The sequence below is a fragment of the Pseudomonas sp. MEJ108 genome (assembly GCF_030208985.1).
In the GTDB taxonomy this organism is placed as follows: domain Bacteria; phylum Pseudomonadota; class Gammaproteobacteria; order Pseudomonadales; family Pseudomonadaceae; genus Aquipseudomonas; species Aquipseudomonas fragariae.
The window spans coordinates 1-57,241 of sequence record NZ_JARVSW010000046.1 but is presented as its reverse complement, the minus strand read 5'-3'; the positions used below and the strand labels follow the sequence as shown (position 1 = coordinate 57,241).

Sequence of the window (57,241 nt, the reverse complement as noted above, 5' to 3'; positions counted from 1 at the left end):
CAACTGGTACGTCGGCGTAGCAATGGATAAAGACATCGCCTACGCGGCCCTGGGCGAGTTCAGAAACTCGGCCATCGTGGCCACTGTGATTGCTGTGGTGCTGATCATCCTGCTGCTGGGCATGCTCCTGAGTGTCCTGCTGCGCCCACTGAACCTGATGGGCCGCGCCATGCACGATATCGCTGCCGGCGAAGGTGACCTGACCAAGCGCCTGGTCATCGAGAGCCAGGACGAGTTCGGGCATCTGGGCAATGGTTTCAACCTCTTTGTAGAGCGAATCCATGACTCGATGCGTGAAGTCGCCTCCTCCACCGTGCAGCTCAATGAAGTTGCCCTGCGGGTACTGAATGCATCCAACTCGTCGATGCTCAACTCCGATCAACAGTCCCACCGCACCAACAGCGTCGCCGCAGCCATCAATGAGCTGGGCGCCGCAACGCAGGAGATCGCCCAGAATGCCGCGCGCGCCTCGGGTCACTCCAGCGATGCACGAACGCTGGCGTCGGACGGGCAGGACGTGGTCGGGCAGAACATCGAGGCCATGAGCCGTCTTTCCAAGCGCATCAGCAGCGCAAGCGGGCAGATCGAAACGCTGAACACCAAGACAGCCAACATCGGCCAGATCCTCGACGTGATTACCGGCATCTCGCAGCAGACCAATCTACTGGCCCTCAATGCGGCCATCGAGGCCGCACGTGCAGGTGAAGCCGGCAGAGGGTTTGCCGTGGTTGCCGACGAAGTCCGCAGCCTGGCGCACCGAACGCAGGAATCGGCGAGTCAGGTGCAGGAGATGATCGAGCAACTGCAATCCGGTGCCCGTGAAGCCGTGTCGATCATGAACGACAGCCAGCGCGAGAGCGTTGAAACGGTCGGCATTGCCAACAAGGCCGTTGCAAGCCTTGAGCACGTGACCGAACGCATTGGCGAAATCGATGGCATGAACCAGTCGGTCGCTGCCGCCACCGAAGAGCAGACCGCCGTCGTGGAAGCGATCAACGTGGACATCACCGAGATCAATACGCTGAACCAGCAAGGCGTAGAGAACCTGAACGCGACCCTGCGCGCGTGCACTGACCTTGAACAGCAGTCCACCCGACTGACGCAGTTGGTGGGCAGTTTCAGGATCTGATGTGCCAAGGCCGCTGCCGGGAAGCGTTCGGCAGCGGCCTGCCTTGCATAAATATCGGGGAATAGCGCCAATCTCTCGTTTTGGCGGTATGGTTACGCTTTCGTATGAGGGTGATCCATGGCCGTTCAAAACCCCAACAGTTCTCAAAAGCACCTGGCGGTGCTGATCGATGCCGACAATGCGCCAGCAGCTATCGTAGAAGGTCTTTTCGAAGAGATCGCCAAATATGGCGTGGCCAGCGTCAAGCGCATCTATGGTGACTGGACCGGCCCGCAGCTCGGCGGCTGGAAGAAAGTTCTGCTCGACTACTCCATCCAGCCCATCCAGCAATTCGCCTACACCAAAGGCAAGAATGCGACTGACAGCTCATTGATCATCGACGCGATGGACTTGCTCTACACGCGTCGTTTCGACGGGTTCTGCCTGGTGTCCAGCGACAGTGACTTCACACGCCTGGCCTCGCGCCTGCGTGAGGAAGGTCTGACCGTTTATGGCTTTGGCGAAGAAAAGACACCCAAACCCTTCGTGGCGGCCTGCGACAAGTTCATCTACATCGAATTGCTTCGCGAAGAGATCGCCGTACCCGCCAGCGCAGACCCTGCATCGGACGCCACCGCACCTGCAGACAACGTCAAATCCGTTGCCGCCGAGCCGAGCAAGAAGCCCAAGGCCCCAGTGGCTTTCATTGCGAAAATCATGGACGACATCGCTGATGAAGACGGTTGGGCGCACTTGAGCGCTCTGGGCACAAACATCACCAAACTGCGGCCGGAGTTCGATCCTCGTACCCATGGCTACAAGAAACTGAGCGATTTGATCAAAGGCTATCCACAAACGTTCGAGCTACAGGCCCGTGCGGCCTCTGGCGGAACAGCAGTGCTTTATGCGCGGCATAAGCTGCAGGGCAAGTGAGGTTTGTCAGTCCTGGGCTGACAGTTGCGACTGTCAGTTCTTTCCTGACGCTGTAGCTGGGACGGCACCGTCGAACACATGTAAAAAAGGTCAGCCTGAAAACGCCGGTCTTCCAGTACGGCCGCACCTGTTTCGGTAACACCAAGAACAATGTGCTGGACATAGGGAAACGAGATGTCGTGATCCAGCACAGCGGCTGAAACCAGCAGTCCCTCTTTGACCAGCTCATCAATCATGGCCATAAAATCCCCGGCCGCCGGAACGTCTGATTGAAGACGTATCAGCGCGAGATAAATTTGCCCAGACGTCAACTTTCCAGGGCGAACGAAGTTGGCGCTGCGGACGATTTCAAGCACCGCCAATTCATCGGAAAAATTATTAAAACCCATAGCGGCCTCCAGCTTCTGAAGACGCTGACCCGCCTGTCCGGCTACGTCAGGACTTTTAAAAGAAGCTCAGCTCGTGATGAGCGGAAACGCATCTGGCTTCCGTTATTCATCTTGCAATTAAACGAGCCAGGTCCAACTGGCACATACGGATTTCATGAAGCTGCGTGTAGACGCTTTAGAGTGGAATCGTTGGAAAGGCCATCCGTTGCGGATGCCGTTAACGATGATCCGGTTTCAGAAACTTCATCACTTCGTCTATCACCGATGGATGATCAATCAACCGATTGTGGCCAAGCCCTTCAGTAGTAAACAGACGCGCCCCCGGCCATAGTTCTGCAAAACGAGCGCCCTTTTCCCACGGTGTTTCGCGGTCACGGCGGTCATGAATGATCAGGGCGGGACGATCAAGCAGCGGCAGTCGCGAAGTGGCGTCGTAGTCTGCAAAGCGGCGACCGGTCAGCGAATGCAGGACGGCCTCGAAAGGTTTGAATACTTTGTGGGCAACACCGACTGAATCGAACTGTTGAAATACGCTGTCCGTAGGTGCCAGGAGCGGCGCAATCAGGATAAAACGCTCGGGGCGCCACGACTGTTCCTGAGCGAAAACAATCGATGAAGCGCCGAGTGAATGCGCTATCACCGCCGAAGGCTTTCCGAAATGGCGTCCCACGTGCTGCTGCACAGCCACGAACTGGGTCATATGACTGATGCTGCCCGCGCTCAACCCGTGCGCGGGCTGATCGAACCCCACCACGGCGTAGCCCATGGAGCGCAGTAACGGCACCCATCCGATAAACCGCATCGCGTAACTTGACCAGCCGTGGGCCAGCAACACATACGGCTGGCTGGAGGGATCGCCCCAGACATAGGTGGCAATTCTGATGCCGTCCAGTTCAAGGCTACCGGTTTGCACATCCGTCGCTGTACTCAGAATTTCAGCAGCCTTGGCACGTCCGGACGCCTGCGGAGTCACAAAACGTCGAGCGAGATATCTTCCAGTGATGCCCGGTAGAATACGGCTGATCAGCGTGAACGTGCCGCGCAGCGTCAATAGTCGAAGCCTCTTGATGATGTCGCTCATCGGTATTCCCCACACCCGTCAGATGATCTGGCACCATTAGAACAGCCTATCTTGTCACTGACAAGATAGGCTGAGCCGACGGGAATATAACTTTTGTTTCATGATAGGGAGCCTTACATGTCGACTTCAGACACCCCGCGGACCTACCACCACGGCAATCTGCCTGCCGTTCTGCGTCAGGCCGCCTGGGATATCGTGGGTGAATCGGGAGTGCGCGGGATGTCACTGCGCGAGTGCGCCAGACGGGCGAATGTCTCTCACGCCGCTCCCGCTCACCATTTCGGCTCTCTGGAAAATCTGCTGGCAGAGGTGGTGGCCGATGGATATGAGCGCATGGCCGACGTCATCATTGCCGTCCAACAGGAACTTGACGACACCCTCCTGGGTTGCGGCATTGGTTATGTAAGTTTCGCCAAAAGTTACCCGGAGCACTTCCGATTGATGTTTGGCGCGGGTGTAAACCGCACGTTACCAAGGCTGCTTAAATCGGGTGAACGTACGCTGCAAGTGCTCCGCCAGTCGATACGCAACGCCTGGGTAGCGAAATACGGTAGCGAGCCCGAGCCGGAACTGCTTGAACAGCGCACCTTCCTCGCCTGGAGCACCGCACATGGTTACGCGTCCCTGATAATCGACAGAAAGGCGGATCAATTCCCTATTCCCTCTGCGGAGTCGATATTCCAGTTGGTGAAACGCTCCGTGCTTACGCCGTCAGACTGAAAACAGGCGTACTGACTCCACCTGATCGACACACAACCGCCGTCGTGACTGCGCTTGCGCAGAAGCGGTTTCGACGGTGTGCATGCAATTTGCCAGGACGTCTTCCGATGATGCTCTCCACATCCCCTTCCGAAAACTGCGCTCGATCGGCATCGAGCGTTTTTGATGTCGATCAACATCAATACGTTGACATTTTAGATTTCGATCGTAATCATAAGTGCGACTTCCTCAACGCACTTTACGAGTACATCCTCCATGACAACGCCATCCACTGTTCTCATTACCGGTGCCTCCAGCGGCATCGGCGCGGTATATGCCGAACGATTTGCCCGTCGCGGTCACAATCTCGTGACAGTCGCTCGTGACAAGGCACGTCTTGATGCCCTGGCGGCGCGCCTTCGTGAAGAAAACGGCGTTGCCGTTGAAGTCATTCAGGCTGATTTGACTCGATCTGCCGACCTCACGGCTCTGGAAACCCGTCTGCGTGAGGACACCAGCATCGATGTGCTGATCAACAACGCTGGCATTGCTCAATCCGGAGGGTTCGTCCAACAGAACGCCGAGTCCATCGACAAGCTTGTCGCACTCAATATCGTCGCCCTGACACGCCTTGCGGCCGCCGTGGCCCCGCGTTTCGCGCAGTCCGGCTCAGGCTCGATCGTCAACCTCGGATCGGTGGTGGGCCTTGCGCCAGAGTTCGGCATGTCGGTCTACGGTGCGACCAAGGCCTATGTGCTGTTCCTTTCCCAGGGAATGAACGTGGAACTGGCGCCCAAGGGCGTATACGTCCAGGCGGTGCTCCCGGCGGCCACCCGTACCGAAATCTGGGAGCGCGCGGGAATCGATCTGAACACTATTGCAGAGGTGATGGACGTCGACGAACTGGTTGATGCGGCACTGGTGGGCTACGACCGCCGCGAACAGGTGACCATTCCGCCGCTGCATGTGGCGGGTCGTTGGGACTCGCTGGATGAGGCGCGACAAGGGCTGTTGTCGGACATTCGACAGGCCCAGGCGGCCGAGCGCTATCGCCCGCAAGCCTGAAGCGGATCAAGCCGTGGCAGGCGTCCATTCTTGTTCGACGACACTGGAATCAGAGCGTCATGAAAGCACTGACATTCGAGAACTACGGCAAATCGCCGGAGATTGCGATTACCCACGTTCCCATACCGGCCATCAAACCTGATGAACTGTTGGTGGAAGTTCACGCGGCCGGGTTGAACCCGATCGACAACATGATCACTACGGGTGCTTTCAAGACTGTGGTGAAGCTGCAACTACCGGCCATCATGGGCAGCGATCTGGCAGGCGTGGTCATTCAGGTGGGCAGCGCAGTCACTCGATTCAAGGCAGGCGACGCGGTATTCGCGAGCCTGTTCGAGCTGGGTGGGGGCGCAATCGCCGAGTTCGCCGCCGTGCCGGAACACGCTGCCGCCCGGAAGCCCGCCAATCTGGACTTTGTTCAGGCAGCCTCCATTCCGATGGTCGCGCTTACGTCGTGGCAGGCATTCAAGGAGCGCGCCTCTCTTCAATCGGGCCAGAAAGTGTTCATAGCGGCCGGGGCTGGAGGTATCGGCACCTTCGCCATCCAGCTGGCCAAACACCTGGGCGCCGAAGTGGCCACGACCACCAGCACAGGAAATATGGCGCTGGTTCGCAGCCTGGGCGCAGATGAAGTCGTGAATTACCAAGAGCAGGCATTCGAACAGTTGCTGCACGACGTTGACCTGGTCCTCGGCACCACCCGGGGAGACGACCTTGCAAGAGCTGTCGGCATCCTCAAGCCCGGCGGCAGGATCGTATCACTGGTCGGTCCGCTGGATGCGTCATTCGCCAAGGCTCGGCGGATGAATGCGTTCTTCACCTTCGTATTCGGGTTGATGAGCCGCAGGATCACGCGTCTGGCCAGAAAGAAGAATGTGTCGTACTCGTTTCTGTTTGTTCGCGCGGATGGCGCTCAACTTGGCGAGATTGCCAGGTTGCTTGAACGTGGCCAGATAACACCGGTGATTGACAGGGTCTTTGCGTTTGAACAGGCCCGCGAAGGGCTTGAATACCTGGGTCAGGGCCGCGCCAAAGGCAAGGTCGTCGTGAAGATCAAGTAAGCGCTTATTAAAGCCCCGCCCAGCCACCCTTCAGGCACGCGCCTGTCGAGCATTGGAGTATCGAATGAACACCTCTTCCAAAAGAACCGCCATCGTCACGGGTGCATCATCGGGCATCGGTCGCGCCACCGCCGAGGCGCTGGCGCGCGCCGGGTATACCGTGTTTGGCACGAGCCGCAAAATCGGTGACAGTGATGCACAGGTCTCCATGCTGACCTGCAATGTCACGGCTGACGATTCTGTCCGCGCGCTCGTTGCTGCCGTCCTCGCGCAAACCGGGCGTATCGACCTGCTGGTCAATAATGCCGGCATCGGCATGCTGGGCGGCGCCGAGGAGTTCTCGATCCCGCAAGTGCAGGCCCTGTTCGACGTCAATCTGTTTGGCGTCATGCGCATGACCAACGCGGTATTGCCGTCGATGCGCCAACGAGGTCAGGGGCGCATTATCAATATCGGCTCGGTTCTGGGGCTGATACCGGCGCCCTACTCGGCGCATTATTCGGCGGTCAAACACGCCCTGGAAGGCTATTCGGAATCGCTCGATCACGAAATTCGCGCCTTCAACGTCCGGGTCTCGGTCATTGAGCCGGCCTACGTACGCACCGTCTTCGATCAAAATGGCATCGAGCCGGATTCGCGGTTGCCGGAGTACGATCAGGCGCGAGCCGGTGTCCGTGCACTGCTCGCCGATGTCATGCCGACAGCCGACCTGCCCGAGGTTGTCGCAGCGGTGGTGCTGAAAGTGGCGAGCGATGTTCGTCCCCGGCATCGATACACCGCCGGCAAGACCGCCCGACAAATCAGCCTGCTACGGCGCTTCGCACCTGCCGGGGCGTTCGATAAGAGCTTGCGCAAGCAGTTTCGCTTGCCGGAGTAAATGGCATGGGTCGGGATGGAATGGTAAGTTGCCAAAGCGCCCTCTCCGGTCCATGCGCATCCTTGGTTCAACCGATAGCGTCAGTAACCGACGCCCCTGACCCCGCCCGAAGCGCGGATGGATTCGCCGGTGACCCAGTGCGAGTCCTGCGACGCCAGAAACACAGCCAAGGGGGCGATATCTTCGGGCTCTCCAAAACGACCCAAGGGTGTTCCAGCCAGAATCTTCTCACCTAACTCACCGGCAAAATGCCCATGGGTTGCCGGGGTGTTGGTGTGCCCCGGCAGGATCGAGTTGACCCTGATGCCCCGCGCGCCCAGCTCTCTGGCCAGCGCGAAGGTCAAGGTATCGACCGCGCCCTTGGTCGCCGCGTACACGCTCGACGCCAGGTAAGGGTCGGTGCTGAGAATCGAGCTGATATTGATGATGCTGCCGGTCGGCCCCAACAATTTGACGGCCTCTCGCACTGCAAGCAGGTAGCCCAGCACGTTCAGGTTGAATTGCGTGTGGAAAGCCTCTTCAGTCAGGTCGTCGATCATCTGGAACACAGCGACACCCGCATTGTTGACCAGAATGTCCAGAGCGCCGTACTTCGTGCCGACCGTTTCGAACAGGCGTATCACGTCTGCTGACTGGCTCATGTCTGCCTGTACCGCAAACGCGGAGCCGCCGTGCTCTGCGATCCAGGCGACGACGGCGTCCGCATCCGCCTTGCCGGAAGCGTAGTTGACGATGACGGTCGCGCCCTCGGCGCCCAGTGCTTTGGCGATCCCGGCACCTATGCCTTTGGACGCCCCCGTGACAACCGCTATCTTTCCTTCGAGTTTCATAAACCGGCCTTCTTCAAGTGATGTGGTATGAGGCCTCGTTGCAATCGGATCATGAATGACCGCCAGGCAACCAGCCGCGTGTCATCAGTATTCGGCCATCGAGGAGCACAACGTTTGCCGGTTAGTCGCAGATCCTTGCCTGTTCCTCTCAAGTTGCTTGCCATGCCTCGGGATATGGCCCACGGTGGCCTGTATGGAGAAATCATTGGCAGAACTGCGCTGCATCGTGATGCGCGCACAGGACAAGTGGACCGACACCGGGTTGCCTCGTGTGTCCATGGTCCGGGCCGAGGCCTGTGCGGATCAGGTCTATCAGCCGATGCTGCACTTGGTGCTTCAAGGCACCAAGACCCTGTCGATCGGCGAAGATGCGTCCAGATACACCGCGGGGCACTACTTTCTGGTGCCTGTCGATGTGCCTGCGACGGGGCAGATTCACGCCGACACGCCGGACAAACCTTATCTTGCGGTCAGCCTGACCCTCGATCCGGAAGTAATCGCCACGCTGCTGATGGCCGAAGGCAGAGCACCTGAAGCGCCCCAGAACGCCTGCTTCGAGGGCGTCATCGCGCCAGATGAAATGATCGATGCGTGGTTGCGCATGCTGCGACTCATGGACCGCCCGCACGAAGCCGCAATCCTCGCGCCCATGATCGAACGGGAGATTCTGTTCCGGGCCTTGCAGGGACCACTGGGTGGCATTCTTCGTGACGTTGCACGCCCGGATGGCCGACTGACGCAGATCCGCCGCGTCACCCAGTGGATTGGTGAGCACTACACCGAGCCCTTTCGCGTCGAACCGCTCGCGCAGATGGCCGACATGAGTGTTGCTGCCTTTTACAGGCACTTCAAATCCGTCACAGCGATGAGCCCGATTCAATATCAGAAGCGCCTGCGCCTGTTGAAGGCGCGCTGGTTGCTGCTCTTCGACACACTGGATGCGACCTCCATCGCTTATGCCGTAGGGTACGAAAGCGCTTCGCAATTCAACCGGGAGTACGCGCGGCTGTTCGGCCTGCCTCCGGCGCGGGACGCTGCAAGATTCAGGACGCCCGCAGATGAATTGACGGCCGTGTCGTGAGCCGTCGCCCCAGTTGTTACATGTCAGTCACGAGCGTACCGGCAATGCTCTCGGCGAACCCGCCACCGAAGACCTTGGCCGGTGTGACAAAACCCGGCAGCCGTTCGCCGTCGAGCACGCGACGCGCAGCCTCTACGGCCGCCAGCGGCGTATAGGTATAGCCGTTCACGGTCTCGATCATGGAACGTGCGATCGCGCCCTTCGCATCGGTCACTTCAACCACTGCACGCGCCCGATGCGCCTCCCTTTGCTCGGGCGTCGGGCCATCAGGCAGTTGTGACAGATCGCCTTGCGGGAACGCATCCCCGGCGATATGCACAAACATTGCAATATTGGGGATGCCGGTCGAATGCCAGGCGGTGACCAGATCACCGAATGACAACGGTACGCAAAGGACCGGACCCTGACCAAAATCAAAATGACGCGGCTCGGCATTCGGCGTTGCAACAAGTTCGCCATCGATTCTGGCGAGCACGCCTGCACCAATGATTTCGCTGACACTCATGGCAGACCCGCGGGACATCGACCCTGGCACCTGCAGCGCCATGTTCAGCGCCGTTGGCCCCTGCACGCGCCCGGCAACCTGCACGGCCAGCGAATCGGTAGGCACGACATCCCAACCGACACCCGGTAACAGCATGACCTGACTTGCCGCCGCTTCAGCGCCCAGCCTTTCGGCCAGCCGGTAAACGTTGATCTCGGCGGTGATGTCGAGGTAGTCGACACCGGCCTTGATACAGGCGCGCATCAACGGCTCGGCGGTCTGCACAAATGGCCCTGCGAAGTTGAGCAACACCGAGATGCCGGACAAAAAACCCTCGGCCTGGTCGGCATCGAAAACCCGGTATTTCACGTCCAGCTGCGCAGCGAGGGAGGCGAGGCGCTGCTGATTGCGTCCGGCGATTTCTACATTCAGGCCGAGCGCCCTGGCCCGCTCTGCGGCCATACGCCCGGTGTAGCCCGTAGCGCCATAAATCAGAAGTGTGCTCATTGGACGTGCTGCCTTTTTTTGGAGACGAAGTCGGGGCTGTAGCCATCGGGGTACAGAACGGCTGTTGCGCGTAGAACGCTATGATCGAGCATGGGTCGCCCTCAGATGTTGTAGCCGCCTGCGACTTCGATAGTCTGCGCATTGATCCAGCCAGCCTCTTCGGACAGCAGCATGGCGATGACGCGTGCCACATCCTGCGGTTCGCCGACCCGGCCCAAGGCCGTCTGCGCTGCCAGCATCGCCTCGAACTCATCATTGAGCCCACCGCCCAGTTCGGTACGAATGGCGCCGGGTGATACGGCGTTGGCCCTTATGCGCCGCTCGCCAAACTCGGCAGCCATATAGCGGGTCAAGACTTCAAGCCCGCCCTTGAACGCCGCATAGGGAGCGACCCCCGCAGTGGCGACGCGAGTGGTGGCACTGGTCAGATTGACGATGCTGGCGTTTTCCGCCATCAGCGGCAGCAATGTCTGGGTGAGGAAAAAAGGGCCTTTGAGATGCACATTGAACAGGCCATCGAACTGCGCTTCGCTGACCGTCTCCAACGGATTGAACAGCCCGTAACCCGCGTTATTGACCAGACCGCTCAGTGTTGCGACGCCCCAGACGTCTTGCAGGACCGAGCGTACCGACGCTCGAAACGCCTCGAAGCTGCCGACGTCAGCGACATCCAGCCTGAGCGCAACAGCCTTGCCACCGGCCTGTGCGATACGCTCGACCACCGTTGCGGCGGCCTCCGCGTTGGCGTTGTAGGTAAGGATGACCCCCATCCCGCGTCGGGCCGCGTGTTCGGCTGCACTTGCGCCGATGCCTCGGCTGCCGCCAGTGATTACAATGACGCCCATGTGATGTTCCTCTGTGGTTTGAATGTGCCTCCACAGTACCCAGCGCCATCACCGGGAGCGTACCCGTTCCTGCTCGAAACCTGCCTGTTTCTGCTTTTCGCTTGCGCGGCGCCATGCCCAGCCCTCAGCATGCGAAGCATGGACAATCAACTCAATGAACTGCGGCTGCTCGCGGCCAAGGCTGAAAATCGCCGTACTGAAACAGGCATACCTCGTGTGGCCATGGTTCAAGGCAAAATCCCCGAGCATATGCTGGCAGCGGTCTACGACCCGATGATTAATGTGATCCTGCAAGGCAGCAAGCACATGACCGTCGGTGACTGCACGCTCGAATATGACCCGGCGACCTACTTCGTCATGTCCATCGACCTGCCTGCCGTGGGCTCGGTACACCCCGCCAGGTCCGGAGAACCCTATCTGGCGGTCAGCCTGACGCTGGATCCTGCGGTGTTATCCACACTGTTCGCCGACTTGCCCAAACCTGCCAGCCGCCTCGAGAACAGGCCCGGGTTTTCAGTGGCGCCGATGACCACCGAACTGATGGATGCGTGGGTGCGAATGCTGCGCCTGATGGGCGACCCGGACGCCATCGCCGCGCTGGCGCCGGTCTACGAACGGGAGATTATCTTCCGGGTACTTCAAGGGCCTCATGGCTGGATGCTCCGCGAGATCGCCGCACCGGATACTGCGATGGCCAGAGTCAACATGTCGATCCAGTGGATCCGCCGCGACTTCGCTGAGCCGTTAGGCGTGGAGCGCCTGGCGGAACGCGCGTCGATGAGCGTTTCGGCGTTTCATCGCCACTTCAAGGCCGTGACCAACCTGAGCCCTTTGCAGTACCAGAAGCGGGTACGTCTGCTGCACGCCAGAACGCTGATGGTGGCCAACGCCAAAAGTGTCATGGCGGCAGCCTTCGAGGTGGGCTATGAAAGCGCCACGCAATTCAGTCGGGATTATTCGAGGGTGTTCGGACTTCCGCCGGCCCAGGATGCCGGGCGGATCCTCGAGGCTACGAGGGGCGCGGCAGTTAATCAGCCTCTCGCCTGATGCACGCAGAGCGGCGGGGCTCTAGGCCGGAAGCGGCCCACAGGCACGATAGGTGTCGATCAACGTGTCAAAAAGGGAAATATCCGACCTGCTTCTGGCAACCAGTTGAGCGCCCGCCACAGCGGAAAAAATGGCCTGCGCCCGCACCTCGCTGTCCGAGGGCGCGCAAACATTCGCAGCCACCAGAAGCTTGCTCAGCCAGGCAATGTTGACCTGGGCAAATAGCTGCATTTCCTCGGTCATCTCCGGCGGCAGGTTGTCGGTTTCAGCGCCGACGAAAGTGCCCAGGCAAAGGCGGTTTTCAACTTCCAGCGAACGCCGGAAAATTTCCGGGAAACGCTGTAACGCTTCGCCGGGATCGGGGGTTTCTTCGCAGATCGTCTCGAGTGCAGCGGCACCGTCCTGCCAGTATCGCCTGGCAACCGCGACACCCAGATCAGCCTTGCTGGGGAAGTGGTAGTAAATACTGGCCGGCTTGATTCCGACCTGGGCGGCCAGATCGCGAAAGTTCAGGCCGTTGTAGCCCTGGGACTGGGCAATGTTTCTTGCAGCAAGCAGAATCGCCTCACGGGCGTTGATGGTCATCGTAGTGCCTTGTACTTCGGACGCGTTTCTGGAAACCAACACATGCTAATTCAAAAACCTGCCTTTTGTTAGGTAGAAAGACGGTGTGGGCATGGCAGCGGTCATACGCTGCTAAAGGGCCATCGTCGGTTTCTCCCAAGCTGCAACGGCTATCGCCGGGAACATCCTGCTTGACGTTCCCGGCGATAAGGTGCGCGTACAACCGCTCAATCATTCGGCCGGCGAGTCCAGCTCAGGAATTCCACTGCTGCAATCAGCATAAGCGGCCTGGAAAGCCGGACGCTTCTGCCAGCGCTGCCAGTACAGATCCAGGAACTCGAAACGCTCATCCAGTGGCGTGGCGTTGACCGGGAACTTGGAGAAGGCAATGGCGGTTGCAAGCGTGATGTCCGCGAACGTTGGCGCATCGCCGCCCAGCAGCCACTCGCGGCCATCGGACAGATGACGATTGACCAATGCCGCATGGCTCAGCGCCTCTTTGCGGCAATGCTCGCCCCATGCTTCGTTCTTGGTCAGTTCAAGCTTGAAGCCGAGGCCGGTGTGCAGCACGTGAAAGGCCGTAACGATCCGGTAGAGGATATGCACCCAGATGCGGTTATCCCACATGTTATCGAGGCCCTGCTCCAGGGCGCCCTCGCCCATGATCTTGCGGCCCGGATAAGCCTGATCCAGGTAACGCGCGATAGCGGCCGTCTCGGAAATGAAGCTGCCGTCTGCCAGTTCCAGGGTCGGTGTTTCACCCCACGGGTTCATGTTCAGGTGACGCCAGCCACGCTGCTCTCCACCCGGCGTCATGTCATAAATGGTTTCGTCGAACTGATCGGCAATGCCTTTTTCGTGGATGAACAAACGCAGGCGTTGAGGATTCGGAAATGCCGAAGGAGAGGTGAAAAGTCGCAATTTGGAGGTCATGGTCGGGCCTGTGAGGTAGGGTAAAAAACCTACCTAACTATCGTTAGGTAGCCATACCGTAGCGGTACTTTTGCACTGAGTCAACGTCTACCTAACATTTGTTAGGTAGACAATATCTGGCTCGGCTGACCAGCAAGCCTAGCAACCGGACAGGATTGTGCTGAAAATGCAGCCCTCAGGCATGGGTTGGCCCGCATTGACAGCGCTCAAGCGTGAGCACCTTGATATCCTGTCCGCTGATCTCGGGCGGCCAGTACATGCCGCTCAAACACAAGACCCCGGCTCGAACCACAGGCCTCGCCAGGCCGCATCGCGCAGAGAAAGAAGGAAAAAGAATGCAGCACGCTTCGCTGAACCGTTTTCGTACCGGGTTGCTCGCCTTGCTTTTGCTGTGCGTGACCTTGCCGGCCCTGGCCCAGAATGCCCCCGCTCCCCAAGCCGATAGTGCCAGCAGCGCAGCACCTGCCGTGGAAGCCCCGAGCCTGGATGATCTGAACCAACAGCTCGATCAGATCCGTCAGAAAGTGACGGTCAGCGCCAACGATGACCTGCTTTCAAGCCTGCGCCAGGCGGCTTTGCAGGTCCAGAAACAAGCCGACAATCTGGTTGCTCAGCAAGCTGTCGACATCGAACACCTGAATGACCAGCTCAACATTCTCGGGCCGGTGCAACCGGACGAAGCGCCAAGCCTGACCAGTCAGCGCAAGACATTGACCGCGCAGAAAAACGCGCTGGTCAATGATGAACGGCAGACCAATGAGCTAAGCCAGTCAGCCCGGGATCTGGCTACGCAGATATTCAACCTGCGCCGCAGCCTCTTCGATTCACAGATCAGCACGCGCACCGCGAGCCCGCTCAGTTCGGCATTCTGGTCCACGCTGATTCGCCCGACCGATGACGACCTGGGACGCCTGAACAGGCTTCTGGTGGACGTGCGCCAGGTACTCAACAACGCGATGGCACCGGAAAACCGTGTGCAATTCATCAGCGTGGTGCTGGGCGCGTTGTTCATCTGGGTGGTTGTCCGGCGCCTGCTGGAGCGCCTGCTGATCTGGGCAATGATTCGCTGGCTGCCCGAAGGCCGTCTGCGCCGCAGTGCTCTGGCCCTGGCTGTCGGGCTGTCGACCATTCTCACCATCACCATTGCCACTTCCTTGCTGCGCTGGGGAATCGTCCACAATGCGGTACTCAGCAACGACGTAGTCAATCTGCTCGATCAGGTGCAGACGCTGATTACCTTCTGCGCCTTCATCGTCGGTCTGGGCCGCGCGCTGTTGATGCTGGCACACGCCTCATGGCGCCTGCCGCAAATTCCTGACCAGATCGCCACCGCATTGGGTCGCTTCCCCCCTGCCCTGGCGCTGGCACTCATGGTCATCGGCACGCAGGAACGAATCAACAGCGTGATTGCCAGCAGCCTGGCGCTGACGGTTGCGGTCAATGGCCTGACGGCACTGGCGGTTTCGCTGGTGTTCTTCTACGCCCTGTTGCGCTACCGCCGCACCCGCCGACGCTTTGAGCTGGAGCGCCCCGCGGGTTTCGCCGGGCTGATTCCGTTTATCGTTGCGGTGTGGGTCGGCCTGAGTTTGCTGGCGTTGTTGAGCGGCTACCTGACGCTGGCTTACTTTCTGGCAGTGAAACTGCTCTGGGTGAGCGTGGTAGCGTCCACTGCGTACCTGCTGATCGCCTGCTTCGGTGACATCTGCGAAACCCTGCTGTCGCCCAAACAACCTGGCGGCCTGGCGCTGGGCTCAGCGCTGGGCTTGTCCACTCGCCATCAGGCGCAGGCAAGTACCGTACTGGCCGGCATAGGCCGTACCTTGCTGCTGCTCACCGCTGTACTGCTGGCGTTCCTGCCTTCGGGGTCAAGCCCGGGGGATCTGCTCGCCAGCTTTACTCAGCTGGATGTCACGTCCAAATCCATGGGCAACCTGAACATCGTCCCCGGCGACATTCTGGTGGCATTGGTGTGCTTGGTCGTCGGCCTGCTGAGCGTGCGTGTACTCAAGGAATGGTTTGGAGAACGCCTGCTGCCCGAAACCAATATGGACGCGGGCATGCAGGCTTCGCTGGTGACCCTGATCGGATACATCGGCTTTGTGCTGGTGGTGGCCGTGGTGATGTCCACGCTCAACATCAGCCTCACCAACCTGACCTGGGTGGTCAGTGCGCTGTCGGTGGGGATAGGTTTCGGTCTGCAAGCCATTGTGCAGAACTTCATCTCCGGCCTGATTCTGCTGACCGAGCGTCCGGTCAAAGTCGGCGACTGGGTGAGCCTGGCGGGGGTCGAAGGCGATATTCGCCGGATCAACGTCCGCGCGACCGAAATCCAGATGGGCGACCGCTCGACAGTGATCGTGCCGAACTCGCAGTTCATCACGCAGAACGTGCGCAACGTCACCATGGGCAATGCGCTGGGCGTAGTCGGAATCACCCTTACCCTGCCCCTGGAAACAGACGTTCTGCAAATACGCGAACTGCTGTTGCAGGCCTTCACCGAGCATGAAGCGATACTCGATGCGCCAGCGCCTTCAGTCACCTTCAAGGACCTGACCAATACCGGCTTGATCATCAGCGCCAGCGGCTACGTGAACAGCCCACGCTCTGTGGGTGGCGCACGGAGTGATCTGTTGTTTACCGTTCTGGGACGTCTGAGGGAATTGGGTGTAGCGCTGTCTGCACCGCAGAGCATGGTGTTGATTAATGAGGGGGCTGGGAAGGATGCGGCGGCGGAGGAGAGTCAGTGATGCTTGTTTGTATGGTGTCCCAGGCGGGGTTCGAACCATTATCTGTGGTGACTAGCTTATAGTCGATCGCATTAAACACATATGCTATTGATTATTTTAGATTTTTTTAAAAATATCAGTAGCGCATCCTGGTGCGCTACTGAAGGTAAGCAGGTACTCCTTCTCGTGCCGACTCGCAGCTCAATGCTTGAAGGAAACCAGATCCAAGCCGACATAGCATGGTTGCAACTGAGGATTTCAGAAATGTCAGCATGTGACAAAATTGATATCGTTGAGATGCGTGGAAATGACTGAGCATCGCTCACCAACGGCTTTGACCCTGAAGAGATTCGAGACCAGATTGTTTCTGCCCGAGAGCTATATAAAGGCTTGGTTGAAAAATAGCTTTCGCTAGGGATCAACCACCTTGCAGTGCAGATAAAGGCCTGCGAGTCAGGTATAAATCGTCTACGGCCTAAAGCCATACCACGGCAGGACTACGGCAGGAGCAGCTAGGCGGCTTTCCGAAAACTGCTCTGCGTTCCCCGCCTGCTTACACAGAGATTTGATCATGCCGCCTAAACAAGCCTTTCATGCTCTAGGTCGTAGCAACCTTATACGGAATTTGCAGCTATGTTTCGGTTAGCCTTCAATATCGCAGTGCTGCATTCTGTTCTGAGGCATCTCGTGCATCGCGCCGGGGTAGACATATAGGAAGCGCCAATGCTTAAGAAAGCAATCAATTTTCTCCGCGACTCTTTACTGGAGGACTTCGGCCAGCCGGCAACCCTGATAAACTTGCTTCGTGCAGACGTCGGCCTGAACAGGCACTTGGTCGAGCATGAAAAGGGTATAAGTGCAGGCGAAGTGGTGCGTTGGAACAACTTTGGCGACTTGGGGTACGAAACCAGCCGGATGTACCGACGGAGGCTCAATGGATGGACGCGCTCTCCTGGCTCCTATCAAAACTACGGCTCGACCAGCCTAGTCCGAGAGGATCTTCTTAGCTTGGGTACAGTTAGAGAGATCCAGCACTGGAACTGTGACATTCAGCAGGTCGACGGCTTTTCCGCATCGAAGTCAGAGCTGCGCAAGTTCAAAAGCATGGACGCCATGGTTGAGCGCAACTCCCAGCCGATGATCACACCCGTTACCCAAGAAAAGCTTGAAGAAAATCTCCGATGGGACGAGATCCGGATCATCTCTAGAGAAGATCACGATTACTTCTCCACTTGGGAATGGGACGGACGAGTGTTCTTGATCAACAGCGGAGGCTCCCACCACTTCGCAGCGGCTAAGTACATCGCGAAACGCATCGGGGTCAACGTCCCACTCACAGGTCGGTATAAGGTTTACGGAATTAATCAGGTTGCCTTGGCGAGTCTAAGACGAGATTTCGACATGTTTGTGTTGTCATGGCACTGCAAACAGCAAATGGACTTTCACCGAGCAATGCAGAGGTTTGAGGCGACCTACTATTGGAAGGATCTCCCACGTCCATACACTGACCAGGCGGCGATTTTCTTGCCCAACGCGGAGAAGCGCGCCGGAAAGGTATCTGATGTACTGCGTGAGGCTGGGTTTCAGGATTTAGGCCTTTACCTCCAGAAGCTGGCTAACGCTACGGTTAATCATGTCCCGGTCGTCTAGTCTGTACCGCACCCGAGCTAACATGCTCCACCGGCATGCACGTGGACGAGATGAGTTCGCTAGGCCCGTGCATACTGAGTGCTCGATACGCTGGGGCCTAGTGCCGCTACATCAGATCAACTGCGCCCAACCTGCCGCTGCCCAATCGAGATTCTCGGGTACTAGGTAACGATTACTAGCACCGGCGAGCCGGCGATTAGCGATTTCCTCTGCGGTAAGAAACAGAGATTTGGATACATCCTCTTCAGGGGTGTGGGTACTGCTTTCAGCGGGAGTGAGTAGCCACTGAGTTGCTGTGAGAGGGTTCATCGTGGCTCTACCATCGTTAATCTGGATAGCCACAAACTCTTGGCGCATGCGTTTGCCCTGCGGGCCCTGCCACCGTAACATCGCCCCAAGCATCGCTCCATCGCCAAGCTCAGGAGCCTTAATTGTCGCAGCCAAACCGCCAAAGTCATATTCGCAGGCTTTGCCCAGTAGGTATTGCATCAGCTTGGAATTGAGATCGAGCATATGAGTGCCGGGCCGGTTTGCAGCCAAAGTACGATCAAGGGTTACGTCCATACGCTGAGGAGCTTTCCGCGAAAAACCCATCTCACGCATCACTTGGTCAGAAAAGCGAATCCGCAGCAGCCTTTCTTTATGGCTTCGCTCTGCGACTTCGATGCCTAATTGATCGAACATGCCCAAAACAAAGCTGTAGAGGTGATCAGTAGTGATTTCTAGCTCATCACGCAATTCGCGTGGGTCGCTGGAAGCAGCATGGACGAACAATTCCCGCTGCTTGGCGGCGGCAGAACGCGCCTGATTTAAGGCTTCATCAATCCGCTCACGTGTGCGATCAATACCGAGCTTCGTGGCCTCTTGGAGAATGCTTTCGACATCAATCAACTCTGCAAGCTGACCAAGGATTTCGTCTTTCAGGCCATCATTGAATTCATGCTTTTGAACCCCGGCCAGGTCGGCCACCACACTATCGATGCGCTCATACATCAAGTCGACGATATTCTGATCCAAGCTATCGGCTTGCTGGATGTTGAATACGACTACTTTCTTTTTTTGCCCATAGCGATACAAACGACCGATCCGCTGAACCAGGCGCATAGGGTTCCATGGCAAATCATAGTTAACCATGACATGGCACTTGCTCTGGAGGTTAATACCCTCCCCGCCTGCTTCAGTTGAGATCAAGAAGCGGCCCTGCTCCTCAAAACGCTTGATGGCTTGTCGCCGGTCAGCGTGCTGCATCGAGCCGTTGATGAGATCGACTCGGTCAATTCCGTAGCGATCAGCAAGAGCATCTCTTAGGTAACTCTGGGTCGTGCGATATTCGGTGAAAATCAGCACCTTCTCGTCAGGATTTCCAGCGTTGATTTTGCCGATGATATCCTCTACGAACAGTTTAAGTTTTAGATCGTTTGCCTTCAGCAAGGCGGCCTCGGCAATAAGATCCTGGAGCAGTTGAACCTCGCCAGCAAAGAACTCGCGAGCATCGGTGGCGACTTGCTCTTCCCACTCACCTAGATAACGCTCGTCGCTTATCTCATCTTCGATAGCGATGGTCGCGTGATCGTCTAAAAGTCTTTGTAGCCGGTTGCATAGGGCTCGATGAATGGCAGCCGCACTGGATGCAGCAAGCTTTCGATAAACCGTCATCACGAACCCAATGGCATTGCCAGTACGACCTAGCGATTCGCCGGCGTCATACCCTTTGCGGAGATAAGCCTGAAGCGTTTTATCGAAGTCTATGGATTCTCGGCTGCTTGGCACCTGTAAAGCGCTAGTGATCTTGCCTTGGAAAATAAAATTCCCTTCAGCATCTGTCACATCCGCCTTGTGATTACGGAACACCATGTCGTGCAGAATTTCAGGCTTCAGGTTCAGCGCCATGAGCTCTGTACGCCGCTCAGGCCGCAGCAGCTCGAGCAGCGCTACGAATTTGTCCTGCATGCCTTGGTGTGGGGTGGCACTCAGCAGCAGCATGTGTTGGGTATGAGTGCGAAGATTCTTCGCTAAATCGTACCGCTCTGAGCTATCCAGCTTTAGCCCGTACTGACGGCGACTCAGTCGATGAGCCTCATCAAAAATAACCAGATCCCAAGGTTCAGCCTGAAGCAGGCTTTCCAAGTGATCTGCTTGCTTCAGTCGATCCATCGAACCGATCACGCAGTCGTACATCTTCCACTCGCGGGGCTCATCGATGAAGAAGTCCTCTCCATAAATCCTGAACTCATCAAGCTGAAATTTATCGTAAAGCTCCTCCTTCCATTGTTTGGTCAAGCCCGCAGGCGTGATGAGGAGAATACGCTTAGCCAGATCGCGCTGCCGCAAAGCATGCAACAGCATCCCGGTTTCAATCGTTTTTCCTAGCCCCACATCATCCGCGATCAACCAACTGAAGTTGCACGATGCAAGGATACGGTGCACCAGATGTATCTGGTGCGGCAAAGGATCAATTCCGAGGTGCGAAAGGGCCCCAGTATTCTCGTTCCACACCTTGATGGCGTAGGCCAGCATTCGCAGCCGCATGCGCTCTGCATCACGCGCTTCGCCTTTCTGAGCAGTGCAAAAGCGATGCTTAACGCCCTTCACTTGTCTCAAATACTGATAGGGAAGCCAATGGCGTTCACCGCGCTCAGGAAAATCAACCAACACCTGTTCGCTGCCCGCGAGAATCCGCTGTTGCATTACTACGCCCTGCCCCAGCGAGCGAACCCCGGTGGATGGATTTTCATCCACCACATCCATGCCGTTTTTAAAACCCGAGCGCACGGCTGATGCATCTACATAGGCCAACCTCCTTTCTGGAGTAAACCAATGAACCTGAAGCTCATCACCAGACTCCTTAGTGATCGCCAGCTTGACGATCCCCCGGCGTTCGCTACCGCCACCTGGTAGGGTTTGGCTGACCCAGCAGCCTGGAACGTGGGTAAGTCTAAGGTGCTTCATGCGCAGATCCTTTTTCTAGCCTTTCAATGCCAAGCGTGGGTTGGTCGATAGTGAGCGCGTGCATAGGCACGAGTGAAGCATTTGAGGATTCAGAGGTCGTGAGATCATCGTCGTCGACGATCTCATCTTCATCCTCAGCGTCTTCAAGACTTTCTGTTTCATCCATGCCATTTTGCTTTATGCTCTTCTTGGGCGGCGGCTCCTCTATCACTCGGGGCGGTTTGTCGCTGAAATAGCAACTTGGCTCTTGCGGGTGTTTGGTCGCAATCACGCCGCGACGGCGAAGAATCTGGGCCTTCTCGATTTCCAGCAAATCGTAGAACCCTAGGTCGCTGTATTCTTCAGCAGGTAAGCTACGAGGATCACAAAAATCAAAATGCTGATTGGCGGGCAAACAGCCTGGCAGACTAGAGAATTTGAACCACAAGTATCGTGCAAAGGCCCTGAATGCCCGGCGCAGGATGTTGTTCTCGTACCAGGAAGCGAAAAGCTCCTCCAAGAAGACCTCAAGCTCTTCCATCTGTGGCAGCAAATCAAATGATCGAACGATCAGCAACGCTGTAGGCCATGAGAGCACCTGGTGAGAAAGACGGCTGCTTCCGGTCTTGTCAAAAGCAATCCAGTAAATGTCGTTTTCGGCCCAGATAACCTTGATGTGTGACGCCAGGATCAGCTCCTGAGGAGTTAGACCTTTTTCGATCTCTCTTTCCAGTGCCAGACGGGTTGCGCCCCACCCGCTCATAACAAATATCTGCTGAACCAATGGGAGAGCGCTGAACGGCCAGTTAGCGCTACCAATCAATTCGGCGGCTTTCTGAAGTGCACGGTCTTGACGCGAAAGACGGTCAGATTGGCCATTAGTATCTTCGCAGGCCAATTCGTCAAAAACCTCATCCGGATCAAAGGCATAAGCTGCGTAGTCGTCATCAACATCTCGGAAGTCATCCCCAGAAACGGCACTCTCCGGTTCGTACTCTGTTTCCAGGTAAATGATCGAAAGCCCCTGCAAACCATTTTCCACGCCATCGTCATCCTCGGCAGCGTCATCGGCGAAGGTCGCAGGAACGGTCGGAAAGACTAGCCCCGAATCAGGCAATCCATAGCGTTCGCTTTCCTCATCATCGTTATCGTCGTACTCGTACTCATACTCAACGTAATCTGAGTTTTGAACCGTTGGCAGATCTACTTGAAGGGATGGGTTCGGAGTTGCGTCTGCTGAGAAACTCTCAGGCTCCGTAGGTTGCTCCGACGGTGGGACAACGTGCCAAGAACGCGTAGATCGAGTGACCATCTTGACAGTAGGGAGGCCGCCATCAGAATCGGCTGACCCTCTGGGCCGGGCAAGTTTGAGGATATTTTTGGGAGCAGGAGCCTCCTCCTCTTTCTCCTTGCCTTCCGCCGCAGCGCTTTCGGGTATGCCCGCTGTGAGCTCAGTACCCGCCCACTCCTCCCCCCTGTCATCGACGGCATCTGGGAACTCGTCGGATGTTAATTGCGAGGTGCTGCCCCAAGAAGGGTGGTCACGACCTGTCAAGTCCAGGGAGGAAGTCTGCTCGACGAAGTTGAGGGAGCTTTTGATTGCCATCGTCAACGTTTTCGGGAGAGAAGGTGCAGCAGCCCCATCCAACTCGGCCAGAACACTGGCGGAGCCATCGATAAATGCTAGGTCGCTCATAGTCGGAAGGTCGTCCTGTAGCGACTCTGCCGAAATCGTTTCGACGAACGCCTGCCGTTGGCGCTTCAACATCAGACCACGTTGCTCAGCCTTGGCGCTATCTGAAGCTCGTCCCTGGAGCAGATAAACTCGGCTGAGCAGGACAAGATCGTCAGGCTCCTCAAACTGACTGATGGATTCCTGGATAATGGTTTCTGCCGCGTCTAACTCACCCGATGCAACCAAGCTGTTAACGTCTTTGAGCAATACCTCATTGCCGCCGAGCTTGCCCTTCGTTGGTACCCTGTCGGCAGTTCGATAAGCCTGTGAATCAAAACTGAGCTCAAGCCTTCGCCGGATGAAGTCCGCAGCCTGATGGTTTCGCAGGAACTCGTTAAGCAGTCGCTTTGCGGCCTCATTTTGATTTTGAGCAACCAATAGGGAGATTGCTTCGAGCAGCCCATCCGAAGAATGGCCATCAAGGCAGGCGCGGATTTTGATGGCTAGCACCTCAGGATCTGAGGCGGCATCAGCCCAGAGTTGGCCTAGGAGGGGATCCCAATCCATGTTGAATAAAACTCCATGATTACGCTGCTTCCGCCTTGTGAACACTCAAGGCACACGAGCGATAACTGCGTCACAGCACCTTTCGGCTTATTACACCCACAGTATCGAGATTACGCTTGCGGGTAAAGGCAAACAGCCATCACCACGTCGGCTTTTTAACCAGGAAATTGATCTAGCACTAGCCTCTCTCTCAGCCATATTGCTGCTAAGAGAGGCCATGCTAATGATCGCCAAGCATCTCGTCGAGATTCCTGCTCCCATCGCATCTAGACAAGATTCAGTTCGTATCCCGCTCCACTGTGGCGACGGCAGCGGGAGCCTGGCCCCCCTCTTTCCGCTTCGCACGATGTCGTCGGTCTTGACCGCGTTGCCGCGAGCATTGCTGCTTGGCATGCATAGCCTGAGTCGCGGTTGCAATACCGGCTGGTTGACCACTCAAGTCCAAGCGCGGTGCATTCTCCATTGTGCTCATCCACTCAAGAAGGAGCAGCATTTTGTCGACCTGCTTGGCAGGGGAAAGGTCTAACTCCAGAATTTTAAGCGCGGTGATGTAGTTACGATTCCAGCGCTTCAATGGCAGCCCCATGTATCTTGGCCATCGGATATTCTTGCAAGCGCAACAGAGCATCTGAGCTGCCCAGAATGCAGGGCCAAGCTGATGAAAGCCTTCGGCGACGTCGAAACACTTTCACTAACTGCGCTTCAGTGCACCCGATGCGAAGCTACATCGCAATTTGGTGATGTGGTTAGCTCAATGCTTACTGGAAAATATTTCTCTGACCTTTACATTGCAGCCACCCAGGGTGGTGAAGGCCCCTTGGATCTCTGCGAACACTGTTACCACGACTCGTACGTTGTCGAGGAGCAACGCTGCGCCATTTGTGGAGATGGCCCGAAAGCTCCTGAGTGTAGGCAATGCGGCGCTCCACTTGATGACGAAGCACACATTGAGGAAATCCATTCGGATGCGCTATGCGATCATTGTCGATACATGCTGGAAATGGATTAGACAGACGCCCTTACTCCCGTTACGTGATTCGTTTTGTGCTAGTGGCTAGGGTGTATCCTCGGACAAGGGTAAGCCTGCCCGCGCCTAAGGAACCATCATTGACTGAGATTCCACGTGTACCAGGAAGAGCCTACCAAGTGACTCGTGATCCTGAACGCTTGCTCATCGAAAAGCGAGCCGAGGCTCTCTCACTTTTAGACTATCACTGGTATTGGACGACATACGGCTATTCATGCTGAGCAGAGGCTCAAAGAGGCAGCTCGTTCAGCAAAGGTTGGTGGCATGTATGTATGGTGTCCCAGGCGGGGTTCGAACCTGCAACCTTCCCCTTAGGAGGGGGATGCTCTATCCAATTGAGCTACTGAGACACTGCGTGCCGACACACCGATCGGTGCCAGCGAGGACGGCGTGCATCTTAGCGGCATGTGGCGCTTTTGTCATGTCGTCATTGCCCTTCGACCCTGTAGCCGATGTCGCCTGGAAACACGGCCCGATAAACCGATCATGCAATTTGCAACACCCCAAAAAGCCATCATTGCAAAACGCACTGTAGAGCACTTTTTTTGATTTGATAAGTAACTGATTTAATAGGATTTTTTATCATTTTCTGATTGGCATGCAGACTGCATTATTGATATCTGTGGAACACATCTCATCCCAAACGGTCGGGCACAGGTACTGGAAAATGAACAAGACTCTCTCAGCGTTGAATGCGGCAGCTCTGGTGGCTCTGGTGGCATTTCATTTCCAGGATTCTGGTATCAAGGACGCTCAGGCCATCACGCCTGCTCCTGTGCACCACCAGATCAGTCAGGCGCCAAAGCTGGCCATCATGACTGACCGCGTTGCAAGCGCGGCGATGCTGGCTAATGACGATGATGAGTCACTTCAGTTTCCACGCGCCGAACAGCGCTGGGTTTTCTGATAACGCCCGCAACGACCCTTTCAAGAGAGAGTAGCCATGTCAAAATCCGCGTTGTCATTTCTGGTCCTGGCGATCATGGCTGTCGTTGTCGACCTTTTGCTTCCTGTTAATGCACAAGCCATGAGTATCGCTGCAAATATCGCCGCCGGTGTGTTCGCCAGTCTCTTCGTGGTTGCGCTGTTCGTCGGTCGTCGCTTCAAGTTCGACCCGGTGCTTCGCTGACAGCGAAGCTACCTGCAGCAATTTGCCCGGTCGTCTGACCGTTCGCATCCAGAATTTCCCCCTCCTTTAGAAGAAACCTCCTGCATCGCAGCCAACCCTTGGTCGGCTAACCTCGCTCACGCTGAATTTAGACGCATACTCAGAGTCAAATGGCCATGATCGTTAAAAAGGCTCGGTGGCGTGCCCTTTTATCCGGGGACAAATGCGATGACTTTGCAAATTCGCTCGCATTTCTGATAATTGGTGCTGGCAATACGCCGCTACCTGAGTCAATATTTGTCACAGAATTGACGCCAAGGATTCGACGTAATACGGCATGATGTCGGCCCCTTGGAACCCCGGTTGAACATTTGGCCAAAATGATTGTCAGACTGTGACAATCTTGCGGCCACTTGCTAGAACCGCTTCCCCTGAACTAACCGGTTAAATATATGAGCCCTATGAAACAGGCTACTTATTCCAGCCGCACGGCTGACAAGTTCGTCGTTCGCCTACCAGACGGCATGCGTAATCGCGTGCAAGAGGTAGCCAAGAATCATCACCGCAGCATGAACTCGGAGATCATTGCTCGTCTCGAACAAAGCCTGATTCAGGAAGGTGCTCTTGGTGATGAACCAAGCCTGCGTCTCGATAGTCCTGAGCTGTCCTTGCACGAACGCGAGCTGCTGCAACGCTTTCGTCAGCTTTCACATCGTCAACAGAACGCCCTTGTTTCGCTGATTGCTCATGACACGGAACTCGCTTCCGAAGAGTCCTGAGATTTGACGTAACAGACAAAGGCCAGCGAAAGCTGGCCTTTTTCGTTATAGCCTTTTTGTAGTCTTTCTCTTTATTAGTCGTCGGCTTATTGTGTTACACAGCGACATGAAGACTTGGCCGAAGCATAAAAAACCGCCTGATCACGGCGGTTTTTTATTTCAAAAGACTGTAAGAGTCGCGAGACTTAGAGCAGAAAAATCGTCGCCAGCCCTAGAAAGATGAAGAAGCCGCCGCTGTCGGTCATCGCCGTAATCATGACGCTTGCCCCCATCGCCGGATCTCGTCCCAGGCGGGAAAGCGCCATGGGAATGGAAACGCCCATCAGCGCTGCCAGCAACAGATTCAGCGTCATGGCTGCGGTCATGACCACACCCAGCGACCAGCTGTCATACAGCAGGTAGGCGACCACGCCGATCACACCCCCCCATATCAGGCCGTTGATCAGGCCGACAGCGAGCTCCTTGCGCAGCAATCGCGCGGTATTACCGGTATTGACCTGGTCCAGCGCCATCGCGCGCACGATCATGGTGATGGTCTGATTACCGGAGTTGCCACCGATCCCGGCCACGATAGGCATCAGCGCAGCGAGCGCCACCAGCTTCTCGATGGAGCCTTCGAACAGGCCGATCACACGCGAGGCCAGAAACGCGGTTACCAGATTGACTGCCAGCCAGGCCCAGCGGTTGCGCAGCGAACGCCATACCGACGCGAAGATGTCTTCTTCTTCACGCAGACCCGCCATGTTGAGGACTTCGCTTTCGCTTTCCTCACGAATCAGATCGACCATTTCATCGATGGTCAAACGGCCAATCAGCTTGCCGTTCTTGTCCACCACCGGCGTGGAGATAAGGTCGTAACGCTCGAACGCCTGTGCCGCATCGTAGGCATCGTCTTCCGGGTGAAAGCTGACCGGATCGTTGGCCATGACTTCGCCAACCTGCTTCTCCGGATCATTGACCAGCAGACGCTTGATCGGCAGCACGCCCTTGAGCACCCCCTCGGAATCGACTACGAACAGTTTGTCGGTGTGACCGGGCAGCTCTTTGAGCCTGCGCAGGTAGCGCAGCACGACTTCAAGGCTGACGTCCTCACGGATCGTCACCATCTCGAAGTCCATCAATGCACCGACCTGATCCTCGTCATAGGACAGGGCCGACCGCACGCGCTCACGCTGCTGTGAATCCAGTGTTTCCATGAGCTCGTGAACGACGTCGCGGGGCAACTCGGGAGCAAGGTCGGCCAGTTCGTCGGCGTCCATGTCCCGTGCCGCCGCGAGCAACTCATGATCGTCCATGTCGGCGATCAGGGTTTCACGAACGGAATCGGATACTTCAAGAAGAATGTCGCCGTCGCGATCGGCCTTGACCAGCTGCCAGACGGTCAGACGGTCTTCCAGGGGCAAGGCTTCAAGGATATAAGCGACGTCGGCAGAGTGAAGGTCTTCGAGCTTGCGTTGCAACTCGACGAGGTTCTGCCGGTGAACCAGGTTTTCTACACGGTCCTGATGCTGACCTTCCTGACGGTGGGTCAGGTCTTCAACAATACGCTGGCGCTGCAGCAGATCGACAACCTGAGCCAGGCGATCCTGCAAGCTTTCCTGCGTTTTTTTTACTTCTCTTTCGGTCATAGGCGAACTCCACTCCCAGCAGCGGGGCACGCCGGGAGATCAATCAGTTAATTCATGATTGTTGAAAAACATTATCGAGTAACGACTGGGTATGTCCATGGAGGTGTTCCACAAGCCCCGGCGGAGCTGACGGGCGCAATGATACACCGCTTTGAGCGAAGCGCACGCGAGAAAATTCAGCTCAGAACAACCGTTTGCAGTGCAAACCTGCACAACTCCGTAAGCCAGCCAGGGTTCGACGTCACATTCAGCCAATAAAACACGCTCGCCCCGTCCAAAGGCGGGCGTTAGCCTTTGCTGACACCCGTCACGGAGGACCCTGGGCATGCGACCTGCCAATCATCTGCTGCTGTGGAGCGCCCTGCTCTGCCTACCTGCAACTGCAACCGCCAGCAACGTGCATCGCTGCGAGGATGCATCCGGAAAGATTACGTTTACCACCCTGGGATGCCCGGATGGGCACAGCAGCCGTCTGCAGAAAGCCTTCAATGCGCCGCCGGGAACCCGTATCGATGTGCTTCCGCCCGCCGACACTGCGCATACTGTGCGTGAAAAACCGGCAGACCGGACAGTTGTCGTGGTCGGCACACGCGATGATGGCTGCGGCAACCGCCTGAGCGCCGAACAGCGCCGGACTGCGATCATCAACCAGCGCACCCCTCCCGGTATGACGCAGCGTGATGTCGAGAGCCTGCTGGGGCGCCCCGACAAAGTCACCCACCGCAACGGAGAATTGCATTACGTGTACAACCAGAAAAAAGGCCGCAGCCATAAGGTGACATTTGACGAGCACGGATGCGTTAAAGGAAAACGCTAGAAAGCAAAAAGCCCACATCTTTCGATGTGGGCTTTTCGTTTGTATGGTGCACTCGACAGGATTCGAACCTGTGACCGCTCGGTTCGTAGCCGAGTACTCTATCCAGCTGAGCTACGAGTGCATTGGTGTTTTTAGACCAGATCACCTCTGGTTGGAGCCAGTTATCGGAAACCTTGTAATTGCTTACAACACTTCAAACAACTTTAAATGGTGCACTCGACAGGATTCGAACCTGTGACCGCTCGGTTCGTAGCCGAGTACTCTATCCAGCTGAGCTACGAGTGCATGTGTTGGTGCCGCGCATTATAGGTCGTAAGATTGTTTAGTCAAGCACTTTTTCCAGTAAATTCAACAACTTACAGATCAAGCCCAATCTTACGCACTACATAAATAATGGCGGAGAACGGGGGATTCGAACCCCCGACACCCTTTTGAGGTGTACTCCCTTAGCAGGGGAGCGCCTTCGGCCACTCGGCCAGCTCTCCGCAACACGGGGCGTATAATAACCACCCTTTTCCCCGTTTGCAAACCAAAAATTCAATAAAAATTAATGGCTTGGTTCTTCGTCCTTCTCTTTCTTGATACGCAGGTAAATCTCTTCACGGTGGACAGCGACTTCCTTGGGCGCATTGACACCAATACGCACCTGATTACCCTTCACTCCGAGCACGGTGACGGTGATTTCACCATCCCCAATGATCAGGCTTTCCGCGCACCGACGAGTCAGAATCAGCATACTTTTCTCCTTACGCCTTTATTCAGGGACAACAGTCTGCAACCTATAGGCAGTGACACTAGCAAAACGCCATGACCACTACCTGTATATCGACTAACGCAAAGAAAACAAAAGCCCTTCTGCGCAGCACCCGAAAGACGCGGTCACGCCGCGCCCTTCGATGACAGGGTCATTCACCCTGCCGCGGAGCATCCAGCTCAAAGGCCGTGTGCAATGCGCGCACAGCCAACTCCAGGTATTTCTCTTCGATGACCACGGAAACCTTGATTTCCGATGTGGAGATCATCTGGATATTGATGCTCTCCTTGGCCAGCGCTTCGAACATACGACTCGCAACGCCGGCATGCGAGCGCATGCCGACGCCGACGATGGACACCTTGGCGATCTTGGTATCGCCGGACACTTCACGCGCGCTGATTTCACGCGCGGTGGCTTCGAGCACCTGCAAGGCCGCCTGATAGTCGTTGCGATGGATCGTGAAGGTGAAATCGGTGGTGTTATCGTGCGAGACGTTCTGCACGATCATGTCCACTTCGATATTGGCCGCGCTGATCGGGCCGAGAATCTTGAACGCCACGCCGGGGGTGTCTGGCACACCACGGATGGTCAGCTTGGCTTCATCGCGGTTGAAGGCGATGCCGGAAATGATCGGCTGTTCCATGGATTCCTCTTCATCGATTGTAATAAGGGTGCCCGGCCCCTCTTTGAAGCTGTGCAGAACGCGCAGCGGGACATTGTATTTGCCGGCGAATTCGACCGCACGGATCTGCAGCACCTTGGAACCGAGGCTGGCCATTTCCAGCATCTCTTCGAAGGTGATCTTGTCGAGGCGCTGGGCCTGCGACACGACACGCGGATCGGTGGTGTAGACGCCATCGACGTCGGTGTAGATCTGGCACTCGTCCGCTTTCAGCGCCGCCGCCAGGGCAACACCGGTCGTGTCCGAGCCACCACGGCCGAGGGTGGTGATATTGCCGTGTTCGTCGACACCCTGGAAACCGGCGACCACCACCACGCGACCCGCTTTCAGGTCGGAGCGGATCTTCTGGTCGTCGATCTGCAGAATGCGCGCCTTGTTGTGCGCGCTGTCGGTGAGAATACGTACCTGATTGCCGGTGTAGGACACCGCCGGAACGCCACGCTTCATCAAGGCCATCGCCAGCAGCGCGATGGTGACCTGCTCGCCCGTGGAGACAATGACATCCAGCTCACGGGGAACCGGCTGATCACTGATCTGCCTGGCCAGCTCGATCAGACGATTGGTTTCACCGCTCATGGCCGACAGCACGACCACCAGGTCGTCACCCGCCTCACGGAATTTCTTGACCTTGTCGGCCACCTGCTCGATGCGCTCTACAGAGCCCACGGAGGTGCCGCCAAATTTCTGTACGATTAAAGCCATCTCAAAGCCGCCTCAAATCCCGTTAAGAGCACCCATTAACATTCGAGTCCAAGTGCGGCCTGCCGGTGTGCGGCAGGCCCGCTGACCCGACTCAGATACCCTGCTCTACAAAAGGAACGGCCAGTGCCAGCGCTGAATCCAGCGCACCGGCATCGACACCACCGCCTTGAGCCATATCAGGACGACCACCACCTTTACCACCCACGGCGGCAGCTGCCTGCTTCATCAAATCACCGGCTTTGAGTTGGCCAGTCAGGTCCTTGGTCACGCCTGCGACCAAGACAACCTTGTCCTCATGAACACTGCCGAGCAGGATCACTGCGCGGCCGAGCTTGTTCTTCAACTGATCGACAAGCGCCAACAGCGCCTTGCCGTCCTGACCATCCAGGCGCGTGGCCAGAACCTTGACCCCTTTGACATCCAGCGCCGCTGACGACAGGTCGTCACCGGCGGCACTGGCTGCCTTGGCTTGCAGTTGTTCCAGTTGTTTTTCCAGCAGACGGTTGCGTTCAATCACCGCCGTCAGCTTGTCCAGCAGGTTGTCGCGATTGCCTTTGACCAGCGTCGCGGCTTCCTTGAGTTGATCCTCGGCCGAATTCAGCCAGGCCAGCGCCGCAGCGCCGGTGACGGCCTCGATACGGCGCACGCCTGCTGCAACACCGCCCTCACTGACGATCTTGAACAGCGCGATGTCACCGGTACGGCTGGCGTGAATGCCACCGCACAGCTCGACGGAGAACTCGCCGCCCATGCTCAGCACACGAACGCTGTCACCGTACTTCTCGCCGAACAGCGCCATGGCGCCCTTCTTCTTCGCCGTGTCGATATCGGTTTCTTCGGTCATTACCTCGGTGTTCTTGCGAATCTCGGCGTTGACGATATCTTCCAGCGCGCGCAGTTGCTCGGCCTTGATCGCTTCGAAGTGGCTGAAGTCGAAGCGCAGGCGCTGACTGTCAACCAGCGAGCCTTTCTGCTGAACGTGCTCACCCAGCACCTGACGCAATGCGGCGTGCAGCAAGTGAGTGGCCGAATGGTTCAATTTGGTTGCATCGCGAACTTCATCAGCCACTTGTGTTTCAACCTGCGCGCCAACGCTCAGGCTGCCGGACGCCACAACGCCGTGGTGCAGGAAGGCACCGCCGGTCTTGGTGGTATCACTGACGTCAAAGCGCGCGTCACCGGCCTGCAGGAAACCGCTGTCACCGATCTGACCGCCCGACTCGGCGTAGAACGGGGTGATGTCGAGAATCACCACGCCCTCTTCGCCTTCATTCAGGTGAGAAACCGACTGGCCTTCCTTATAGAGGGCCACGACGCTGGCGCTGCCAGTGGTCGCCGAGTAACCGGTAAACTGCGTGGCCACATCGACCTTGACCAGGCTGTTGTAATCCATGCCGAACGAGCTGGCCGAACGGGCGCGCACGCGCTGGGCGTCCATTTCACGCTCGAAGCCTGCTTCGTCGAGGGTCAGGTTACGCTCGCGGGCGATGTCACCGGTCAGGTCCATCGGGAAACCGTAGGTGTCGTACAGCTTGAACACCACTTCGCCCGGAACCACCGTGCCTTTGAGGTCGGCCAGATCCTGCTCGAGAATTTTCAGACCTTGCTCGAGGGTCTTGGCGAACTGCTCTTCTTCGCCTTTCAGAACGCGTTCGATGTGCGACTGCTGTTGCACCAGCTCAGGGAACGCAGACCCCATCTCGGCAACCAGCGCGGCAACGATCTGGTAGAAGAAGCTGCCCTTGGCACCCAGCTTGTTGCCGTGACGGCAGGCGCGACGAATGATGCGGCGCAGTACATAACCACGCCCTTCGTTGGACGGCAGCACGCCGTCGGCGATCAGGAAGCCGCACGAACGGATGTGGTCAGCCACGACTTTCAGCGAAGCCTGGTTGTCATTGCTGCAACCAATGGCCTTGGCCGACGCAGCCAGCAGGCTCTGGAACAGATCGATTTCATAGTTGGAGTGCACGTGCTGCAGCACCGCACTGACACGCTCCAGGCCCATGCCGGTATCGACCGACGGTGCCGGCAGCGGGTGCAGCACGCCATCCGCAGTCCGGTTGAACTGCATGAATACGTTGTTCCAGATTTCGATGTAACGGTCGCCGTCTTCTTCCGGCGAGCCTGGCGGGCCGCCCCAGATTTCCGGGCCGTGATCGAAGAAAATCTCGCTGCAAGGACCGCACGGGCCGGTATCACCCATGGTCCAGAAGTTATCGGAGGCGTACGGTGCGCCTTTGTTGTCGCCAATACGGACCATGCGCTCGGCGGGGACGCCGATCTCCTTGGTCCAGATGTCGTAGGCTTCGTCGTCAGTGGCGTACACCGTGACCCAGAGTTTTTCCTTGGGCAGGTTGAGCCATTTTTCGGAGGTCAGGAAGGTCCAGGCGTAGGTGATGGCATCACGCTTGAAATAGTCACCGAAGCTGAAGTTGCCCAGCATTTCGAAAAAAGTATGGTGACGAGCGGTATAGCCGACGTTTTCCAGGTCGTTGTGCTTGCCACCGGCACGCACGCATTTCTGACTGGTAACGGCGCGGGTGTAGGCACGCTTTTCCTGGCCCAGGAAGCAATCCTTGAACTGGTTCATGCCTGCGTTGGTGAACAGCAGGGTTGGGTCATTGCCCGGAATCAAGGAGCTTGAAGCGACACGGGTGTGGCCTTGCTCTTCGAAGAAGCCAAGGAAGGCTTCACGGATTTCTGCGCTTTTCATAGGTTCTTCCACGGAGACTGCGGCCAGAGGCAAGTGCAAAACGTCAAATGACGTAGCGACGGCAAAGGGCCGCATTATATAGGCGTTGCGCCCTCGGTACAGTGTGTTTGTGCGATAGAAACAAGTAACTGGATTATCGGCATGTCATGAATGTTCAAAGGCTGCGAATGCGGCGATGACCTGTTCGACCTGAGCGCGCGACACGTTCAGGTGGGTCACCATGCGTAGCCGCGACGCGGCCGTGAGTACGATGCCCCGCTCGGCGCAGAACGCTTTGAGCGATGCCGCGCGTTCGCCGATCTGCACATAGACCATATTGGTCTGTACCGGCTCGACAGGGTAGCCAAGCCCGCTCAGGCCTTCAGCCAGAAACGCCGCGTTGGCATGGTCATCTGCCAACCGCTCGACCTGATGATCCAGCGCATAGAGCCCTGCCGCAGCCAGCCCTCCAGCCTGACGCATGCCACCGCCAAGCATCTTGCGCAAGCGGCGGGCCTTGGCGATCAACGGCTGCGAACCGCACAGCACCGAGCCGATCGGCGCGCCCAGCCCCTTGGAGAGACAGACCGAAACCGAATCGAAGTGCCGGGTGATCTCATGGACATCGACACCCAGCCTGACCGCGGCGTTGTACAGCCTCGCGCCGTCCAGATGCAGGGCGAGCCCCTTTTCCAGGGTCAGGGTACGCGCGGCAGCCAGATAGTCCAGGGGCAGCACCTTGCCCTGCATGGTGTTTTCCAGGGCCAGCAGGCGCGTGCGGGCGAAGTGAAAGTCATCGGGCTTGATGGCGTCGAGCACCTGCTGCAGGTCCAGGGAGCCGTCGGCCTGCACCTCCAGCGGCTGCGGCTGAATGGAGCCCAGCACTGCCGCACCACCACCCTCGTACTTATAGGTGTGGGCCTGCTGACCGACGATGTACTCATCGCCACGCTCACAGTGCGCCATCAGTGCCAGCAGATTGCTCATGGTGCCCGACGGCACGAACAGCGCGGCATCGAACCCGAGGCGTCCGGCAAGCGTCGCTTCGAGCAGATTGACGGTAGGGTCCTCGCCGTAGACATCATCGCCAACGGGCGCACGTGCCATGGCATCGAGCATGCCGGCCGTGGGCAGAGTCACTGTGTCGCTGCGCAGATCGATGACAGTCACGAAAAAGCTCCCTGAAGTTGAAGATCGATAATGCATGCAACCTTTGGCTTGCAACAAGGCATTACTGAGGCTGCAGTACATGATAATCAAGCGCCGCGGCTCTCGATACTCCGAGCCCTTATAAGAAAAAGGCAGGTATACCGTACGAAAGTGTCCATGCATGATCCAGCGAACTATGATAAAAATCTCGCGCCGGCCACGTAAAGTGACGGCAACGTTCTCAGGGCGGGGTGCAATTCCCCACCGGCGGTAATGACGCGCAATGCGTCTAGCCCGCGAGCGCTTGGGGGTCGTGGCGTAGGCCGCGATCTGCAAGGTCAGCAGACCCGGTGTGATTCCGGGGCCGACGGTCATAGTCCGGATGAAGAGAGAGCGGGATTGGTGTCAGCAAGAACGTCTGTAAAACCTATCCATGAACGACATCGTTCAGGAGGCTTTCCTACGCAGCTTGAATCCCTTTCGATCCAAATGCCCTGTTTTTTCCATAAACAGGAGTCAGAACACGTGCAACCAACTGCAATCGACAGCAAAAGCAAAAGTCACGCAAACGAGCGTGTCGCGTTCATCCAGGCCTGTTGGCACAAGGATATCGTCGACCAGAGCCGTAAAGGTTTTATCGCCGAGATGGCCAATCAGGGCTACGCCGAAAGCGATATCGACATCTTTGAAGTGGGCGGCGCCTTTGAAATCCCGCTGCATGCAAAACTGCTGGCCAATACCGGCCGCTACGCTGGCATCGTCGGCGCCGCACTGGTAGTGGACGGCGGCATCTATCGTCACGAATTCGTCGCGCAGTCAGTGGTCAGCGCGCTGATGCAGGTCCAGCTGGAAACCGAAGTACCGGTGTTCTCCGTGGTCCTGACACCGCATCACTTCCATGCGGGCGAAGAGCATCAGAAGTTCTTCTTCGATCACTTCGTGCACAAGGGCGAAGAAGCGGCCAAGACCTGCGCGGACACCCTGACCAAGGTACGCAGCCTGCGCCGTCTGGATGCACAGCAGAAAGCGGCCTGCTGAGACGCAGCATCGGTAGGTGTCCTCCCGGACACCTACCGCTCCTCACGCTCCAGCGTGGGAATGCCGTTCTGGACGCTCTGCGCCCGGTCCTGAGGGTGCGGAGCGATCAGCCGAGGCTATCCGCATCAGTGGGTACGATCAGAATCCCCGCCCGCAGGCCGTTTTTGACCCTGGGGTTGGGGAAGATGATCCTCGCGCCCTCTTCTTCCACTACCCAGCGTGAACCACCCGCGTCTTCGGCCAGCACGTAGCCCTTTTCCAGCGGGGAGAAGTTCTCGACGTCATCGGCCAGGTTGAAGGTGAACGCATCGGTGCGCTTGATCACTTCCCGCGCCACGCTGAACAGCTGCAACCCTTCAAGATCGTCATCCCGCTCGGGCTCGGTGCCTTCGATGAGCTGCTCGAGACACACGCGCAGTGGCCCAAGATTGACCTGCTGGTTCTGCCCGAACGGCCGCGCCTTGCCCAGTTCCAGAGTGAAAGCCTCGGCCCCCAATTGATCATAGGTGTAGGCGCTGAACACAATGGACGGCTTGTTCTGCAGCAGCACCGCACTCATGCCCGCCGCCCGCAGCCGGGCCAGCTCGAGCCGGGAATGCTGACGTCCTTCCTTCCACGGGTACAGCGCGAACTGCTCGATCGTCGAGCCACGAATGGCGGTGTGCAGATCGTAGTGCAGCCGATAGCGCTCCGGCAGGCTGAAAAAGCTGGCGGCCAGTCGTTCCAGCTCGCAGGCCCGCAAGGCCTCGGCGCCACCGCTTTGCAGATGGCGGCCATTGAACAGCCGGTTGACATCCTGCTCGACAAAACGCGCCCCGCGTCGCATCGCATCGGGATTGCCGAACAGGAACAGAATACGTGCGCGCGGTTTCAGGTCGCCGCGCGCGATGCTGCGGATCAATTCATCCAGCAGCTCGATGGGTGCAGTCTCGTTGCCGTGGATGCCGGCAGACAGCAGCAGGTCAGTGCCATTGTCACGAGCCTCTGGCGGGCGGACTTCCAGTGCGCCCTCGCCCATCCAGCGCATGCGCACGCCTTCGACGGTCAGTTGAGTCTTCTCCGCCGGCTCACGTCCAGCCAGGGTCAGTTCAAGCAGTTTGCCGAGGGCGAGCATGGCGCGCTTCCTTAGTGGTTGCAGTCAGGACCGTGAACGTGACCGTCTTCCTCGACGCCCATGTCGGCTGGCTCCATTTCCAGTTGCAGGCTGACCAGGTTGGTCGCCAGCGGACGCAGCAGCAGGTTGGCGTATTCGGCATCGTCTTCTTCGACGTCAACGCCGATCAGCAACTGGCCACGGCCATCCTGCTGAATCCACAATTCCTTGCCCTGCCAGATGACGGCAACGCGGGTGCAGGACGTTTCCAGCTGGGTGCCATCAGTGTCTTCAAGGATCAGTTGCAGGGCGTCGCTCATATAAAAATGCTCTCTATCAAGGAAATAGTGCGCCGGACAGCGGCCCGACGCGCAGGATGCTTCAATTCAGTTGAAACGGATAAACCGCGCCCAGTTTAAGGATTTGCGTCAGTTCATCCAATGCCGTGCGGCATTCGGTGAGTAATCGGGGGTCGGCCAGATCGCTTTCACTCATGCGGTCCCGGTAGTGCCTGTCGACCCACTGCGTCAACGTTTCGTACAACGGCGCAGTCATGATCACCCCCGGATTCACCGCCGCCAGCTCGGTGTCATTGAGCGCCACCCGCAGGCGCAGACAGGCCGGGCCGCCGCCGTTCTGCATACTTTGCTTGAGGTCGAACACCTTGACCTCGGCAACCGGGCTGTCATCGGCGATCAGTCGTTGCAGGTAAGCCCAGACGCTCGCGTTAGCCTGGCACTCCTGCGGCACGATCAGCAGCATCGAGCCGTCGGGACGCGACAACAGCTGGCTATTGAACAGGTAGGAGCGCACGGCATCCTGAACCGAGACCTCGGCACGCGGTACGCAAATCGCGCGCAACTGCCCGCCGACACGACCGAGTTTGTCGCGCAGCTCATTGAGCATCGGTTCGGTATTGAGGAACGCGTCCTGGTGATAGAACAAGACCTCACCGTTGCCGACCGCAATCACATCGTTATGGAACACCCCCTGATCAATGACCGCCGGGTTCTGCTGACCATAAACCACGCCGGCCTCGCTCAGACCGTGCAGCCGCGCAACGGCGCGTGACGCCTCCAGGGTCTGACGGGCCGGGTACTTCTGCGGTGCCGGGTAACGCGTGTCGAACGCACTGCGGCCAAACACGAAAAACTCCACACCGGCCTCGCCGTAATCACGACAGAAACGGGTGTGGTTGGCAGCGCCTTCATCGCCAAACTGCGCGACAGCCGGTAACGCAGGGTGATGAGCGAAATGTTTTGCATCCGCGAACATGGCGCCGAGCACGCGAGTGGTGGTCGGATGCTCGATGCTGCGGTGGTATTTACAGTTGAGATTGGCCGCCGTGAAATGCACACGCCCATCGGCAGTGTCGGCACTGGGGCTGACCGTGGCCGCGTTGGCCACCCACATGCTGGATGCCGAGCAACTGGCGACCAGCAACGGCATGTCCTGACGGGCCGCTTTTTCAATCACCTGCTCATCGCTGCCGGTGAAGCCCAGACGGCGCAGGCCGGACACATCAGGACGCTCCTGCGGCGCCAGCACGCCCTGGGTAAACCCCAGGTCCATCAGCGCTTTCATTTTCGCCAGGCCTTGCAGCGCCGCCTCACGCGGGTTGGCGCTTTGCTGGCTGTTACTCTGGGAGGCAACGTTACCGTAGGACAACCCGCCGTAGTTGTGGGTTGGCCCGACCAGACCGTCAAAATTCACTTCACAGGACTTCATCGGCAAGGCTCCGTGGATCTGTTTTTATAAGCAATCGTGCGCACACTGTCAGCTCAACCTGATACCGGGAGTCAGTGTCGCAGGCAGCGTCAGGCTGCCCGCCTCCAGCGAAGCCACCGGATAGGCGCAGTAATCGGCCGCATAATAGGCGCTGGCGCGGTGGTTGCCCGAGGCGCCTACCCCGCCGAACGGCGCACTGCTGGCGGCTCCGGTCAACGGCTTGTTCCAGTTGACGATCCCGGCACGGCTGTGCAGCCAGAACTGCTGGTAACGCGCTTCGGAGTCAGACAGCAGACCTGCCGCCAGGCCATACCGGGTGGCGTTGGCTTCGGCGATGGCGGCATCGAAACCGGCGTAGCGGATGACTTGCAGCAGCGGGCCGAACAGCTCTTCGTCGGGGCGCTCGGGCACCGCACTGACATCGATAATGCCAGGCGTCAGCAATGCCGCGCCGGGCTGCGGCTGGCGCATTTCCAGCAGGGTCAGCGCGCCGTTGGCGAGCAGATTGCGCTGCGCGTCGAGCAAGGCGCGTGCAGCCTCCAGCGAAATCACCGAGCCCATAAACGGCGCAGGCTGCTGATCGAACGCCCCGGCTTCGATAGTAGCGCTGACCCCAACCAGTCGTGCCAGCAGGGCATCACCCCAGTCGCCTTCGGGCACCAGCAGACGACGCGCACAGGTGCAGCGCTGGCCTGCGGAAATGAAGGCCGACTGAATGATGGTGTACACTGCGGCATCGATGTCCTGAACCTGATCGACGATCAACGGATTGTTACCGCCCATTTCCAGCGCAAGGATCTTGTCCGGCCGACCGGCGAACTGCTGGTGCAGCGCATTGCCGGTGCGGCTCGACCCGGTGAAGAACAGGCCGTCGATACCCGGATTGGCGGCCAGCGCGATACCGGTTTCGCGACCGCCCTGCAGCAGGTTCAGAACCCCGGCAGGCAGTCCGGCTTCGATCCAGCACTTGACGGTCAGCTCAGCGACTTTCGGTGTCAGTTCGCTGGGTTTGAACAGCACCACGTTGCCCGCCAGCAAGGCCGGGACGATATGCCCGTTGGGCAGATGCCCGGGAAAGTTGTACGGGCCGAACACGGCGACCACGCCGTGCGGCTTGTGGCGCAGTACCGCAGTGGCGTCGCCCAGTGGCCCGCTCTTTTCACCGGTTCGTTCGCGATAGCTCTGCACCGAGATGGCAATCTTGTTGACCATGCTGGTCACTTCGGTCGCCGACTCCCACAACGGTTTGCCGGTTTCTTCACCGATGCACTGCGCCAGCGCGTCGGCGTGATGCTTGAGACGTGCAGCGAAGGCCTCCAGTACCGCGATGCGCTGATCCAGAGACAGCAGTGCCCAGCCGGGAAATGCCTGACGCGCCGCCTGCACCGCCTGCTCGACCTGCGCGGCGCTCGCGCCACGCCCGGACCACAGCACCTGCTGGGTCACCGGGTTCAGCGAATTGACCACCTCACCCTGCCCGTCCTGCCACACACCTGCGATGTAAAGGCTATTCATCAAACGCCCTCCCGCGCCGCAGACAAGGGCACCGCGCGCACATTGTCGCCCGCACTCATGCGCAGCCGCCTGGCAGTCTGCGGAGCGACGACCAGCGTGCCGGCAGCAAAACGCGCAGCGCCTACCGTGATGCGGCAGTCTTCACGCTTGCGGTTGTAGATCAGGAACTGTGGAGCGTCGTCACCTGGCGTGCCGATGGCCAGCACCAGCGCCTGGCTGTCCTTGATTGCGCGAATCTTGCCGGTCTCGCACTCGATGGCCGGGCCGGCATCGAAGATGTCGACATAACCCTGATACGAAAAGCCTTCGCTCTTGAGCATGGTCAGCGCAGGCTCGGTGTCGGCATGCACCCGACCGATCACGTTGCGTGCGTCTTCGGAAAGAAAGCAGCTGTACAACGGAAACTTGGGCATCAGCTCGGCGATGAATGCCTTGTTGCCCACGCCGGTCAGGTAATCGGCCTGGCTGAATTCCATCTTGAAGAAGTGCCGCCCCAGACTTTCCCAGAACGGCGAACGGCCCTGCTCATCGGACATGCCGCGCATTTCGGCAATGATCTTGTTGCCGAACAGCTTGGGAAATTCGGCGATAAACAGCATCCGCGCCTTGGACAGCAGGCGGCCGTTGAGGCCGTTACGCGAATCACTGTGCAGGAACAGCGAGCACAGCTCGGAATTGCCGGTCAGGTCGTTGGCCAGGAACAGGGTCGGAATTTCCCGATAGATGTTCAGTTCCTGTGAAGCGCTGACGGTCAGGCCGACCCGGTAGTTGTACCAGGGCTCACGCAGACCGACCGCTCCGGCGATGGCGGAAATGCCCACCACCCGGCCGTCATCATCTTCCAGCACGAACAGGTAATCGGCATCGCCGCGCTCGGCTTCGCCGCGAAAGGTCTTTTCAGCCCAGCCTACCCGGTGCGCCAGACGCTGCTCATTGGCGGGCAGGGTCGTCAGACCGGCGCCGGTGCTGCGCGCCAGCTCGATCAACGCGGGCAGGTCGCTGCTGCGTACAGGACGAACGATCATGTTATCTCCTCAGCGGCTCATCGAGAGCCTTGAAACTCGCTAATCGGCTATCGAACGTCCGGTTCAGACCGCGACAATCCGCACACTGGCACCTTCACCAACACCCAGGGCATCGGCAGCCTGGAGGCTCAACACCACCGGCCTGCCGGGCGCCCAGTCCAGTTCCAGCAGCACCGCGCGGTAGTCCTGCAACAGGCCATTGGCGATCAGATACAGACGCCCGCCCTTGCCGACATCGCTGCTTTGCCCGGCCTCGACCTTGACCGGAACCAGACGGCTCTGGGCAATCGAGCGAATCCCGGACACCCGCGCATGCAGCGTCGGCCCACCGTCGAAAATGTCGATGTAGTGATCGGTTTCAAAGCCCTCGCGCATGAGGATGTCGAAGGTGATCTGCGCACGCGGATGCACCTGCCCCATGGCTTCCTGCGCCGCGTCGGGCAGCAGTGGCACGTAGATCGGGTAATGCGGCATCAGCTCGGCGAGGAAGGTCCGGCTTTTCAGCCCGCACAGGCGTTCGGCAGCGGCGTAATTGATATCGAAGAAGTTGCGCCCGATGGCATCCCAGAACGGTGAGTCGCCCTGCTCATCGCTGTAACCGACGATCTCGGTGACCACCGAATCGGCAAAGCGCTCGGGGTGACTGGCGACAAACAGCAGGCGGCCGCGCGAATTGAGCTCCGACCATGCCGTGCCGACCAGCTCCGGGACCACGTAGAAACTGGTCAACAGGCTGTTACCGGTCAGGTCATGACACTGCGACAGCACGTGAATCTTGTTATGGATCTTCAGCTCGCGGGAAGCATGCACGAAGGTTTCGTTGCGAAAACTGTAGAACGGCTCGGAGTAGCCCGCCGAGGCGACGATGCCCGAGCAGCCCACCAGCTTGCCGCTTTCGCTGTCTTCGAGCACGAAGAAGTAGGTTTCTTCGCCGTTGAAGCTGACCTCGGCGGCAAACGACGCCTCTGACGAGCCGATCTTGTCGGTCAGGCGGCCAGCATCGTCGGGCAAGGACGTGACACCGATAGGGCTGTCGGCAGCGAGGCGTTGAACCTCGGCCAGGTCAGCCATTTGCGCAGGGCGCATTACCAGCATGGTGCCACTCCTTGTAGATCGACCAGCCTTTACGACCGGCGCTAGTAAAAGCACCACGCGGCGTCAGGCCGCATGGCGCAGGAAACAGGTGCGGCACCCGCCATCAAGCGGACACCGCAAGGCTGCAAGCGAGTCAGGATGTCAGTTTGGCGATGGCGCGTTCAAAGCGGTTCAGGCCCTCTTCGATGTCCGCGTCTTCAATCACCAGGCTCGGCGCGAAACGAATCACGTCAGGGCCGGCCTGCAGGATCATCAGGTCCTGAGCCTCGGCCGCATTGAAGATGTCCTTGGCCTTGCCCTTCCAGACATCGGACAACACGCAACCGATCAGCAGACCCAGACCGCGCACTTCGCTGAACACGCCGTATTGCTTGCCGATACTTTGCAGACGGGTCTTGAACTGCTGATGCTTGCGCTGTACGCCAGCCAGCACTTCAGGCGTATTGATCACGTCGATCACCGCCTCACCGACCGCACACGCCAGCGGGTTGCCGCCATAGGTGGTGCCGTGAACGCCGACCGCAAAGTGCCTGGCGAGCTTTTCAGTGGTCAACATCGCCGCCAGCGGGAAGCCGCCGCCGATGCTCTTGGCGCTGGAAAGGATGTCCGGGGTCACGCCGTAATGCATGTAGGCGAACAGATGACCGCTACGGCCCATGCCGCTCTGCACTTCATCGAACACCAGCAGGGCGTTGTGCTCGTCACACAGTTTGCGCGCACCTTGCAGGTATTCCAGCTGACCCGGCAGAACACCGCCCTCGCCCTGGATCGGCTCCAGCACCACGGCACAGGTCTTGTCGGTCACGGCGGCCTTCAGTGCGTCGAGGTCGTTGTACGGCACATGGCTGATGCCGGTGATCTTCGGCCCGAACCCATCGGAGTACTTCGGCTGCCCACCGACGCTGACGGTGAACAGGGTACGGCCATGAAAACTGTTCAGCGCCGCGATGATTTCGTACTTTTCCGGGCCGTACTGGTCATGCGCCACACGACGTGCCAGCTTGAAGGCGGCTTCGTTGGCTTCCGCACCGGAGTTACAGAAGAACACGCGCTCGGCGAACGTCGCATCCACCAGTTTTTTCGCCAGACGCAGGGTCGGCTCGTTGGTGAAGACGTTGGACACATGCCAGAGGTTATTGGCCTGCTCTGTCAAGGCACCGACCAGCGCCGGGTGGCAGTGGCCCAATACGTTGACGGCGATCCCGCCCGAGAAATCCACCAGTTCGCGCCCCGCCTGATCCCAGACCCGGGAGCCCGCACCGCGCACAGGGATGAACCCGGCCGGGGCGTAATTGGGGACCATTACCTGGTCGAAATCGGCGCGTTGCACCGCAGCATGCTCAACGGACATCGGAGTCTCCTGATGAGGAACGCCTGCCTGAAACTGGCGAGCGATGGAAAGATTGTAAGGACTGAATTGTGTTCGGCCTTGCCGCCAGGCGACAACTTGTTACAGCGCAAAACCGGGTTTTTTCAAGGTTTTCGGCAATGCGACAATTTGCGTCACAAAGGCGCAGTTTAAACGGATTGAAGCCGGCCTGTCTGGACCTGAGCTGTCGCGGCAGCACTTCTATCGCGACAAGACAATCAACCGCGTTCGGCAGGCACAGGGGAAAGTTCGAACGGGCTGCTGCTGCGTCGCTGATTGCGGTCTTCACGCGGCGTGGCACCGAAGAAATTGCGGTAGGCGCTGGAGAAGTGCGGCCCCGAGGAAAAACCGCACGAAAGGCCGATCTGAATGATCGACTTGCTGGTCTGCATCAGCATCTGGCGCGCCTTGTTCAAGCGCAGTTCCAGGTAATACTGGCTGGGTACACGGTTGAGGTACTGCTTGAAGATCCGCTCAAGTTGGCGACGAGACACGCACACGTGCTGGGCGATTTCGTCGGTGGTCAACGGCTCTTCGATATTGGCTTCCATCAGCAGCACCGCCTGGGTCAGCTTGGGATGGCTGGAGCCCAGACGGTTCTGCAGCGGAATGCGCTGACGCTCGCCGCCTTCGCGAATGCGCTCGACCACCAGCTCTTCGGACACCGCCCCGGCCAGTTCGGCCCCATGGTCACGGGACAGCACCGCCAGCAGCAGGTCGAGCACCGACATGCCACCACAGGCGGTCAGGCGATCCCGATCCCAATCGAACAAATGGCTGGTGGCGATGACCTTGGGGAAGCGCTCGGCGAAGTCGTCCTGCCAGCGCCAGTGCACGGCGGCACGGTAGCCATCCAGCAGGCCCAGTTGCGCAAGCGGGTAGACGCCCGCCGACAGCCCGCCAATCGAACAGCCGGCACGCACCAGTTGCTTGAGTGCACTGCCCAGCGCCGGGGCCACGCCCGCCGGAGGTTCGTCAGCCAGTAAAAACAGCTTCTGAAAGCCCTCCAGTCGCCCGACCCAGGGCTCACCCGGCAACTGCCACGCACCGGCAAGCGCCGCTGGCTCCGCGGCCTCGGCCTGTAGAAACGACAGCTCATAGACCACTTCAGGGTGAACCCGCTGCGCAACGCGCAAGGCTTCCTCGGCCAGTGCCAGGGTCAGGGCTCTGGTGCCAGGCCAGACGAGGAAACCTATTCGATGGGCAGTCATTGGGAGATCCGATACGTATTGCCGCAAAAGCCGAGCCTTGGAAGATAGCTCGATCTGGAACATCCAGGTCGTGTCGCGCGTCGCGCAGCATGCCCTGTTCTGGCATAAAAAGGCATCGTCATGCGCTGCCGATCGTCACTTCAGGCTGCCGGACAGGAATTGCTGCAAACGCTCGGTCTGCGGATTGGCCAGCACTTCGCGCGGATTGCCACGTTCCAGAACGACGCCCTGGTGCAGGAAAACCAACTGGTTGGAGACCTCACGGGCAAAACCCATTTCGTGAGTCACCACCACCATGGTGCGGCCTTCCTGAGCCAGCCCTTGCATGACCTTGAGCACATCACCGACCAGCTCGGGGTCCAGCGCCGAGGTCGGCTCATCGAACAGCATGACCTCGGGCTCCATCGCCAGTGCGCGGGCAATCGCCACACGCTGCTGCTCACCGCCGGACATGTGCCCAGGGTAAGCGTCCTTGCGATGGGACACGCCGACCTTGGCCAGATAGTGTTCGGCCTTTTCCAGCGCTTCCTTTTTCGACACACCCAGCACATGGACCGGCGCTTCGATGATGTTCTGCAGTGCAGTCATGTGCGACCACAGGTTGAAGTGCTGAAACACCATCGACAGGCGTGAACGCATGCGCTGCAACTGCTTGGCATCGGCAGCTTTCAGGCCGCCTTCCTTGTTCGGCACCAGCTTCAACTCTTCGTTGTTGAGCAGGATCTTGCCGGCATGAGGCTGTTCGAGCAGGTTGATGCAGCGCAGAAAGGTGCTTTTGCCCGAGCCGCTGGAGCCGATGATGCTGATGACATCGCCGGCCTTGGCGGTCAGGGACACGCCCTTGATCACTTCGTGACTGCCATAGCGCTTGTGCAGATCCTGCACTTCCAGTTTGTTCATGCTTTGGGTTTCCACAGTACGGTCAATCACTGAGCAGACGTCCGTGACGCAGCGCCGTGCGCCCCGCCACCTTGGCCAGCCAGAAACCGGGTTGAGCGTAACGAAGCCGCTCGATGGCGAACAACACCCCGGCAGTATTCGCACAAATGGTACTGACCTGATCGGACAGCGGGTCGATCACTTCGAACAGCGGATCGCCCACCTCGACCCTGTCGCCTGCAGCGCGCAGGAACGTCACCACACCAGGGTGCGGCGCATAGAGCAATTCGGTGCCTTCGAACGGCAAGCCTTCGCAGGCTTCGTGCACCGGCTGCGGCCAATCACCACTGATGAAGCCCTGCTCGGCGAGGAACGCCAGGATACCTTCGGCATGCGCGATTGCCTGCGGCTTGCCGGTGTCGGCCTGACCGCCCAGTTCAAGGGTGGTGGCGAGGCAGGCCAGCGGGATCTGCGCCTGCGGAAAAATCCGCGAAAGGCGCAACCACGGCAGCGAGCAGGCCTCATCGAAGGAGCTGCCACCGGAATCTTCGGCGAGCAGCGCCGCCTGAATATTCAGATGTGCCGACAGCGACCGCCATTGTGGCCAGTGCTGCGGCAAGGCGTACATGTGCAGCGCAGCATCGGCATCACAATGCAGATCGAGCACCACATCAGCGACGCAGGCGTGACGGAGCAGGATGCGCTGCATGCCTTGCAATTCGCTCTGCGGCGCGGGCAGCCCTTCGAGCGCAGCGCTCATCGCCTGGCGAATCAGCCGGGTATTGGCGCGCGGGTCATCGCCCAACTGACCTTCCAGCAACTCGGCGACCGGCTCGCTCAGTTCGGTGAAGTCACGGTTGAAGTTCTTGCCACTGCCGAACTCGAAACGGCCCTGATGCGCGCCTTGCAGCAACTGCCCCAGGCCCAGCGGATTGGCCACCGGTACCAGTTCGACAACACCTTTGAGGAGGCCTTGCTGCTCCAGCTCGGTCAGGCGTTTTTTCAGTTCCCAGGCCGTGCGCATGCCGGGCAGTTCGTCGGCATGCAGGCTGGCCTGGATATAGGCCTTGCGCTCGCCGGTGCCGAAGCGAAAGACGCTCAGCGTGCGCTCGGTGCCGAGGGTGCTCCACGGCAATACATGATCGGTTCTTTGCATTTCAGACCTTCCGTGGGGCGAGGTAGCCCAGCCAGCGGCGTTCGGCGATCTTGAACAGCCGCACCAGAATGAATGTCAGGCCCAGATAGAAAACACCTGCGGTGATATAAGCCTCGAAAGGCAGGTAGAACTGCGCGTTGACCGTACGGGCCGCGCCCGTGATGTCGATCAGGGTCACGATGGACGCCAGACTGGTAGTCTGCAGCATCATGATGACCTCGTTGCTGTACTGCGGCAGTGCCCGGCGCAAGGCCGAGGGCAGCAGAATGCGCCGGTACATCTTGGCTTTCGACATGCCCATGGCCCGCGCGGCCTCGATTTCACCCGCTGGTGTGGCCTTGAGGCTGCCGGCGATGATTTCCGCCGTGTAGGCGCTGGTATTGATGGTGAATGCCAGGCACGCACAGAAGGTGGCGCTGGACAGCCAGGGCCACAAAAAGCTTTCGCGCACCGCGTCGAACTGGGCCAGCCCGTAGTAGATCAGGAACAGCTGCACCAGCATCGGCGTGCCGCGAATCACGTAGGTGTACAGCCAGGCCGGCATGTTCACCCAAGGGTTTTTCGAGACCCGCATCAAGCCGAGCGGCAATGCCGCCAGCAGCCCGAACGCGAGCGAAATCGCCAGCAGCTTCAGGGTGGTCAGCAGGCCGCCGAAGTACAGCGGCAGACTGTCCCAGATCACGTTGTAGTCAAAGATCATAGGTCAGCCGCCCTCACGCCTACCGAGTAGCGTTTTTCGAGGTAACGCAAGGCGAGCAGCGACACACTGGTGATCACCAGGTACATCGCCGCAACCGCCAGAAAGAAGGTGAAAGGCTCGCGGGTGGCATCGGCCGCCTGCTTGGCCTTGAACATCATGTCCTGCAGACCGACCACGGAGATCAGCGCAGTGGCCTTGGTCAGCACCAGCCAGTTGTTGGTGAAACCGGGAATCGCCAGACGAATCATCTGCGGCACCAGAATGCGGAAGAACACCTTGCCACTGCTCAGGCCATACGCCATGCCCGCCTCGGCCTGCCCCTTGGGGATGGCCATGAACGCACCGCGAAAGGTTTCCGAGAGATACGCGCCGAAGATGAAGCCCAGCGTGCAGATGCCGGCCATCAACGGATCAAGGTCGATGTAGTCGTCAAACCCCAGCAACGGGGCGACGCGGTTGAGCAGGTCCTGGCCGCCGTAGAAAATCAGCAGAATCAGGACCAGATCGGGAATGCCACGAATCACCGTGCTGTACAGATCGCCCAGCCAGGCGATCCAGCGTACCGGAGACAGTCTCAGCGCCACGCCGATCAGACCGAGAACGATCGCCAGAGCCATCGACGACAGGGCCAGCTGCAACGTCAGCCAGGCACCTTCGAGGATGACAGCTCCGTAACCTTTCAACATGATGTGCGGTCCTCAAGCGTGGAATAAAAATGGCGCAAGCCAGGCAACCCTGTTTGCGCCATCTCGTTGCGACGACTTATTTGCCGAAGATATCGAAGTCGAAATACTTGTCCTGGATAGCCTTGTACTTGCCGTTGGCGCGGATCGCGGCGATGGCGGCGTTGAGACGGTCAAGGTTGGCCTTGTCACCCTTGCGCACGGCAATGCCGATGCCGTCACCGAAGTATTTCGGATCGAAGAACGAAGGGCCTACGAACGCATAGCCTTTGCCAGCATCGGTTTTCAGGAAGCCGTCCTGCAACAGCGTGGCGTCGGCGATAGTACCGTCAAGGCGCCCTGCACTGATGTCCAGATAGATTTCGTTCTGCGAACCGTACGGCGTCACTTCGACACCCTGCGGGGCCAGCACTTCACGGGCGAAACGCTCGTGAATCGTGCCACGCTGTACGCCGATCTTCTTGCCCTTGAGCTCAGCCAGGCTGTCGCTGACCGTAGTGCCGTCCTTCATCACCAGACGCGCCGGTGAATTGTAATACTTGCCGGTGAAGTCCACGGACTTCTTGCGGTCGTCGGTGATGGACATCGACGACAGGATCGCATCGATCTTGCGCACTTTCAGCGCCGGGATAAGCCCGTCGAATTCCTGCTCGACCCAGGTGCACTTGACCTTCATTTCTTCACACAGCGCATTGCCGATGTCGTAGTCAAAGCCGACGATGCTGCCATCCGGGGCCTTGGACGCGAACGGAGGGTAAGCCGCTTCGATACCGATTTTCAGTGGTTTTTCATCAGCAAAGATCGGCTGGGCGAGCACGGACAACGCCATCGCGCCAATAAGCATGAGCTTTTTCATTTCCAGGGACTCCATCGGTAAAGCACGACAAATGGCAAAGTGAGCAAGCGCCCAATGTGCGAAAGGACAATCTCGGGGAGGAGCGACGCCGGATGCGTGACACCGCGCTGGCGGTTCACAGCCCTCCGGCGAATGAGAGGCATTTTAACGACAGGCTCAAAGTCGATATTTCTTCAATGCGACAACTAGTTACAGAAGCACCTGAAAACCCGCTACACGGTATTGACGGGACCTGTTTCTGCTGATCCAGCAGCGCAGACTTAACCTGTCATAACAGCAAAAAGTGCGCCCATTATTGGCAAACCCTTTTAATCCGGCAAGCCCGGCGTGCCACATGGCGGTTTTAAAGCCCTGCTGCGTCGTACTTTCCTACACAGAAAGCCCGGACATGTCCCACAACGAAGCACCGCGCGACAACACCGTGTAAACCGGTAACAACCCGATATATATCCCGTTTCTCGCTTCAGCCCCTGGAAACAAAAGCGCCCCGATCGGCTCTCACCGAACGGGGCGCTTCAGTCACAGGATCGCTCAGGCAGCGTTCATGGTCTTGTGCGTATCGATCAGATGCTGCACCACGCCCGGGTCGGCCAGGGTGGAGATGTCACCCAGCGCATCGTACTCGGCAGTCGCAATCTTGCGCAGAATACGGCGCATGATCTTGCCCGAACGGGTCTTCGGCAGGCCGGGCGCCCACTGAATGAAGTCAGGCGAGGCAATCGGGCCGATCTCCTTGCGTACCCAGTTGCGCAATTCAGTGCGCAGCGCGTCACTCGGCTCTTCACCGCCGTTGAGGGTCACATAGACGTAGATGCCCTGCCCCTTCAGGTCATGCGGCACACCGACCACAGCAGCCTCGGCGACTTTCGGGTGCGCAACCATCGCGCTTTCGATTTCAGCCGTGCCCATGCGGTGGCCGGAAACGTTGAGCACGTCGTCCACACGCCCGGTGATCCAGAAATAGCCGTCCTCGTCACGACGGGCGCCGTCACCGGTGAAGTACATGCCGCGGAACGTCTTGAAGTAGGTGTCGACGAAACGGTCGTGATCGCCGTACAGAGAGCGCGACTGGCCCGGCCACGAATCGAGGATCACCAGATTGCCCTCGGCAGCGCCCTCGATGAGGTTACCCAGGTTGTCCACCAGCGCCGGGATCACGCCGAAGAACGGACGTGTCGCCGAGCCCGGCTTAAGGGCGGTCGCACCTGGCAACGGGCTGATCAGAATGCCACCGGTTTCGGTCTGCCACCAGGTATCGACAATCGGGCAGTTCTGCTTGCCGACCGTGTTGTAGTACCAGGCCCAGGCTTCCGGGTTGATCGGCTCGCCCACCGAACCCAGCAGGCGTAGGCTTGAACCGTCGGCACCTTCAACGGACTTGGTGCCTTCAGCCATCATGGCGCGAATCGCGGTCGGCGCGGTATAGAGGATATTGACCTTGTGCTTGTCGATGATCTTCGACACGCGGGTGATGTCCGGATAGTTCGGCACGCCTTCGAACAGCAGCGTGGTCGCACCGTTGGCCAGAGGCCCGTAGACAATGTAACTGTGCCCGGTGACCCAGCCGACGTCGGCGGTGCACCAGTAAACTTCACCCGGCCGATAGTCGAACACGCGTTCGTGGGTCAGCGCGGCATACAGCAGGTAACCTGCGGTGGTGTGCAACACGCCCTTGGGTTTACCGGTCGAGCCCGAGGTGTAGAGAATGAACAGCGACTCTTCGGCGCCCATCTCTTTCGGCGCGCAGGTGCTGGACGCCACTTCCAGCAGCGAGTGGTACCAGATATCACGGTGACGGTTCCATTCGATCTCGCCCCCGGTGCGCTTGCAGACGATAACCTTCTGCACGCTGCTGGTTTCCGGGTTGGTCAGGGCGCGGTCGACGTTGGCCTTGAGCGCAGTCTTCTTGCCGCCACGCAGACCTTCGTCAGCAGTGATGACCACTTTGGAACTGCAATCGATGATCCGGCCAGCCAGCGCTTCGGGCGAGAAACCGCCGAACACCACCGAGTGAATCGCGCCGATCCGGGCACATGCCAGCATGGCGACCACAGCTTCGGGGATCATCGGCATGTAGATCGTCACGACGTCGCCACGGTGCACATCCTGGCCACGCAGGGCGTTGGCGAACTTGCACACTTCGGCGTGCAGTTCGCGGTAGGTGATTTCCCGATGCTCGGAAGGGTCGTCGCCCTCCCAGATGATGGCGATGCTGTCGCCGCGTTCTTCCAGATGGCGATCCAGGCAGTTGTAGGCAACGTTCAGCGTGCCGTCGGCGAACCATTTGATATCGACACGGTGATCATCGAACGAGGTCTGTTTGACCACACTGAAAGGTTTGATCCAGTCGAGGCGCTGAGCCTGTTCACGCCAGAAACCATCAGGGTTGACCACCGACTGCTGGTACATGGCCTTGTAGGTCGCTTCATCCGTCAGCGTAGTCGCTGCGACTTCTGGGCGGACGGGGTACAGGGAAGCTGCACTCATCTTGGTTACCTCGGTGGATAGTTGTTGTTTTATGCCCCTGTTGTATCCCGCCCCACCCGCAGGGGCCATTCGACGTTGGTATTACCGGGCGGGGGCGGAGCTGCAAGTCATAAGCCATAAGCTGCAAGCCATAAGCTGCAAGCTGCAAGCTGCAAGCCATAAGCCATAAGCCATAAGCCATAAGCCATAAGCTGCAAGCTTGAAGCTTGAAGCTTGAAGCTTGAAGCTTGCAGCTGCCCTAAAGATTATTACCATTTTGATAAAAGCGCTTATCCAAAGTCTTTATATATGCGCTGTCACAACAGGCATAGAATTCGATCCGCCAACAAGGCAGACATCAACTGCCCCCACGCAGTGTTGTTCCAACTCGAAAAACGTATCAGACCGCCTGAGCCCATGACGTCAAAAACGTGATGCGACGGCGCTCACTTTGAAAAAGGTAAACGACAATGAAAGCTTTATTAGTGGCATTGGCCCTGTGCGGTATCAGCAGTTTCGCCATGGCCGAAGAATCGCAGACCAAAGTGGCTGCGCAACAGGCGCGTATCGAGCAATATACCTACGGCACTCATCTGGATATCGCTCGGGTTATTTCCATCAGCCAGATACCCAATGTCTGCGAAGTGGTCCCGGCGCGGATGGTGTATGAAGATTCGCAGGGCGCACGCCACACCATGGGCTATCAGGTGATGGGCAACGGCTGCAGCAACGGTTGAGGCTTCTTGCCGTTGCAACCTGTGCACGACGCCTCGCCGCCATAGCCTCGCCGCTATATAAGGTGCGAGGCGCATGCACGAAGTGGGTGACGGAACTATCAATGAGCGAGTTATTTATCCGTTGAATGCGGATCTGATTCGCGCCCCACTTCATAGTCGCGCAACTTGTTGGCAATTGTTGTATGAGACACTCCCAGGCGTTTGCCTAATTGGCGACTGCTGGGATATTGCGCATAGAGTTGTTCCAGCACCGACTTTTCAAAGCGCCCGATAATAGCGCCCAGCCCGCCCTCCAGCGACACCTCACTCAACCCCTGTCGCATGCAGTAGTCCGGCAAACGAATATGCTCGGCCTGCACCTTGCCGCCGTCACACAGCGATACGGCCTGAAACAATACATTTTCCAATTGCCGCACATTACCGGGCCAGTGGTACTGACCAAGGCGTTTGATGGCCGCAGGTGATATGCCGGGCAGCGCACAGCCGATCTGCCGGCTGGCCTGATCGAGAAAATGCTCCACCAGCGGCTCAAGACCGTCCAGACAGTCGCGCAGTGGGGGTATATGCAGTGAAAGCACGTTAAGGCGATGATAAAGGTCCTGCCTGAACATGCCCTTGGCGCACAGCTCCGAGAGATCGACCTGGGTCGAACACATCACCCGCACATCGAGAAACATGTCCTCGTCGCTGCCGACCCGGCGAAAACTGCCGTCCTGAATGAAGCGCAGCAGCTTGGCCTGCATGCGGGCACTCAGCTCGCCCACGCCATCGAGAAACAGCGTGCCGCCCGCGGTCAGCTCCAATAGCCCCAGCCGCCCTTCCGCACGCGCACCTTCGAACGCGCCGGGGTCATAGCCGAACAGCTCGATCTCGGCCATCGACTCCGACAACCCGGCGCAGTTGAGCGCCATCAGCGGTGACTGGCCGCGCGGGCTGGCCAGGTGACAGGCGCGGGCCAGCAATTCCTTGCCGGTGCCGGTCTCACCCTCGATCAGCAGCGGCGCATCGAGGGGCGCCATGCGCCGCGCCTCGCGAACCACAGCGGCCATGACCTTCGAGCTCTGAAAGATACTGTCGAAGCCACGCAACTCCTGCTTGCGCACATGGTAGATGCGCTCGCCGACCCGATCAGCACGGTGCAGCGTCAGCACGGCCCCGGCCATGGCCTCGCTGTCGTCATGCTCCGATTGCAGGGGCGCGATATCGGCAAGAAACACATCGCCGCACACCTTGACCCGCAGGCCGTTGATCCGCAACTGGCTGGCGCGCACCAGTTCAGGCAGGTCGAAATCTTCGGCGTAACGCGACAAGGGCATGCCCGGCACTTCATCGACCCGCACACCCAGCAATTGCGCGGCGGCACGATTGGCCGCAACTATCGCCCCGCCCATGTCGATGGACAACACCGGGAATTCCAGCGCGCCGAGCAAGGCATTGAGCTCCATGTGCCGGCGCTCGCTGGGCATCAGCCCGACACGCTTGACGCCGAACACCCCGGTGATCGCCTCGAACTTCGGGCGCAGGGCCTGGAACTGCAGATTGATCAGGTTCGGGCAATGCAGATAGATCGCATCACCGTGCTCGCCCCCCACTTCACCGCGCGCCACGTTGACGCCGTAAGCCACCAGCAGGTCGAGAATGTCGCGAAGAATGCCGATGCGGTTCTGGCAGTGCACCTTGATGCGCATGAGTCGTTGCCCCTGTGAGGGTAGTTTTTTATGAGGCGGCAAAATTAATGTCAACAATACGTTACGCACCCACGCTTCGCGAGCGGCAGGAGGACTGATTTCAGGCTTCACCCATCGCAATCGTAAACTTTTCGTTACGAACCAGTGATCAAACCCTCGCACGGCCCTGCTCACCGCCGCTGACGCGCCCTCGAAACCGGGTTATTCCTGAACACAGGCTTTTACAAGAACACTTTAAAAACAGCAGCCTTTCGAGGACATCAGCATGGCCCAGACGCTTTACGTGGCACGCGAGCCGGACGCTTCGGGTTTCATCGATTACACGGCGGACGAACATGCGGTATGGAACACCCTGATCACCCGGCAGATGGAGATCGTCGAAGGGCGTGCCTGCCAGGAGTATCTGGACGGCATCGAGCAACTGGGCCTGCCGCTTGATCGCATTCCTCAGTTAGGCGAAATCAACAAGGTTCTGGGCGCGACCACGGGCTGGCAGGTCGAGCGAGTGCCTGCGCTGATCCCCTTCCAGAGGTTTTTTGAACTGCTGGCCAGCAAGCGCTTTCCGGTGGCCACGTTCATCCGTAGCGCAGAAGAACTGGACTACCTGCAGGAACCGGACATCTTTCATGAAATATTTGGCCACTGCCCGCTGCTGACCAATCCGTGGTTTGCCGAATTTACCCACACCTACGGCAAACTCGGCCTGAGCGCGAGCAAGGAACAACGCGTGTACCTGGCCCGGCTGTACTGGATGACCATCGAGTTCGGCCTGGTCGATACCCCGCAGGGGCGGAAAATCTACGGCGGCGGTATTCTTTCTTCGCCGAAGGAAGCGCTGTACAGCTTGTCGTCAGCCCCCGAACACCAGCCTTTCGATGCGCTTGAAGCGATGCGCACACCTTATCGCATCGACATTCTGCAACCGCTGTACTTTGTCCTGCCGGATCTGAAGTGTCTGTTCGACCTGGCGCAGCAGGACATCATGGCGCTGGTCGGGCAAGGCATGCAGTTGGGCTTGCACGCGCCCAAGTTTCCACCTAAAACCAAAAGCCACGCCGCCTGACACTCGGCCAGCCCTCCGAAAAGGACCCTCTGCTTATGACCACCTTGAATCAAGCTCACTGTGAAGCCTGCCGTGCCGATGCGCCGCAGGTCAGCGAAGCCGAATTGCCGGAACTGCTCAGGCAGATCCCGGACTGGAACATCGAGGTCCGCGACGCGGTGATGCAGCTGGAAAAAGTCTTTCTGTTCAAGAATTTCAAATGGGCGCTGGCGTTCACCAACGCGGTGGGCGAGATTGCCGAAGCGGAAGGCCATCATCCCGGCCTGCTGACTGAGTGGGGCAAGGTGACCGTGACCTGGTGGAGCCACTCGATCAAGGGCCTGCACCGCAACGACTTCATCATGGCCGCGCGCACTGACGAAGTGGCCAAGGGCGCAGAAGGCCGAAAATAAAATGATTGGCGGGCCATGGACCTTGCCAGAGCGGTCCGGCCCAATGAAATCAAGCTGCTCAGCACCTCGCAAGGTGAAAAGCCGGACAGTAAAAACGCGATTTTGTTTCACGACCAGGGCAATCAGGGTAAAAAAATATCCTGATTGTCATTTTCAGTGGGTTATCCTGCGCAGGCTTTTTAAAGCACGGTTCTATCTGCAACCCCTTGCGAGGAGCGACGACGATGCATGAAATCCCTAACTTCCCACCAGGCCAACAGGAACCACAACAGTCGACTCTGGCTCAGCAAGAGCTTGGTCAACCTGTCGCAATGAAAGCAGCACCCTCGGCTCAAGACAGCCAGAAAGCCGGAAGCAAAGACTGAAGGCGATTGTTTTCAGGCGTATCGAAAAACGGTTTTGCCGGTTTTCAATACGCCTGGAAAACCAGCAACAGGCAAACAGCAGATTTTTATGAGCGACTTCACTGAAACCCAAGCCAGCGCCCTGATTGGCACCGCCGAGAAAATGATCGAGATCTGGTCACGCCTCAGCCCGGAAAAACAGAGCGCCCTGCTCGCCCGTTTCGGTACTCAGGAAAACGCCTTGGCCGCTCTCGTGACCACGCACCTTGTGGCCCCCAGGGACAAATAGCCCCCTTCATTCAGGTTTATTTCAATCTGTTGCACCTGCATCGCCCGATGCATCGGTATGATGAGCACTTCGAGAGCTTGCTAAGGGTTTTCCCTGCCCGCTCGAACGCCATGCCCGCAAAAGAACGAAAGCCCGCCCCATGTCCGAGACACAGCAAAAAACACCACAAACCCCGATGGCCGTTACCCTGACCGTCGTGTCCATCGTGATGTTCACCTTTATCGGCTACCTGAACATCGGCATTCCCCTCGCCGTTCTGCCCGGCTATGTCCACAGTGATCTGGGCTTTGGTGCAGTCATCGCCGGGCTGGTCATCAGCGTGCAATACCTGGCCACGCTGATCAGTCGGCCCTGGTCGAGTCGCATCATCGACAATCTGGGCAGCAAGAAAGCTGTGCAGATCGGGCTGACCGGTTGCGGGCTGAGCGGTGTGTTCATGCTGGTGCCGGTGTGGCTGGACAGCTGGCCGATGGCGAGCCTGGTGATTCTGCTGATTGGCCGGGTGATCCTCGGTGCTGCGGAAAGCCTGGTCGGTTCTGGTTCGATTGGCTGGGGCATCGGCCGGGTCGGCGCACAGAACACCGCCAAGGTCATTTCCTGGAATGGCATCGCCAGCTACGGCGCGCTGGCCATCGGTGCGCCACTGGGCGTGTGGATGGTTGACGAACTCGGCCTGTGGACAGTGGGCGTGAGCATCATGCTGCTGTGCGCGCTGGGCCTGTACCTGACCTGGCATAAAGAGCCGGCGCCTATTGTGCAGGGTGAGCGACTGCCATTCATGCATGTGCTGGGGCGAGTGTTTCCGCATGGCATGGGCCTGGCATTGGGCGGTATCGGTTTCGGCACTATCGCGACGTTCATCACCCTGTATTACGCGAGTAACCACTGGCCGAATGCCGCGCTGTGCCTGACGCTGTTTGGTGGCAGTTTCATCGCCGCGCGCCTGCTGTTCGGCAACCTGATCAATCGCCTGGGCGGCTTTCGAGTGGCGATTGTCTGCATGTCCGTGGAAAGCCTGGGGCTGTTGCTGCTGTGGCTGGCACCTACTCCGGACCTGGCACTGGCTGGCGCGGCGCTGACCGGCTTCGGATTCTCGCTGGTGTTCCCGGCGCTGGGCGTGGAAGCGGTCAATCTGGTCCCGGCGTCGAGCCGAGGCGCGGCAGTGGGCGCCTACTCGCTGTTCATCGACCTGTCACTGGGCATCACCGGTCCACTGGCAGGCGCCATTGCCGCCGGTTTCGGCTTCGTCTCGATCTTCCTGTTCGCGGCACTGGCGTCACTCACCGGGCTGGCGTTGAGCGTTTATCTGTACAAACAGGCGCAGGTGCTGCGCCAGTAATGATCGGTGCTCATAGTCATACAGGTCCTGAAGAGCCCGAAAAGCGGAGTTTTCAGGCTGCTGCCCGCAGGGCGTAGGAGCGAACTTGTTCGCGAAGACATTGTTTTGAACGCAAAATCTTCCGCGACGGTACGGGCCCTTTCGCGAACAAGTTCGCTCCTACGTTCGAGCGTGGGAACGGGGC

The 57,241-nt window shown here is 58.5% G+C and carries 50 protein-coding genes, 4 tRNA genes, 1 pseudogene and 1 riboswitch (1 of these 56 cut by a window edge); of the genes and pseudogenes, 22 read left to right on the top strand and 33 right to left on the bottom strand.

Annotation, left to right across the window (positions count from 1 at the left end):
- The 3 genes and pseudogenes from QRN50_RS25995 to QRN50_RS19535 form a co-directional block, all read left to right on the top strand.
- Positions 1–274 (top strand): annotated as a pseudogene (locus tag QRN50_RS25995) (HAMP domain-containing protein) (its annotated part extends 866 nt beyond the left edge of the window); the annotation flags it as partial.
- Between the two features lie 15 nt (positions 275–289).
- A complete protein-coding gene (locus tag QRN50_RS25990; protein ID WP_371136436.1) occupies positions 290–1,129 on the top strand; it encodes a methyl-accepting chemotaxis protein in 840 nt (279 codons plus the stop codon).
- Positions 1,130–1,246: 117 nt separating this feature from the next.
- Entirely contained in the window at positions 1,247–2,041 is a 795-nt protein-coding gene (locus tag QRN50_RS19535) for an NYN domain-containing protein (protein ID WP_003406424.1), read from the top strand.
- Here QRN50_RS19535 and QRN50_RS19530 read toward each other — a convergent pair.
- Positions 2,011–2,430, bottom strand: a complete 420-nt coding sequence (locus QRN50_RS19530) for a hypothetical protein (protein ID WP_003406425.1) — start codon at positions 2,428–2,430, stop codon at positions 2,011–2,013. The genes QRN50_RS19535 and QRN50_RS19530 overlap by 31 nt on opposite strands.
- Before the next feature lie 217 nt (positions 2,431–2,647).
- Positions 2,648–3,511, bottom strand: coding sequence for an alpha/beta hydrolase (locus QRN50_RS19525; protein WP_003406426.1), 864 nt, complete (start codon positions 3,509–3,511; stop codon positions 2,648–2,650).
- Between the two features lie 117 nt (positions 3,512–3,628).
- Here QRN50_RS19525 and QRN50_RS19520 point away from each other — a divergent pair, with 117 nt between their 5' ends.
- From QRN50_RS19520 to QRN50_RS19505, 4 genes are all read left to right on the top strand, one after another.
- Positions 3,629–4,231, top strand: coding sequence for a TetR/AcrR family transcriptional regulator (locus QRN50_RS19520; protein ID WP_003406427.1), 603 nt, complete (start codon positions 3,629–3,631; stop codon positions 4,229–4,231).
- A gap of 255 nt (positions 4,232–4,486) precedes the next feature.
- Positions 4,487–5,275 (top strand): SDR family NAD(P)-dependent oxidoreductase, encoded by a 789-nt coding sequence (locus QRN50_RS19515; protein WP_024651362.1) that lies wholly within the window; start codon positions 4,487–4,489, stop codon positions 5,273–5,275.
- Between the two features lie 59 nt (positions 5,276–5,334).
- A complete protein-coding gene (locus QRN50_RS19510; protein ID WP_096126550.1) occupies positions 5,335–6,336 on the top strand; it encodes an NADP-dependent oxidoreductase in 1,002 nt (333 codons plus the stop codon).
- 64 nt (positions 6,337–6,400) lie between these two features.
- Positions 6,401–7,213 carry an oxidoreductase gene (locus tag QRN50_RS19505; protein ID WP_096126551.1) on the top strand — a complete coding sequence of 271 codons (813 nt, stop codon included), beginning with the start codon at positions 6,401–6,403 and terminating at the stop codon, positions 7,211–7,213.
- Between the two features lie 80 nt (positions 7,214–7,293).
- Here QRN50_RS19505 and QRN50_RS19500 read toward each other — a convergent pair whose 3' ends face one another.
- Positions 7,294–8,043, bottom strand: a complete 750-nt coding sequence (locus QRN50_RS19500) for an SDR family oxidoreductase (protein WP_003406431.1) — start codon at positions 8,041–8,043, stop codon at positions 7,294–7,296.
- A 193-nt stretch (positions 8,044–8,236) separates the two neighbouring features.
- On the opposite strand from QRN50_RS19500, the gene QRN50_RS19495 reads away from it, so the two are divergent.
- Entirely contained in the window at positions 8,237–9,124 is an 888-nt protein-coding gene (locus QRN50_RS19495; protein WP_011268504.1) for an AraC family transcriptional regulator, read from the top strand.
- A gap of 16 nt (positions 9,125–9,140) precedes the next feature.
- On the opposite strand, the gene QRN50_RS19490 is transcribed toward QRN50_RS19495, so the two are convergent.
- Entirely contained in the window at positions 9,141–10,115 is a 975-nt protein-coding gene (locus QRN50_RS19490) for a saccharopine dehydrogenase family protein (protein ID WP_096126552.1), read from the bottom strand.
- A 101-nt stretch (positions 10,116–10,216) separates the two neighbouring features.
- Entirely contained in the window at positions 10,217–10,960 is a 744-nt protein-coding gene (locus QRN50_RS19485; RefSeq protein ID WP_096126553.1) for an SDR family NAD(P)-dependent oxidoreductase, read from the bottom strand.
- Between the two features lie 138 nt (positions 10,961–11,098).
- On the opposite strand from QRN50_RS19485, the gene QRN50_RS19480 reads away from it, so the two are divergent.
- Positions 11,099–12,007: an AraC family transcriptional regulator gene (locus QRN50_RS19480; protein ID WP_096126554.1), complete on the top strand. Its 909-nt coding sequence runs from the start codon at positions 11,099–11,101 to the stop codon at positions 12,005–12,007.
- A 21-nt stretch (positions 12,008–12,028) separates the two neighbouring features.
- On the opposite strand, the gene QRN50_RS19475 is transcribed toward QRN50_RS19480, so the two are convergent.
- Together QRN50_RS19475 and QRN50_RS19470 are read right to left on the bottom strand one after the other, a co-directional pair.
- Entirely contained in the window at positions 12,029–12,592 is a 564-nt protein-coding gene (locus tag QRN50_RS19475; protein WP_096126555.1) for a TetR/AcrR family transcriptional regulator, read from the bottom strand.
- A 210-nt stretch (positions 12,593–12,802) separates the two neighbouring features.
- Complete coding sequence (locus tag QRN50_RS19470; RefSeq protein WP_032611121.1) at positions 12,803–13,504, bottom strand: glutathione S-transferase family protein; 702 nt, start codon at positions 13,502–13,504, stop codon at positions 12,803–12,805.
- Positions 13,505–13,839: 335 nt separating this feature from the next.
- Between QRN50_RS19470 and QRN50_RS19465 the strand changes: the two genes are divergently transcribed.
- Positions 13,840–16,251, top strand: a complete 2,412-nt coding sequence (locus tag QRN50_RS19465) for a DUF3772 domain-containing protein (protein WP_058822671.1) — start codon at positions 13,840–13,842, stop codon at positions 16,249–16,251.
- A 702-nt stretch (positions 16,252–16,953) separates the two neighbouring features.
- Positions 16,954–17,880: a DUF6685 family protein gene (locus QRN50_RS19460; protein WP_230081805.1), complete on the top strand. Its 927-nt coding sequence runs from the start codon at positions 16,954–16,956 to the stop codon at positions 17,878–17,880.
- 111 nt (positions 17,881–17,991) lie between these two features.
- On the opposite strand, the gene QRN50_RS19455 is transcribed toward QRN50_RS19460, so the two are convergent.
- From QRN50_RS19455 to QRN50_RS19440, 3 genes are all read right to left on the bottom strand, one after another.
- Complete coding sequence (locus tag QRN50_RS19455; protein WP_054091451.1) at positions 17,992–20,409, bottom strand: helicase-related protein; 2,418 nt, start codon at positions 20,407–20,409, stop codon at positions 17,992–17,994.
- Positions 20,410–20,815: 406 nt separating this feature from the next.
- Positions 20,816–23,050, bottom strand: a complete 2,235-nt coding sequence (locus tag QRN50_RS19450; RefSeq protein ID WP_239986798.1) for a hypothetical protein — start codon at positions 23,048–23,050, stop codon at positions 20,816–20,818.
- Positions 23,051–24,350: 1,300 nt separating this feature from the next.
- Positions 24,351–24,427 (bottom strand) — tRNA-Arg (locus QRN50_RS19440).
- Positions 24,428–24,744: 317 nt separating this feature from the next.
- On the opposite strand from QRN50_RS19440, the gene QRN50_RS19435 reads away from it, so the two are divergent.
- The 3 genes from QRN50_RS19435 to QRN50_RS19425 all read left to right on the top strand — a co-directional run bounded on the left by QRN50_RS19435 (position 24,745) and on the right by QRN50_RS19425 (position 25,964).
- Positions 24,745–24,984 carry a hypothetical protein gene (locus tag QRN50_RS19435; protein WP_024639118.1) on the top strand — a complete coding sequence of 80 codons (240 nt, stop codon included), beginning with the start codon at positions 24,745–24,747 and terminating at the stop codon, positions 24,982–24,984.
- A gap of 36 nt (positions 24,985–25,020) precedes the next feature.
- Positions 25,021–25,206: a PA3371 family protein gene (locus QRN50_RS19430; protein ID WP_003342564.1), complete on the top strand. Its 186-nt coding sequence runs from the start codon at positions 25,021–25,023 to the stop codon at positions 25,204–25,206.
- A gap of 431 nt (positions 25,207–25,637) precedes the next feature.
- On the top strand, positions 25,638–25,964 hold the full coding sequence (locus tag QRN50_RS19425; protein ID WP_002554423.1) for an Arc family DNA-binding protein: 327 nt from the start codon (positions 25,638–25,640) through the stop codon (positions 25,962–25,964).
- Positions 25,965–26,149: 185 nt separating this feature from the next.
- Here QRN50_RS19425 and mgtE read toward each other — a convergent pair whose 3' ends face one another.
- Positions 26,150–27,592, bottom strand: a complete 1,443-nt coding sequence (gene mgtE, locus QRN50_RS19420; protein WP_003412626.1) for a magnesium transporter — start codon at positions 27,590–27,592, stop codon at positions 26,150–26,152.
- Between the two features lie 325 nt (positions 27,593–27,917).
- Between mgtE and bamE the strand changes: the two genes are divergently transcribed.
- Complete coding sequence (bamE, locus tag QRN50_RS19415; protein WP_060400586.1) at positions 27,918–28,409, top strand: outer membrane protein assembly factor BamE domain-containing protein; 492 nt, start codon at positions 27,918–27,920, stop codon at positions 28,407–28,409.
- Between the two features lie 44 nt (positions 28,410–28,453).
- On the opposite strand, the gene QRN50_RS19410 is transcribed toward bamE, so the two are convergent.
- The 7 genes from QRN50_RS19410 to ltaE form a co-directional block, all read right to left on the bottom strand.
- Positions 28,454–28,530 (bottom strand) — tRNA-Arg (locus tag QRN50_RS19410).
- An 87-nt stretch (positions 28,531–28,617) separates the two neighbouring features.
- Positions 28,618–28,694 (bottom strand) — tRNA-Arg (locus tag QRN50_RS19405).
- 109 nt (positions 28,695–28,803) lie between these two features.
- Positions 28,804–28,894: transfer RNA gene (locus QRN50_RS19400), tRNA-Ser, on the bottom strand.
- A 62-nt stretch (positions 28,895–28,956) separates the two neighbouring features.
- The gene (gene csrA / locus QRN50_RS19395; protein ID WP_002554426.1) at positions 28,957–29,145 is read right to left on the bottom strand and encodes a carbon storage regulator CsrA; all 189 of its coding nucleotides are present in this window, start codon (positions 29,143–29,145) and stop codon (positions 28,957–28,959) included.
- 169 nt (positions 29,146–29,314) lie between these two features.
- On the bottom strand, positions 29,315–30,547 hold the full coding sequence (locus tag QRN50_RS19390) for an aspartate kinase (protein WP_003369901.1): 1,233 nt from the start codon (positions 30,545–30,547) through the stop codon (positions 29,315–29,317).
- Between the two features lie 91 nt (positions 30,548–30,638).
- The gene (gene alaS, locus QRN50_RS19385) at positions 30,639–33,263 is read right to left on the bottom strand and encodes an alanine--tRNA ligase (protein WP_024642718.1); all 2,625 of its coding nucleotides are present in this window, start codon (positions 33,261–33,263) and stop codon (positions 30,639–30,641) included.
- Between the two features lie 144 nt (positions 33,264–33,407).
- Positions 33,408–34,412, bottom strand: a complete 1,005-nt coding sequence (gene ltaE, locus QRN50_RS19380) for a low-specificity L-threonine aldolase (RefSeq protein WP_003406468.1) — start codon at positions 34,410–34,412, stop codon at positions 33,408–33,410.
- Positions 34,413–34,624: 212 nt separating this feature from the next.
- A riboswitch (FMN riboswitch) is annotated at positions 34,625–34,790 on the top strand.
- A gap of 126 nt (positions 34,791–34,916) precedes the next feature.
- On the opposite strand from ltaE, the gene QRN50_RS19375 reads away from it, so the two are divergent.
- Positions 34,917–35,429 (top strand): 6,7-dimethyl-8-ribityllumazine synthase, encoded by a 513-nt coding sequence (locus QRN50_RS19375; protein ID WP_003406469.1) that lies wholly within the window; start codon positions 34,917–34,919, stop codon positions 35,427–35,429.
- 106 nt (positions 35,430–35,535) lie between these two features.
- Here QRN50_RS19375 and astE read toward each other — a convergent pair whose 3' ends face one another.
- The 14 genes from astE to acs all read right to left on the bottom strand — a co-directional run bounded on the left by astE (position 35,536) and on the right by acs (position 51,226).
- Entirely contained in the window at positions 35,536–36,543 is a 1,008-nt protein-coding gene (astE, locus tag QRN50_RS19370) for a succinylglutamate desuccinylase (protein ID WP_003404084.1), read from the bottom strand.
- Between the two features lie 11 nt (positions 36,544–36,554).
- Positions 36,555–36,842, bottom strand: a complete 288-nt coding sequence (locus QRN50_RS19365) for a hypothetical protein (RefSeq protein WP_003314741.1) — start codon at positions 36,840–36,842, stop codon at positions 36,555–36,557.
- 61 nt (positions 36,843–36,903) lie between these two features.
- Positions 36,904–38,250: an N-succinylarginine dihydrolase gene (gene astB, locus QRN50_RS19360; RefSeq protein WP_060400584.1), complete on the bottom strand. Its 1,347-nt coding sequence runs from the start codon at positions 38,248–38,250 to the stop codon at positions 36,904–36,906.
- 48 nt (positions 38,251–38,298) lie between these two features.
- Positions 38,299–39,768 (bottom strand): succinylglutamate-semialdehyde dehydrogenase, encoded by a 1,470-nt coding sequence (gene astD / locus QRN50_RS19355; RefSeq protein WP_161633403.1) that lies wholly within the window; start codon positions 39,766–39,768, stop codon positions 38,299–38,301.
- Positions 39,765–40,790 carry an arginine N-succinyltransferase gene (gene astA / locus QRN50_RS19350; protein WP_024642714.1) on the bottom strand — a complete coding sequence of 342 codons (1,026 nt, stop codon included), beginning with the start codon at positions 40,788–40,790 and terminating at the stop codon, positions 39,765–39,767. Before astA ends, astD begins: the two co-directional genes overlap by 4 nt.
- A 63-nt stretch (positions 40,791–40,853) precedes the next feature.
- Positions 40,854–41,885 (bottom strand): arginine/ornithine succinyltransferase subunit alpha, encoded by a 1,032-nt coding sequence (aruF, locus tag QRN50_RS19345; RefSeq protein WP_003404093.1) that lies wholly within the window; start codon positions 41,883–41,885, stop codon positions 40,854–40,856.
- Positions 41,886–42,018: 133 nt separating this feature from the next.
- Positions 42,019–43,236 carry an aspartate aminotransferase family protein gene (locus QRN50_RS19340; RefSeq protein ID WP_096127426.1) on the bottom strand — a complete coding sequence of 406 codons (1,218 nt, stop codon included), beginning with the start codon at positions 43,234–43,236 and terminating at the stop codon, positions 42,019–42,021.
- A 236-nt stretch (positions 43,237–43,472) separates the two neighbouring features.
- Positions 43,473–44,465: a transcriptional regulator ArgR gene (gene argR, locus QRN50_RS19335; protein WP_003404096.1), complete on the bottom strand. Its 993-nt coding sequence runs from the start codon at positions 44,463–44,465 to the stop codon at positions 43,473–43,475.
- Positions 44,466–44,600: 135 nt separating this feature from the next.
- Positions 44,601–45,365: an ABC transporter ATP-binding protein gene (locus QRN50_RS19330; protein WP_003404100.1), complete on the bottom strand. Its 765-nt coding sequence runs from the start codon at positions 45,363–45,365 to the stop codon at positions 44,601–44,603.
- Between the two features lie 22 nt (positions 45,366–45,387).
- Complete coding sequence (locus QRN50_RS19325) at positions 45,388–46,500, bottom strand: succinylglutamate desuccinylase/aspartoacylase family protein (RefSeq protein ID WP_024642712.1); 1,113 nt, start codon at positions 46,498–46,500, stop codon at positions 45,388–45,390.
- A 1-nt stretch (position 46,501) separates the two neighbouring features.
- Entirely contained in the window at positions 46,502–47,200 is a 699-nt protein-coding gene (locus QRN50_RS19320; RefSeq protein WP_003314733.1) for an ABC transporter permease, read from the bottom strand.
- Positions 47,197–47,886 (bottom strand): ABC transporter permease, encoded by a 690-nt coding sequence (locus QRN50_RS19315; protein WP_003369874.1) that lies wholly within the window; start codon positions 47,884–47,886, stop codon positions 47,197–47,199. The genes QRN50_RS19320 and QRN50_RS19315 overlap by 4 nt, the downstream gene beginning before the upstream one ends.
- Positions 47,887–47,962: 76 nt before the next feature.
- On the bottom strand, positions 47,963–48,739 hold the full coding sequence (gene aotJ / locus QRN50_RS19310) for an L-arginine-binding protein AotJ (protein WP_003404105.1): 777 nt from the start codon (positions 48,737–48,739) through the stop codon (positions 47,963–47,965).
- A gap of 531 nt (positions 48,740–49,270) precedes the next feature.
- Positions 49,271–51,226 carry an acetate--CoA ligase gene (acs, locus tag QRN50_RS19305; RefSeq protein ID WP_011268519.1) on the bottom strand — a complete coding sequence of 652 codons (1,956 nt, stop codon included), beginning with the start codon at positions 51,224–51,226 and terminating at the stop codon, positions 49,271–49,273.
- A 449-nt stretch (positions 51,227–51,675) separates the two neighbouring features.
- Between acs and QRN50_RS19300 the strand changes: the two genes are divergently transcribed.
- On the top strand, positions 51,676–51,942 hold the full coding sequence (locus QRN50_RS19300) for a DUF2790 domain-containing protein (protein ID WP_096127425.1): 267 nt from the start codon (positions 51,676–51,678) through the stop codon (positions 51,940–51,942).
- 110 nt (positions 51,943–52,052) lie between these two features.
- Here QRN50_RS19300 and QRN50_RS19295 read toward each other — a convergent pair whose 3' ends face one another.
- Positions 52,053–53,630 (bottom strand): sigma-54-dependent transcriptional regulator, encoded by a 1,578-nt coding sequence (locus QRN50_RS19295; RefSeq protein ID WP_096127424.1) that lies wholly within the window; start codon positions 53,628–53,630, stop codon positions 52,053–52,055.
- A gap of 265 nt (positions 53,631–53,895) precedes the next feature.
- Between QRN50_RS19295 and phhA the strand changes: the two genes are divergently transcribed.
- From phhA to QRN50_RS19270, 5 genes are all read left to right on the top strand, one after another.
- Positions 53,896–54,693 (top strand): phenylalanine 4-monooxygenase, encoded by a 798-nt coding sequence (gene phhA, locus QRN50_RS19290; RefSeq protein ID WP_024660166.1) that lies wholly within the window; start codon positions 53,896–53,898, stop codon positions 54,691–54,693.
- A 35-nt stretch (positions 54,694–54,728) separates the two neighbouring features.
- The gene (locus QRN50_RS19285; RefSeq protein WP_011268522.1) at positions 54,729–55,085 is read left to right on the top strand and encodes a 4a-hydroxytetrahydrobiopterin dehydratase; all 357 of its coding nucleotides are present in this window, start codon (positions 54,729–54,731) and stop codon (positions 55,083–55,085) included.
- A 15-nt stretch (positions 55,086–55,100) separates the two neighbouring features.
- A complete protein-coding gene (locus QRN50_RS19280) occupies positions 55,101–55,229 on the top strand; it encodes a hypothetical protein (protein WP_003404122.1) in 129 nt (42 codons plus the stop codon).
- A 309-nt stretch (positions 55,230–55,538) separates the two neighbouring features.
- Entirely contained in the window at positions 55,539–55,718 is a 180-nt protein-coding gene (locus QRN50_RS19275) for a hypothetical protein (RefSeq protein WP_003314725.1), read from the top strand.
- 139 nt (positions 55,719–55,857) lie between these two features.
- Positions 55,858–57,057: an MFS transporter gene (locus QRN50_RS19270; protein WP_011268523.1), complete on the top strand. Its 1,200-nt coding sequence runs from the start codon at positions 55,858–55,860 to the stop codon at positions 57,055–57,057.
- Positions 57,058–57,241 lie beyond the last annotated feature (184 nt).

What these genes read in the sequence shown, in the direction of transcription:
- QRN50_RS19485 (WP_096126553.1), bottom strand. Translation starts at nt 10,960, where the DNA reads ATGGGCGTCATTGTAATCACTGGCGGCAGCCGAGGCATCGGCGCAAGT.
- QRN50_RS19535 (WP_003406424.1), top strand. Translation starts at nt 1,247, where the DNA reads ATGGCCGTTCAAAACCCCAACAGTTCTCAAAAGCACCTGGCGGTGCTG.
- QRN50_RS19450 (WP_239986798.1), bottom strand. Translation starts at nt 23,050, where the DNA reads ATGGATTGGGATCCCCTCCTAGGCCAACTCTGGGCTGATGCCGCCTCA.
- QRN50_RS25990 (WP_371136436.1), top strand. Translation starts at nt 290, where the DNA reads ATGCGTGAAGTCGCCTCCTCCACCGTGCAGCTCAATGAAGTTGCCCTG.
- QRN50_RS19500 (WP_003406431.1), bottom strand. Translation starts at nt 8,043, where the DNA reads ATGAAACTCGAAGGAAAGATAGCGGTTGTCACGGGGGCGTCCAAAGGC.
- QRN50_RS19480 (WP_096126554.1), top strand. Translation starts at nt 11,099, where the DNA reads ATGGACAATCAACTCAATGAACTGCGGCTGCTCGCGGCCAAGGCTGAA.
- QRN50_RS19320 (WP_003314733.1), bottom strand. Translation starts at nt 47,200, where the DNA reads ATGATCTTTGACTACAACGTGATCTGGGACAGTCTGCCGCTGTACTTC.
- QRN50_RS19465 (WP_058822671.1), top strand. Translation starts at nt 13,840, where the DNA reads ATGCAGCACGCTTCGCTGAACCGTTTTCGTACCGGGTTGCTCGCCTTG.
- QRN50_RS19460 (WP_230081805.1), top strand. Translation starts at nt 16,954, where the DNA reads ATGCTTAAGAAAGCAATCAATTTTCTCCGCGACTCTTTACTGGAGGAC.
- QRN50_RS19280 (WP_003404122.1), top strand. Translation starts at nt 55,101, where the DNA reads ATGGACCTTGCCAGAGCGGTCCGGCCCAATGAAATCAAGCTGCTCAGC.
- QRN50_RS19520 (WP_003406427.1), top strand. Translation starts at nt 3,629, where the DNA reads ATGTCGACTTCAGACACCCCGCGGACCTACCACCACGGCAATCTGCCT.
- astB (WP_060400584.1), bottom strand. Translation starts at nt 38,250, where the DNA reads ATGAAGTCCTGTGAAGTGAATTTTGACGGTCTGGTCGGGCCAACCCAC.
- QRN50_RS19505 (WP_096126551.1), top strand. Translation starts at nt 6,401, where the DNA reads ATGAACACCTCTTCCAAAAGAACCGCCATCGTCACGGGTGCATCATCG.
- QRN50_RS19340 (WP_096127426.1), bottom strand. Translation starts at nt 43,236, where the DNA reads ATGTCCGTTGAGCATGCTGCGGTGCAACGCGCCGATTTCGACCAGGTA.
- QRN50_RS19470 (WP_032611121.1), bottom strand. Translation starts at nt 13,504, where the DNA reads ATGACCTCCAAATTGCGACTTTTCACCTCTCCTTCGGCATTTCCGAAT.
- alaS (WP_024642718.1), bottom strand. Translation starts at nt 33,263, where the DNA reads ATGAAAAGCGCAGAAATCCGTGAAGCCTTCCTTGGCTTCTTCGAAGAG.
- bamE (WP_060400586.1), top strand. Translation starts at nt 27,918, where the DNA reads ATGCGACCTGCCAATCATCTGCTGCTGTGGAGCGCCCTGCTCTGCCTA.
- QRN50_RS19515 (WP_024651362.1), top strand. Translation starts at nt 4,487, where the DNA reads ATGACAACGCCATCCACTGTTCTCATTACCGGTGCCTCCAGCGGCATC.
- QRN50_RS19495 (WP_011268504.1), top strand. Translation starts at nt 8,237, where the DNA reads ATGGAGAAATCATTGGCAGAACTGCGCTGCATCGTGATGCGCGCACAG.
- QRN50_RS19525 (WP_003406426.1), bottom strand. Translation starts at nt 3,511, where the DNA reads ATGAGCGACATCATCAAGAGGCTTCGACTATTGACGCTGCGCGGCACG.
- QRN50_RS19315 (WP_003369874.1), bottom strand. Translation starts at nt 47,886, where the DNA reads ATGTTGAAAGGTTACGGAGCTGTCATCCTCGAAGGTGCCTGGCTGACG.
- QRN50_RS19510 (WP_096126550.1), top strand. Translation starts at nt 5,335, where the DNA reads ATGAAAGCACTGACATTCGAGAACTACGGCAAATCGCCGGAGATTGCG.
- QRN50_RS19425 (WP_002554423.1), top strand. Translation starts at nt 25,638, where the DNA reads ATGAGCCCTATGAAACAGGCTACTTATTCCAGCCGCACGGCTGACAAG.
- csrA (WP_002554426.1), bottom strand. Translation starts at nt 29,145, where the DNA reads ATGCTGATTCTGACTCGTCGGTGCGCGGAAAGCCTGATCATTGGGGAT.
- QRN50_RS19300 (WP_096127425.1), top strand. Translation starts at nt 51,676, where the DNA reads ATGAAAGCTTTATTAGTGGCATTGGCCCTGTGCGGTATCAGCAGTTTC.
- QRN50_RS19330 (WP_003404100.1), bottom strand. Translation starts at nt 45,365, where the DNA reads ATGAACAAACTGGAAGTGCAGGATCTGCACAAGCGCTATGGCAGTCAC.
- phhA (WP_024660166.1), top strand. Translation starts at nt 53,896, where the DNA reads ATGGCCCAGACGCTTTACGTGGCACGCGAGCCGGACGCTTCGGGTTTC.
- QRN50_RS19430 (WP_003342564.1), top strand. Translation starts at nt 25,021, where the DNA reads ATGTCAAAATCCGCGTTGTCATTTCTGGTCCTGGCGATCATGGCTGTC.
- QRN50_RS19325 (WP_024642712.1), bottom strand. Translation starts at nt 46,500, where the DNA reads ATGCAAAGAACCGATCATGTATTGCCGTGGAGCACCCTCGGCACCGAG.
- QRN50_RS19490 (WP_096126552.1), bottom strand. Translation starts at nt 10,115, where the DNA reads ATGAGCACACTTCTGATTTATGGCGCTACGGGCTACACCGGGCGTATG.
- QRN50_RS19530 (WP_003406425.1), bottom strand. Translation starts at nt 2,430, where the DNA reads ATGGGTTTTAATAATTTTTCCGATGAATTGGCGGTGCTTGAAATCGTC.
- aruF (WP_003404093.1), bottom strand. Translation starts at nt 41,885, where the DNA reads ATGCTGGTAATGCGCCCTGCGCAAATGGCTGACCTGGCCGAGGTTCAA.
- QRN50_RS19475 (WP_096126555.1), bottom strand. Translation starts at nt 12,592, where the DNA reads ATGACCATCAACGCCCGTGAGGCGATTCTGCTTGCTGCAAGAAACATT.
- astA (WP_024642714.1), bottom strand. Translation starts at nt 40,790, where the DNA reads ATGATCGTTCGTCCTGTACGCAGCAGCGACCTGCCCGCGTTGATCGAG.
- QRN50_RS19365 (WP_003314741.1), bottom strand. Translation starts at nt 36,842, where the DNA reads ATGAGCGACGCCCTGCAACTGATCCTTGAAGACACTGATGGCACCCAG.
- QRN50_RS19455 (WP_054091451.1), bottom strand. Translation starts at nt 20,409, where the DNA reads ATGCGGCTGCGAATGCTGGCCTACGCCATCAAGGTGTGGAACGAGAAT.
- QRN50_RS19270 (WP_011268523.1), top strand. Translation starts at nt 55,858, where the DNA reads ATGTCCGAGACACAGCAAAAAACACCACAAACCCCGATGGCCGTTACC.
- QRN50_RS19285 (WP_011268522.1), top strand. Translation starts at nt 54,729, where the DNA reads ATGACCACCTTGAATCAAGCTCACTGTGAAGCCTGCCGTGCCGATGCG.
- acs (WP_011268519.1), bottom strand. Translation starts at nt 51,226, where the DNA reads ATGAGTGCAGCTTCCCTGTACCCCGTCCGCCCAGAAGTCGCAGCGACT.
- QRN50_RS19435 (WP_024639118.1), top strand. Translation starts at nt 24,745, where the DNA reads ATGAACAAGACTCTCTCAGCGTTGAATGCGGCAGCTCTGGTGGCTCTG.
- aotJ (WP_003404105.1), bottom strand. Translation starts at nt 48,739, where the DNA reads ATGAAAAAGCTCATGCTTATTGGCGCGATGGCGTTGTCCGTGCTCGCC.
- QRN50_RS19390 (WP_003369901.1), bottom strand. Translation starts at nt 30,547, where the DNA reads ATGGCTTTAATCGTACAGAAATTTGGCGGCACCTCCGTGGGCTCTGTA.
- argR (WP_003404096.1), bottom strand. Translation starts at nt 44,465, where the DNA reads ATGACTGCCCATCGAATAGGTTTCCTCGTCTGGCCTGGCACCAGAGCC.
- QRN50_RS19295 (WP_096127424.1), bottom strand. Translation starts at nt 53,630, where the DNA reads ATGCGCATCAAGGTGCACTGCCAGAACCGCATCGGCATTCTTCGCGAC.
- mgtE (WP_003412626.1), bottom strand. Translation starts at nt 27,592, where the DNA reads ATGACCGAAAGAGAAGTAAAAAAAACGCAGGAAAGCTTGCAGGATCGC.
- QRN50_RS19275 (WP_003314725.1), top strand. Translation starts at nt 55,539, where the DNA reads ATGAGCGACTTCACTGAAACCCAAGCCAGCGCCCTGATTGGCACCGCC.
- astE (WP_003404084.1), bottom strand. Translation starts at nt 36,543, where the DNA reads ATGCTCGCCCTCGGCAAACTGCTTGAACTGACCCTGGCTGGACGTGAG.